This is a genomic window from Massilia yuzhufengensis (genome assembly GCF_900112225.1).
Classification (GTDB): domain Bacteria; phylum Pseudomonadota; class Gammaproteobacteria; order Burkholderiales; family Burkholderiaceae_D; genus Telluria; species Telluria yuzhufengensis.
The window spans coordinates 1-57,671 of sequence record NZ_FOLD01000032.1; the positions used below are offsets into that span (position 1 = coordinate 1).

The following is a 57,671-nucleotide window of genomic DNA, read 5'->3' on the forward strand; positions in this document are numbered from 1 at the left end:
CGGCGTTTGTCAACGTAGTTGTCGCGTCATCTCAAGCTGCGCGTTTTAATGCTTCTGGCCGAATCCGTTCCGGATTCAACCAGACCTGATCGTCCAGTTTCCAGTTCCTGATGCCCCGCGACCAGCGCTGTGGATGGCGGTTTCGAGCATCGTCATAAACCTGCTCCCGGCGTTTCAGGATGGCCGTGTCCTGGCCTGCATGACGCTGTGCCGGCGTCACGAACTTCAAGCCGCTGTGTTTGTGCTCCTTGTTGTACCAGCGCACGAATTTCTGCGTCCATGCCTGCGCATGTTCCAGGCTTCCGAATGGTTTGTTCGGGTAGTCCGGGCGGTATTTGCAGGTCCTGAACAACGATTCTGCATAGGCGTTGTCGTTGCTCACGCGTGGCCTGCTGAACGATGGCGCCACACCCAACTGCTCCAGCGTGGCCAACATGGTCGCGCCTTTCATGGCGCTGCCATTGTCCGAATGGAGCACTAGGGGCCGGCCGGCCACGCCCTCTGCCAGACTGGTTCGGCGCATCAGCCGTGACGCCAGTTCCGCCGATTCCGCCACGTGCACCTCATGGCCGACGATCTTGCGGCTGAAGACGTCAAGCACCATGTACCAGTAGTAGAACTGGCCTTTTACGGCGGCCGGCATCCACGTGATGTCCCAGCTCCACACCTGGTTCGGGCCGGTGGCGCAGTGGCTCGTGAGCACGCGTTCGGAAGGCTTCTTCGCCCGACCTCGGTGATGCTGTTGCGATGCCGCTCTCAGAACCCGGTAAAAGCTCGACTCCGAGGCCATGTACACACCCCGATCGGCCAGCGCCGGTACGATCTGGCTCGGTGGCAGGCTGGCGAATTCCTCGCTGTTGGCAACGGCCAGGATCTCGGCTCGCTCGTCCTCGCTCAGCTTGTTGGCCGGTACTGGACGCACACTGGTGGGACGGCTATCGGCGGCCACGGCATCGTCGCCCTCACGCACCCAGCGCTGGAACGTACGCAGGGTAATGCCCAGCTCGATACAGGCCGGTGCAAGACGGCTACCCGCTGCCTGTGCCTCACGGATCAACTCGACACACAACAGGCGATCTGGGACGCTGATCAGTCTTCCTCTTTGTCCCCCCAGATCGCCTGGGCTTTTTTTCGCAAGATCAGCAGCGCCGCCGCCTCGGCCAGCGCCTTCTCCTTACGCTGCAAATCCTTCTCCAGTTGCCGGATGCGCTTCTTGTCCTCCTTCGACTGCACCTGCTGGCCCCGCGTCCGCTGCGTCGTGCCCGCATTTGCGGCCATGCAGGCGGCGCGCCACGTGGCGATCTGCTCGGTGAACAGGCCCTTGCGCCGGCAATACTCGGCCAGTTCGCTGGCGTTCAGCGCGGCCGTCTCCAACACCACGGCAAACTTGTCCTCCGAGGTCCATTGCTCAGCATTTTTCGCACTACCCGGCACCGCTGTTCCTTGATTACGAAGTTGACGGCGCCAAGTATAAAGGGTCTGCTCGGTGATCCCGCTCTCGCGGGCCAGCTCCGACACCAGCCTGTTCTGGGGCGGCATCATCTGCCGTAGTAGCGCTTCTTTCCGTTCTGCTGAATACTGCTTCACGCAATCTCTCTTGCCCGTCCCCGGTATGGTTTTACTTCATCAGGTGACGCGACAACTATTCTGACACCGGGGGGAACACGCAAATACCTCAGTTGTTGATTACTCGAAAAATTGGCATAAGAAATCGCAGCCATTCATCTATGCCCCCTGTAGGGGGAAGACACAATCATACATGAACACCAGAATTGCGCCATCACCTTGAGGCGAATTTTTTGGAAAAGTCACCAGTAGAATCGTTCGCTGCCGTTCTTAGGGAGCTCCGCATCGAACGTCAGCTTACCCAGGAGGAGCTCGGCTTCCTTTCAGGACTACAGCGCAAGCACGTGTCCGCCTTAGAGCTGGCTCAGAAGGAGCCTTCACTCTCAACCGTATTTAGACTCGCAAGAGCTCTACAGATCCGCGCCGGCAAGCTTGTAGAGATGACTGAAGAGCATGGGTAGACGCGGAAGTTCGGTGCAAAAAAATCAACCGATATTCCTGAAAATTCCCCACAGGAAACTTCCGATAGTTGGGGTTGCCTAACAAATTACCGTCTGCTGCTAGAATAGTGGTCTGGTTCAAGTCTCTTGATCTCCGACTGTGGATATGTTGGGCGATTCTCGCCCAACAGCGTGGGGATAAGCTATGCACGGGGCATGCACAACCTAACCCCCGTTGTGCACACCCCGTACACAGCTTAACGCCCACTTACCCACAGTAGTCAGCGGCTAATCATGCCGCCAAACCGCTATCATCATTGGATATGATTGTCCTCTGACACACCCCAGTCAACTCTATGAGTACAGATTCTGCGTTTAAGCACAATGTGACAAAACCCTTCAATATCGCCTCGTATGCCATCCTGACCCACATGATGGCGCAGCAGGCCGGCCTCGAGGTGGGCGAATTCATCTGGACCGGTGGCGACTGCCACCTGTACAGCAACCACCTCGAGCAGGTCGACCTGCAGCTCTCGCGTACGCCGAAGGAACTGCCGCGCCTGATTATCAAGCGCAAACCGGATTCGCTGTTCGACTACCGCTTCGAGGATTTCGAGGTGGCAGGCTACGACCCGGAGCCGGGCATCAAGGCGCCTGTTGCAGTGTAGTGTACATACTGCTTGACTTTTTCCTTGCAAAACGACAACATTTCAGACTTAGAATTACAACGCTTTCCAGAACGGTTACAACGATGCGCATCCCCGCCACGATTTCTCTACGCTTGCCGGTGGCCGCGTGATGCCGCAGCTCACCCTTGTGGTGGCGATCGATGCCCAGCGCGGCATCGGCGTCGATAACCAGCTGCCCTGGCACCTGCCCGAGGACCTCGCCCATTTCAAGCGCGTCACCCTGGGTAAACCGATCGTCATGGGCCGCAAGACCTTCGATTCGATCGGCCGCCCGCTGCCCAAACGCCGCAATATCGTCATCACCCGCAACGCCAGCTGGTCGCACGAAGGCGTCGAGGTCGCGGGTTCCTTGCAGGCCGCCATCGAGCTGTTGGGCGGCGAGCCGGCCAGCATCATCGGCGGCGCCCAGGTATTCAACGAGGCGATGGCGCTGGCCGACAGCATGATCGTCACCGAGATCGACCACAGCTTCCGCTGCGACACCTTGTTCCCGCCGATCGACCCTGCCGTGTGGCGGGAGACCGCGCGCGAGACCCATTTTTCAGAAACGAACGGCTATGGCTATGCCTTCGTGACCTATACCCGCACTGGAGACGAGCAATGAGCGGCCATACAATCCGTACCCCGGGCACGCGGGGCGGCGACGGTTTCGCCGGCCGGGTCGCGGTGCTGATCGCCCTGCTGGCGACACTGGGCACCATGTTCGGCTTCATCGGCAGCGCCTCGCACAACAACGCGGCCCTGTACAAGAGCAATGCGGCGATCGAGAAGACCAGCGCGGCCAATGCCTGGGGCCACTACCAGGCCAAGACCAGCCGCCAGAACCTGGCCGAACTCGCCTCCGGCCTGCCGGGCGTGGACCAGGGCCATTACCGCGAAGAGATCCGCCGCTATGGCCTCGAGAAGGACGCGATCCGCAAGGAAGCGGAGCGCTTCGAAGGCATCTCGGCCGAATGGAACCTGATGTCCGAGAAGGAGCTGCACCGCCACCGCCAGTGGGCCGCGGCCTCGGTGGCCCAGCAGATCGCGATCTCGCTGGCCGCCATCACCCTTCTGTCGCGCCGCACCTGGCTGCTCACGCTCACCAGCGCGGTGGCCGCCTTCGGCGTCACGCTGGCCTTCTTTGCCGCCATCCAGGCCGATCCGATGCCGTTCTCGGCCGGGCCGCTGCTGGCCGCGCTGGGCGCGGCCATCCTCACCGAAGGCTTCCGCCGCGTCGGGCGGCGCCTGGTCAACTAGAGTGCGACAGACATCGCGCGCAGTGGTTACTCTTGCATGTAATTCAGCGAATTAGCACAGAAGCAAACTTGCAAAAATAATTGCACCGGCGCGCGTAATTTCTGCGAAAATCCGTTTCCTCTTTTTCCCGGTGCCGTGGCCGGCGGACAGATCCCTTTGGGTCAGCCGCTTCCGCGGCGCTTCGCTTTGGAGCTGTCCATGAAATTTCGTTTCCCCATCATCATCATCGACGAGGACTTCCGCTCGGAGAACACTTCCGGTCTCGGCATCCGCGCACTCGCGGCCGCGATGGAGCAGGAAGGCATGGAAGTGCTCGGCCTGACCAGCTACGGCGACCTGTCGCAGTTCGCCCAGCAGCAGTCGCGCGCCTCGGCCTTCGTGCTGTCGATCGACGACGAGGAATTCGGTGGCGGCTCCGTCGAAGAGACCGACACCGCATTGACCCGCCTGCGCGCCTTCGTGAAGGAAATCCGCCACAAGAACGCGGACATCCCGATCTACATCTACGGCGAGACCCGCACCAGCCGCCACATCCCGAACGATGTCCTGAAGGAGCTGCACGGCTTCATCCACATGTTCGAGGACACCCCGGAATTCGTGGCGCGCCACATCATCCGCGAAGCGAAAGCCTACCTGGACAGCCTGGCGCCGCCCTTCTTCCGCGCGCTGGTCAACTACGCCTATGACGGCTCCTACTCGTGGCACTGCCCCGGGCACTCGGGCGGCGTGGCTTTCCTGAAGTCGCCGGTCGGCCAGATGTTCCACCAGTTCTTTGGCGAGAACATGCTGCGCGCCGACGTCTGCAACGCGGTCGAGGAACTCGGCCAGCTGCTCGACCACACCGGCCCGGTCGCCAAGTCCGAGCGCAACGCCGCCCGCATCTACGGCGCCGACCACTGCTACTTCGTGACCAACGGCACCTCGACCTCGAACAAGATGGTCTGGCACAGCACCGTCGCGCCGGGCGACATCGTGGTGGTCGACCGCAACTGCCACAAGTCGATCCTGCACTCGATCATCATGTGCGGCGCGATTCCCGTGTTCCTGATGCCGACCCGGAATAACCTCGGCATCATCGGCCCGATCCCGCTGGAAGAATTCACGCCCGAATCGATTGCACGGAAGATCGAAGCGAATCCGTTCGCGCGCGACGCCGTCAACAAGAAGCCGCGCATCCTCACCATCACCCAGTCGACCTACGACGGCGTGGTGTACAACGTCGAGACCCTGCGCGAAATGCTGGACGGGAAAATCGACACCCTGCACTTCGACGAAGCCTGGCTGCCGCACGCCACCTTCCACAGCTTCTACAAGAACATGCACGCGATCGGCTCGGACCGCCCGCGCGCGAAAGAGTCGATGATCTTCTCGACCCAGTCGACGCACAAGCTGCTGGCCGGCCTGTCGCAGGCTTCGCAGGTGCTGGTGCGCGAATCGGACACCGTCAAGCTGGACCAGGACGCCTTCAACGAGGCCTACCTGATGCACACCTCGACCTCGCCCCAGTACTCGATCATCGCGTCCTGCGACGTCGCCGCCGCCATGATGGAAGCGCCGGGCGGCACCGCGCTGGTGGAGGAATCGATCCTGGAAGCGCTCGATTTCCGCCGCGCCATGAAGAAGGTCGATGCCGAATTCGGCGACGACTGGTGGTTCAAGGTCTGGGGTCCGGACGTGACCTCGGAAGAAGGCATCGGCGAGCAGGCCGACTGGATGATCCACGCCGAGGACGACTGGCACGGCTTCGGCAAGCTCGCGCCGGGCTTCAACATGCTCGACCCGATCAAGTCGACCATCGTGACCCCGGGCCTGTCGCTGGACGGGCAGTTCGGCGAGACCGGCATCCCGGCCTCGATCGTGACCAAGTACCTGGCCGAACACGGCGTGATCATCGAGAAATGCGGGCTGTACTCGTTCTTCATCATGTTCACCATCGGGATCACCAAGGGCCGCTGGAACACGCTGGTGACGGCGCTGCAGCAGTTCAAGGACGACTACGACCGCAACGCCCCGATGTGGCGCGTGATGCCGCAGTTCGCCGCGGCCAACCCGCGCTACGAGACCCGCGGCCTGCGCGACCTGTGCACCGAGATCCACCTGATCTACAAGCAGCACGACGTGGCGCGCCTGACCACCGTGATGTACACCTCGGACATGGTGCCTGCCATGAAGCCGTCGGACGCCTTCGCCAAGATGGCCCACCGCCAGATCGAGCGCGTCGCGATCGACGAACTGGAAGGGCGCATCACGGCGATCCTGCTGACACCTTACCCGCCGGGCATCCCGCTCCTGATTCCGGGCGAGCGTTTCAACAAGACCATCGTGGACTACCTGCGCTTTGCACGCGACTTCAATGAGCGCTTCCCGGGGTTCGAGACGGATGTGCACGGGCTGGTCAAGCGTGAGGTCGACGGCAAGCGCGGGTATTTCGTGGATTGCGTGCGGCAGGACGCGGTGTAGGTTATTCGCGTAAGTTGGGTTCCCGCCTTCGCGGGAACAATGCCACTGGCATTGTTCCCCCCAAGTTGGTTCTGAAACCAAAGCGCCATGGACCCCACCACCCTCTTCACCACCCTGCGCCCCCGCCTCCAGCGCATCGCCTACCGCATGCTCGGCTCCGTCGCCGACGCCGAAGACGTGGTGCAGGACGCGTGGCTGCGCTGGCACGGCGCCGACCATGAAGAAGTACTCCAGCCTGACGCCTGGCTGGTCCGCACCGTCACCCGCCTGTGCCTGGACGTGCTGAAATCCGCCCGCATCAAGCGCGAAGACTACATCGGCCCCTGGCTGCCCGAACCCTTCATCGACCCCGACAACGAGGACGACGACATCACCCTGCCGCTGATGTTGGCCATGGAGCGCCTGTCGCCGCTGGAGCGCGCGGCCTTCCTGCTGCATGACGTGTTCGAGCTCGACTTCAACGAGGTCGGCGAGGCGATCGGCCGCGAAAGCGCCGCGGCGCGCCAGCTGGCCAGCCGCGCCCGCACCCGGGTGCAGGACGCGCGCCCGCGCTTTCCGGTCTCGCGCGAGCAGCAGCAGGACATCGCCAGCGCCTTTTTTGCGGCATCGCGCAGCGGGAATGTCGGACAGCTCAAGCAGCTGCTGGCCGATAAGGTGGTGTTCTACGGCGATGGCGGCGGCAAGCGCAACTCGGCGGTCAATCCGATCTTCGGGCTGGACAAGGTGGCGCGCCTGCTGGAAGCGCTGGCGCACAAGGCCGGGTGGGATACGGCGCAGGTGCTGTGCGACACGCGCATCGACGGCCTGCCGGGCCAGGTGAGCGTGGAGAACGACGCCATGCTGCAGACCATCGCGCTGGAAATCGACGGCGGCAAGATCACGGGCATCTACGTCACCCGCAATCCCGACAAGCTGTGCCACCTCGAGCGCGCCACGCTGCAAAGGATCAGCGACGCTTGAGTTCCACCGGCGCGCTGGCGACAGGCGCCGCAGCCTGGCGCAGTTCGCGCCGCGCCTGCCCGATGACGCTCTGCGCCGCCATTAGTCCAAGCAAGCCCATGACGGTGGCCACCAGCAGGTCGGGCAGGCCGCTGCCGGTCTGGAACACGCCGAGCGCCGCGACCAGAACGGCCACGTTGCCGATCGCATCGTTGCGGGTGCACAGCCACACCGAGCGCATATTGGCGTCGCCATTGCGGTAGGCGTACAGCAGCACGCCCACCAGGCAGTTGGCGGCCAGGGCGGATGCGCCGATCCAGCCCATCGTGTGCGCCTGCGGCACGGTGCCGCTGCGCAGGTGCCAGAACGCGCTGCCCAGCACGAACACGCCATACGCGCCCATGGTCGCGCCCTTGACCAGCGCGGTGCGCGAGCGCCATACAGGCGCCAGCGCCAGGACGAACAGCGAGATGCCGTAATTGGCGGCGTCGCCCAGGAAGTCGACCGCATCGGCCAGCAGCGCAACCGAGCCCGCCGCCCAGCCGCCGGCGATCTCTACCCCGAACATGAGCGCATTGACCCACAGCGCGATCCAGAGGATGCGCCGGTAGCGCGGGTCGACGGGCGGCTGGCCGGGAGAACAGCCGCCGCTGCAGCAGTCGGACATGGGTTTACCCATCAATATGATTCAGTTTTGATGGACTGCCGCCAAAAATGAATCAGGTTTTTGGCAAGGTGACGCCGTGCTGGCCCTGGTATTTGCCGCCGCGGTCCTTGTACGAGGTCTCGCAGACTTCGTCGCTTTCAAAGAACAGCACCTGGGCGCAACCTTCGCCGGCGTAGATCTTGGCCGGCAGTGGCGTCGTGTTGGAGAATTCCAGGGTCACGTAGCCTTCCCATTCCGGTTCGAACGGGGTCACGTTGACGATGATGCCGCAGCGCGCATAGGTCGATTTACCCAGGCACACCGTCAGCACATTGCGCGGGATGCGGAAGTATTCGATGGTGCGGGCCAGCGCGAACGAGTTCGGCGGGATGATGCAGACATCGCTTTTCACGTCCACGAAGGAGTTGGAATCGAAGTTCTTCGGATCGACGATGGTGCTGTTGATGTTCGTGAAGATCTTAAACTCGTCGGCGCAGCGGATGTCGTAGCCGTACGAGGAAGTGCCGAAGGAAATGACCTTGCGTCCGTCTACCGAGCGCACTTGCTGCGGCTCGAACGGTTCGATCATTCCGGTTGATTCCGCCATGCGGCGGATCCATTTATCGCTTTTGATAGCCATTGTCGAAATTCCAAGAAATCAATCCCGCGATTTTACGCTAAACCACCGCCGCTGGCACCGGGTGGCTGGCTTGCTGCAGCAGGCGGCCGATCATTTCATGCGTGAGCTGCGCGGTCGTTTCCGGTTTCTCGAGTGGATACAGGTGTCCGCCCTCGATCATCACCAGGTTCTTGCCCACCAGCCGGCGCGTCGCGTCCAGCCCGGCCTGGCGCAGCTCTTCGCTGGTGGTGCCGGCGATGAAGCCGATCGGCAGCGGGTAAGGCTCGCGGATGATGTCGCCCATGTGGTGCGGCAGCGTGTTGTAGATCAGCGTTTCCACCGCGCGGTCGAAGCGCAGCTGCACGCCGTTTGGATGCGGGGCCAGGCCATGCTCGAGGTAGTCGTCCAGCGCGCCCGGCGCCCAGGCCTGGAACATCGGCTTGGCGCTGAAGTGCTGGTACACGCTGGCGCGGTCCGGCCACAGGTTGCGGCGGCGCTCGGAGAATTTGGCCGGCGAAAAGCGCGAGCCCATGCCGCGCATTTTCACGAGCCGCCACAGGAAGGCGCGCCACCCGGCCACCACGGGCGAGTCGAGCATCACGACGCAGCGCGCCAGTTCCGGGCGCTGCTTGGCCGCCATCATGCTCAGCATGCCGCCGAGCGAGTGGCCGACCAGGATCGGCGGCTCCTTGTACTGTTCCAGGTGGTAGATCAACTCGTCCACCAGCCCATGCCAGCCGTCGCCCACCGGGAAGCGCGGGTCATGGCCGGACATGTCGTGGGCGCGCACGTCGTAATGCGTGCCGAGGGCCTGGAACAGGCGGCTGTAGGTACCGCTGGGATAGCTGTTCCCGTGGGAGAAGTGCAGCAGGGGTTTGCTCATGTGCGCGGGAAGGCTTCATTGACAACGGCCTATTGTAACGACCGCCAGCCAGCACACCGCCTCCCGCGGGCTTCCTTTAGAGGGAAACGCCTACAGTCAGGGTCGCCACGTAGCCCTGGGTCGCGTTCCCGGTGACGCTGGCCATCTGCAGCGCAACGCCATCGCTGAACACATTGTCGGTGGCGTAGCTGATGCGCGCCAGCTTGCTCACGCTGGTGCCGTAGCCGCTGCTGGCATAGGCCTCGGTGAGCGTGGCCAGCGGGAAGGCGGCGGCGCCAGCGAACAGCGAGCGCAGCGACTGGCGGCGGCTGGCCGTGCTGGCGAGCATCTTGTCGAGGTCGTCGGAAAGCGTGGTGTGCTGATGGTGTGCCATGCCAGGTTCTCGTCCATGGTGGTTTCGATGGACGCATTGTGTTTGCGGAGGATGTAAAGCGCCGTCAATCTCATGTAAATCCGGGTAAAACCTCCCTATCCACAACAATTTGCTGCCGCAGCTTTGCTATCCTGCTTCCCATGAACCATGTGCTGCTGATTGACGACGACGTCGAACTCGTCGGGATGTTTTCCGAATACCTCGAACGGGAGGGCTTTCGCACGACCTGCGTCCACAACGGCGCCGACGGGGCGCGCGAGGCGTTGCGCGGCGAGTACGCGATCGCCGTACTCGACGTGATGATGCCGGGCACCAATGGCATCGAGGCGCTGCGCCTGATCCGCGCCGGCAGCCGCATCCCGGTGCTGATGCTCACGGCGCGCGGCGACGACGCCGACCGCATCCTGGGCCTGGAACTGGGGGCCGACGACTACGTCGCCAAGCCCTGCACCCCGCGCGAGCTGACCGCCCGGGTGCGCGCCATCCTGCGCCGCACCCAGGCCAGCGTCGACAACGGCCCCGGGGTGGTGATCACGGTCGGCAAGCTGAGCATGTATCCGGAACAGCGCCGCGCCACCTGGGACGGCGTCCCGGTGGAACTGACCAGTACCGAATTCAACCTGCTCGAAGTGCTGGCGCGCCATGCCGGCCGCCCGGTCAGCAAGGCCGAGCTGTCGGAGCAAGGGCTGGGCCGGCCGCTGGCCCGCTTCGACCGCAACATCGACGTCCACCTGAGCAGCCTGCGCCAGAAGCTGGGCCCGCTCGCGGACGGCCGCTCCTGCCTGCAAACCATCTACCGCCTGGGTTACCAGCTGATCCGGGACTGAAATGGGACGCCTGTTCTGGAAATTCTTCCTGTGCATCCTGCTGGCGCAGCTGGCAGCCACCATCGGCATCGGCAGCGCCTTCTGGCTGCGCGACCGGGCCCGTAGCCAGGCCGCCGAGATCGACACCGGGCCGCCGGCCTTCATCGCCCTCGACGCCGCCGCGGCCACGCTCAAGCACGGCGGCCTGCCGGCCCTGCGCGGCATGCTGGGCGAGATGCAGCGCACGCAAGTGTTCGTGCTCGACCGCCACGGCCGCGAGCTGCTGGGGCGCACCGTGCCGGCCGAACTGGTGCTGGAAGCGCAGCGCCAGCTCGCCTCCGGCGAACCGCAGCGCGGCGTGCGCCGGCTGGTGGGGCCCGACGCGCAAACCTATACCGCGATCGTGCGGCGCTATTTTCGGGGCGCGCCGCTGGGCGCCCGTCCGCAGGCCGACGGCCCGGGCGAGCCGCCACCCGGCCCGGGCCCGGGCCCGGGCCCCGGCTTTGGCCGCCGCGTCGGCCAGGTGGCCGGCATCGTCGCCGCCACCCTGGCCAGCCTGCTGTTCGCCGCCCTCCTCGCCTGGTATTTTTCGCGCCCGATCCGCGCGCTGCGCAGCGCCTTCGAAGCCGCGTCGGCGGGCGACCTGGCGCCGCGCTTTACCGGCAGCGCGCGCGCCGGCGACGAACTGAGCGACCTGGGCCGCGACTTCGACCGCATGAGCGCCCAGCTGCGCGCGCTGATGGATGGCCAGCGCCGCCTGCTGCACGACGTCTCGCACGAGCTGCGTTCGCCGCTGGCGCGGCTGCAGGCCGCGGTCGGCCTGGCCCACCAGCAGCCGGAAAAGATCGGCTCCTCGCTCGACCGCATCGAGCGCGAGAGCATGCGGATGGACAAGCTGGTCGGCGAGCTGCTGACCCTGTCGCGCCTGGAAGCCTCGCCCCGGATCGAACGGCGCGAGCAGCTCGACCTCACCGAACTGGCCGACGAAATCGCCGCGGACGCGCGCTTCGAGGCCGGCCTGGAGGCGCCGCGCATCAGCGTCGACGCGCCCGGCGTGATCGTGGTGCAGGGCGACCCCGACCTGCTGTGGAGCGCGCTGGAGAATATCGTGCGCAACGCCATGCGCCACGGCGGGACCGGCGGAATGGTGACGATTGCGCTGCGCACCTCGTCGCAGTCCGCGTATATCGACGTGCTGGACCGCGGCCCCGGCATCCCGGCAGCCGACCTGCCCTCGGTGTTCCAGCCCTTCTTCCGCGCCAACCCGGGCCGCAGCAATGTCGACGGCCACGGCCTGGGCCTGGCGATCGCCCAGCGCGTGGTGCTGGCGCACGGCGGGGACATCCGCGCCGCCAACCGCGATGGCGGCGGGCTGCAGGTCACGCTGCGCCTGCCGCTGCAGCCCTAGGCGCTAGCGGCCGTGCCAGTATCGGCGCCGTTCGCTGCGGTATTCCGTCACGTCCACCGTCGCGCCGAACTGCAGCGTGACGGCGCCTGAGGCGTCGGTGCGCAGCCGGCGGATGCCGTGGCTGCCGTAGCGCTCATAGACTTCCAGCTTGGGATGGCGGTAACGATTGCGGTAGCCGACCTGGAAAATGCCGACCGAGGGCTTGACCGCAGTGAGGAAGGCCGCGGTCGACGAGGTGCCGCTGCCGTGGTGCGGCGCAAGCAGCACGTCGGCCCGCAGCTGCCCCGGTCCATGCGCCAGCAGCTGCGCTTCCTGCGCCGCTTCGATATCGGCCGCCAGCAGCATCGCCCGGCCGGCGCTGCTCACCCGCAGCACGCAGCTGCGCGCGTTGGCTTTCAGGCCCGGATCCTCGTAGGATGCCGCGGCCGGGCCGAGCATCTCGAAGCGCACGCCATCCCACGTCCACGTTTGCCCCGCCATGCAGCGCGTGTGCCTGCGCGCCGCGCGCACCACCGGGTGGCCCGGCGCCAGCGACGACGCCACGCTGTCGACCTTCACGCCCGCCAGCAGGGTGAGCGCGCCGCCTGAATGATCGACGTCGCTGTGCGAGACCACCAGCGCATCGAGCCGGCCGATGCCGCGTCCGCGCAGGTAGGGCAAAAGGACGCGGCCTGCGGCGTCGGCGCCCGGCGCATACGCGGGACCGGTGTCGTAGAGCAGGCGGTGGCCAGCGGTTTCGACCAGCAGCGCCATGCCCTGGCCGACATCGAAGGCCGTGACCGTGAAGCTGCCTTGCGGCGGCGCGGTCGGCATCTGGGTGAGCATCGGCGTCCACGCAACCAGCCCAGCCCAGCGGTGCGGCCAGCCGCGCGGCGCCAGCATCCAGGCGGTGCCTAGCAGCGCCAGCGCGAAGACCCACGGCTGCGGCGCCGCTGCGTTGACCACCGCGAGCGGACTGGCAGCCAGCACCTGCAGGCCCTCGGCCAGCAGTTCGATGCCGAGGTGGGCCAGGCCGAGTATCCACCCCGCGAGCGGCGCCGGCAGCAGCGCGCCAAGCAGGGCCAGTGGCGTGACCAGCAGGCTGACGAGGGGAATCGCGACCGCGTTGGCCAGCGGGCTGGCGAGCGACACCTGTGAGAACAGCAGCATGGTGAGCGGGACCAGGCCGATGGTGACGGCATACTGGGTCTGGGCCGCCAGGCCGAAGGTCCGGCGCCAGCCCTGGTCCGCCCTCACCCGCCCCAGGTTCGCATACAGGATCACGGCCACCGCACCGAAGGAGAGCCAGAAACCGGCGCCCAGCACCGCCCACGGGTCGAGCACGACGACCACGCCCAGGGCCAGGCACAGGACCTGCGACAGGGCCACCGTGCGGCCGCACCAGAGCGCGGCCGCTACCGCAGCGAGCATGTAGAAGGTGCGCTGGGCCGGCACGCCGAAACCGGCCAGCAGCACGTACAGAAGCGCCACCACCGCCCCGGCCAGCGCCGCCGCCTTTTGGGCCGGCAGGCGCAAGGGCAGCGCGGCGCCTTCGACGAAGAACGAGCGGCGCCACAGGCTGGACATGGCCCACGCCGCCAGGCCGGCCACCATCGTGATGTGCAGGCCCGAGATCGACACCAGGTGGCCGATGCCGGTGCGGTTGAAGACGTCCCAGTCGGACTGCGGGATGCCGCGCTGGTCGCCGATGACCAGCGCGACGATCACGCCGGCATAGCGTTTTCCTTCGAGCTGGCGCAGGATATGGCGGCGCAGCGTGGCGCGGCTGCGCTCGACCACGTGGCCGAAGCGCGGCACGAAGCTGTCGAGGCGGGCATTGCGCGGGCCCGCCGGGCGCACGTAGCCGGTGGCGCGCACGCCCTGCTCGAGCAGCCAGGCTTCGTAGTCGAAGCCGTAGGGGTTGGCGTTGCCGTGCGGGCGCTGGAGGCGCACGACGAGCCGCCAGCGTTCGCCGGGTTCCACCGGCGAGGACAGGTCGCGCGGTGTGGGCGGGCCGTACCAGGAGATGGCGATGCGCCTGGGGACGGTGGCGTGGGGCGTCAGGACTTGTTCGACCCGGAAGTTGAAGCGGGCGCCGCCGTCGAACTCGTGGGGCAGGCTGTCGATGGTGCCGGTGATGAGGATGTCGGTGCCTTCCAGGGGGCGAGGCAGGCTGTCGGAGAGGGCGATGCCGGCAGCCAGGTTCGCCCAAGCCGCGCCGACGACGACACCGGCCGGCAGGATGGCGAGGCGGTGTCGGATCGCACACAAGGCTAACGCGGCCAGGACCGCTGCCGCTGCGATGCCTGGCGTGGGCAAGTCTGGCTGCGCCTGCAGCCAGCAAGCGCCGGCCATGAAGGCAAGGATGGCGCAACGCATGCGGGATGCCCTGTCGTGTTCGAGCCAGTTAGGTTTCGTTGCTCCACCAGGCACGGGATTTCACATGCGCCGACAGGCTCTCGCTGCTGGACATTCCACCCAGTGAAGGTGTTGCTCCAGCCGGTGGATGGGACCGCATGTTCATCCCCAGTGTCCGCGCTGGAAGTCGATGCGCATTCCCTACCGGACGTACGCGCACGCTACTGGCGATACGGTCCCACAGCTTCAGTACCGCGCCCTCTGACAGGCTGGACTGGACCGGCTTCCCCCCAATCACTGAATTGGTGCCCGACCCGAGCTCCAGCGCAAGCAGCGGCGCGTAGACATCGTGCTGCTTTCCTGTCACTTCGAACTGCATTGAATAGCCAGTAGTGAGATTCGGTTCTCGTACCTTGAGCACCAATTCTTCACCTACGAGGGTGTGGACGATCCGCTGTCGTTCGCGCAAGGTCGTGAATGCAAGCCTCATGTACAAGGGCTCACGCTTGGCTGACTTCGCGTTCCTTGCGAGAAGTCCTGGCGCTGGATCGGTTCCGGCCATCGAGTACAGGACAATATGAACGTCCGGGTGTCTCGGTAAGGCAGCGGACATCACGACGCTTTCGGTTTCAGCACTTTCATAGGGATCGCGAACGAATGTATGGCCAAGGCAAAATCCCGGCTCCCGATGTACTCCCGCCTCTGACAGTAGGGTCAGGCGAGCGAATAATCGCGCGAGTTCCTCGCCGCGCTCAACGCCCTGTCGCTTTGCCTCAGCGGCAACGCTGACGTTCGGGAACCGCAGCATTCCTCGGACGCTGAAATCTTCCGCCTCAATGATGCGCCCCCCGTCGAGCCCTTGGGCGCGCTGACGATCAAAAACCGCCACCTTGCCGGCCGCAACACCGAACTGCAGGGTTTTGGACCATTCAAGGCTGTTTTCTCCCAATTCGTCTCGCGTGGCGCCAACCTCCTCTTCCATCCGCCTGAGTCGGTTCCTGTAATTTTCATCAGATTCGGGAATTTCAGAAACGTCAAACCCCCCAACGAAGCCACCGCGAATGGTGACTTCCGCCTCGACAGGAAGATCGATGAGAAATCGACCCACACATACCGTCTTCATTTTTCCATCAGCGATTGCACCTGCTGTATTCGGTGTCATGTCCTCAGCAGCAATCGCCAGAAGGGCGCACGCAATCGCCAACCCGACAGAAGCGATCCGTTTTCCGCGCATTTTTTGTCCCGATTCCATAGGCCTCTCAAGAACTTGACGAGCGCTTTACCGACGGAGAGATTGCGCACTCACCCGTGACCTGAGCATCAGGTTAGAGAATTGTCTCCGCGCCAGGAGAAACGATCTGGAACTCTTCGATTTGTCCCGCGACCAGCCTGGGGGGTGGATCGCAGTTGCAGATACACAGATCGTCACTGAGCGCGTACTGCCTGCCTTCGAAACTATCGGAAAGGCGCGGGGCAACGCATTTGATGACTCCCTGCGTATCACAAACAGGACATTCGACAGGATCGCCCTCTCGTGCCAGCGACACTCCATCGACGGTGCTGAAATTGCTGCGCACGCTAACCACGCCGTCGCTTGTTGTGCGGTCCCCGGCGTTGATATAGAAGCGCCTGTAACTACTCATCACGGTCTCATCGGTGGAAACTGAGGAAAGAACCGGAGTCTAGACGAGCTGAAGAATCCGGGATTGTGCCGCCGCAAGCAATCAGCGCAACGATCAACAGGCAGGCCGCTCACACCTGCTCTGCATGTCCTCCCGGTGACGACAACGTTTTGGTGCTATGAGTGTTCAACGGGCGGAGCACCGCTATGCGGGAGAATTCCTTCGCCGGTGGTATGTTCACTTGCGTCATATGGGGTATCCGCCAAGCGCATCAGACGCCATGCGCTGCGTCTCTGGATAGCCTTTGGCGCATTCGCCGCCCGCCCGAATATGCCAGGCGCTACAGCGAATGTCGCGGGCGGAAGCAGGCTTCCAAGAGCGAACCACCGGGTGCCATCGAGTGCATGCGAATCTTCACATCGCCACCAGCCACTGGCTGGACACGGCAGCCCAGTTCCAGCAAAACTTCCAGGCGCTACGTGCTGGTGGGGAATATCACGCGACCCGGAGCCGATTGTTACGCTGGCGGAGCCGACGGGTGTGGTTCTTGCGAGTGGTACAGCAGGGGGAACACGTTGCCGGCTCCGTTTGTCAATCAGCCTCCACGCTGTGCGCTCGGACGTTTCGAAGCTCGGCTGAAGGCCCCTGAACCTTTCCCACACTGTGGGAGCCGACAATAGCAAGGCTTGTGGCATGCGATCTCCGTGTCTGATGTACTGGCGCGCCCCACCGAGCACTTCCGTGCCCCCCCTGCTGTCCGCACATTCCCACCAACCGCTCTCTGGACAGGAGTCACCTGCAAAAGCAGAGGTACCAATGGGAGTCAGCGACGCTTCCGTCACGCTCTTTTTCGTCTCGGACGGGCGGCGACGGAAGCTGGCCGCGACCTTGTCCCATAGACCGATCGCGGCGCCTTCTGACAGGGATGAAGAAACGGGGCCGTGCTTGCTTATGCCGGTATCCATTGTGAATGCAATATGTGGAACGAACACATCGTCTTCAGTGCCATTCACTTCCCACCAGAAGCTATACACGACGGCGTTATTGTCTTCAACAAAGCGCTCGACTAGCTCTTCACCAACGAGCCCACCAATGGTTCTCTGGTCTGCGCGAATGGTCGAGACACCCCCGCCAAGGTCGGCCGCAAATCTGGTGTTTGAATCCGCACTGCGCTCCAGAAGCCCTTGCTGGTCTGGCTCGGTACCTGCTGCGAGCATCAACTTGAAAGCAACATCCGGTCGGCTCGGAAGCCAGGCAGCCATCATGACTTCCTCACCTTGATCCGCATTCAAGGGATCACGGATATAGGCGCGATCGATACAGAATCCTGGTTCGGTCGGGATTGCATTGCTCGGGTTGGGTACCAGCTGCGAAATCAGTTTAAACAGGAGACTGATTGAATCCGGATTATAGAAGTCAGTTGAAAAATCGACACTGACGCCATTACCGTGTACCAATGCTTCGACCGCGACTCCTTCGTAACGATAGCGCTCTACGGTTAACCCATCAGATGACTGACCTTCGGTGACGGTTCGGCCATGCACGAATATCTTTCCAGTTACACCGTAGTCGTTCTTCACTTCCCGAATCATCTCCAGATTCTTGCGCCCCCCCGAACGGTCGGGGGTCGCTTCGATTTGTGCCTTGCGTTGGTTGACACGGGTTTGAAAGGCGTCATCCGTCTCTTCATGCGCAGCGATGTTTAATCCGGCGATTCTTGGGCGGGTGAGTTCATATTCGGCTTCCTCCGGGAGATCAACAAGGAATCTGCCGACGCATACGGATTTCATTTTCTCGGTCATACGCGCCACCTCGTGTTTATCCTGAACAGCTCCAGCCGCCCACGTACCCGCTAAAGCCGCGATCACAACCCCGGCTAGCACCCTGGCCAGCCTGGTCCGGAGAAAGCGCATCACGACATCTCCTGGACAATCTTCACGATCAAGCGAAGCGTCAGCATCAGCATGTCGTCATTGTTATACGACCCCTGGTGATCGAACCCCTGTGTTGCAAAGATTTGTTTGACCCTTCCAGACGGGCCGGCACCCGACTGCTTTGGCACGGTTCCATCGCCGCGCGTGTCCTGGGGTTCGGGCTCGAATTGCAATTCAACTCTGCCCTCGACCAACACTCGACGGTTCCACCCTGACGGCCGACCAACCAGCTCGCCAGCAGCAATATTGGATGTTGTCAGGGCGATTGGTGATCCGCCCCACTGGCGAGCTAGCCAGCGCATTTGCCCATAAGAACGCTTGTTCTGATCGTCTCCGTAGAAGACGTAAGTATTTGGGTGATAGTAATCGCCGAGCGTTCGATGGAAACGCTCAGCGGTGTCGATTGCTGCCCGGATAGCACGGGTTAAGTCTGTTGGTTCCCGAAATCTGCGCGCCGGATCAGCAAGTTTGAGGTCGATCAGCCGATACCAGCACCGGGTGTCTCGATACAAGTCGTATGGATTGGGCGCGATCTGGCTGGGTAATTTCAAGTAATCCGTGGCGATATCGCCGGACTGGGAATTCATTCGCGCGTCGCGGTTCGACACATGCTGGGGATTGCGGACTTTGGCAACGCGCACATGCAGCCACGGCCCCGGATAAAGGTGGTTCGGCAGAAGTTCGAGCGCCCCTGGCGCGGTGGCCAGCACAGGGGTCGTCTTGTCGGGAGTTGCGCCAAGAATCTTCGCGATCCCTAATGCACTGAGATGCTCGAATCCTTCATTGCTCGGGCTGGAGGACTCGGTGCCGCAAGCAATCCGCCGGTAGGCGGCTGGGGCCCCCAGGGCTGGCATCACGCCATGAATTACTCCCGCAATCTTCTCGGGAATGCGCTTCGCGCATGCACGGGCGACGAATCCGCCCATGGAATGCGTAATGAGAATGACCTTTTCACACCGGCGCTTCGATTTCCGCCATGAATCCATGATCTCCCGAATTCGCTTCTCGAGATGTCTTGAAGAAGTATCGCAGTCTTCGAGCCAGTTGTACCCAACCGCGTAGACTGGATAATATTGCGTTGCATGTTTCTCTAGCTGTGCCTCGGTCAAAGCGGCAAATTCGCGTACGCCCCACCTTGTCGCCTCGAACGACATGACTTGTTTCCAGTGCGGTTGGACGAACCGGCGCTTGGTCTGGTCATCAGAGCCGAAGGTCTGGTTTAGCCGGGTCTGCAGGGCATGGAGGAGGATGCCGTATGAATCCGCATGAACTTCGCCCCAACCACGCTGCCGCACCTCGGCCTCGGTCAGCACATAACCGTCTTCGGTATCAGGAAGAACAACCGTTCCGCTGTCATCGACCTCCAGCGTCGCTGGATTGAATAACTTCTGCCGATCCCTCGGCGAAATTTTGTCCCACTTGAGGGCTGCTCGCGCACCATCCTGGTTTCCATTTGGTGGGCGCCATGCGGCGGCCCCGGGAGAGAGAATGGCGTTGCGCTCATCCTGCTGCTTACCCAGGATGGGTTTTCGTTTTGCCCTTAAATTGGTCCCCATGATCCCCGGTACGACAATGACCGGAACGATCGTATTGGGCGGCATCAAGCCAAGTCCACGAATCGTGTACTCCGCTGACGACAGGAAGGAGTTGACCTCCCACCCCCCATTGGCCAATGGCACGAGTGGCGGCAATGGCCTGGTCGGCTCACCCATGACGGATCCGACCAGTCAAACCGAAGCGGGAAGAAGTTCGAAGCGCACGGGGCCGAGCGAATCGCTCAGCACCAGCGCCGTCCGGCCCTGCTCATCGCTCACTCCCTCGACCGTCCGGCCGTCGCTGAGATGGGCGATGTAGCTTTGGTTGGGAATCGGTTCGCGGGTCTGGAGGTGGCGCAGCACGAGCCGTTCATCGGTGCGCAGCGCGGCGCTTCCAAACTGGAGTTTGGTCGGGTCGCCGCCCCCGGGACCCATCCGTGCCAACGAGCTCGCTTTTATGACATGCTCACCGGCGCTCTGTTGGCTGATCGTGCTGTCGGACCATTCGGTCTGTGCTCCCTGCGAAACGATCCGGACCACAGGCGCTTCGATATGGATCGCTTCGGCCGAAATCAGGCTGATCCGGCGTGACGACTTGACCTCAACCGTCCCCTGGTGCGCTTCAAGCGTAATATTTCCGCGGCCGGCAACGATTTTTGCCCCCATGGCGTGGGCATAGGCGCTGATTCCACGTGCCGCGCGCAGGAAGACGTTACGCCCGCCCGTTATCCTGGCATCCGCGCCGCTCACAAGATCAATCTGGCTTTCGGAGCCGATCGATACGGTGTCCTGGCTGGCCAGGATAATGCCTGCCGGCGCGGTCACGGCGACGATCGGCTCTGCTCCCTGGTCTCCCGGAGCGACGTTCGAGCCCTGGTCCCAGCGTTTGAGCTTTTCCGTGAGGTCGTCAAGACGCCGGCTTCCCGCTTCATCGCCGGTATGCTGCTCCGCCAGCTTGGCAAGCTCCTCCACGACACTTTGCATCAGTTCGGCCAGGCCGACCAGGCCGGTACGCGCCAGCTGCGTGCCTTCGCCCCTCGGCGACGCTTCGGCGGTCAACAGCACGCCTTCCTTGCCACGGATAGCGACGCTGTGGTCGCTTCGCAGCTCGGCGCCTTCCCCGCGCGCCGCTGCGCTTCCGTTGGCTTTCGGCTGCGTCAACCATCCCAGATTGAGCTGGGTGGCGCCATGGTCGCTGGACAGCTGGGCGCTGATTTCGCCCCGGGTGTCGTCGAAGCGCAGCTGGTTTCCGCGCTGCCCGCCTATCTCCCGTGTCCGTGTGCCCGACAGGTACCGGTTCCCGGGCAGGGCGCCCTGCGTACTCAGTGCCGCCGGTTCCGCGCGCTGGTTGAACACCTGGGAAAGAATGACTGGCCGGTCGGGGTCGCCACCGAGGAAAGCCACCAGCACCTCGCTGCCGACACGTGGCAGCGACACGGTGCCGCATTGGTTACTCCCCGGCCCATTCCCCGCCCAGCTCGACGCCACCCGCACCCACGCCGAATCCGCCGGCGTATCCGACGCCCCCGCCCCGTGCGCATGCTTGTGGTCCCCCAAGCGCATGCCCGGGAAGCGAATCTTCACCCGCCCCAGCGCGTCGCAGTGCACTTCCTCGCCCGCCGGCCCGGTGACGACCGCGCTCTGGAGCTGCGGATGCGGCAGGTCGCTGCGCGGGTCGAATGCCGGCACCAGCGCGATGCCGCGGCGGATGGCGTCGAAGCGCATCCGCACCCGCACGCCGTCGCCGGCCACCGGATGCTCGTTGGGCTCCAGCATGGCCTGCTGCGGGCTGTACGGCCCCATCAGGCGCCGCACCCGGGCCGACAGGTCGGCCGGCAGGTTGTTTTCGGCCTCCATCCAGACGGCGGTGACGACGAAGTCGCGCTCGGCTTCCGGGTGGCTGTCGATTTCGGGGTGGTCGGTGAGCGTGAAGTATTCGCCGGCGCACAGGTCGCGTACGCTGCCCTCGCCGTGGAAGCACTTGGTGTCGAACTCGTGGCGGTTCATGCGCACCTGGCCGAGCCGCCAGTGGTCTTCGACGTCGTTGCCGGCGTGCGGCATTTCCACCAGGTAGTCGTCCAGCGTGGCGGCCAGTGCGTTGCCGCTGCGGCCCTGGTCGGCCATGCTGCGCGCGGTGGTGGTCATGAACTGGGTGCCCGACGGGTTGCGGTAGTCCCAGCTGTGGCGCGTGATGCTGCCCGGCTGCAGGCGGCGCGCGGCGCACCAGGAGACGATGGTGTCGCGCTGTTCGGTGGCGTCGTCGCGGTGGTAGCGCACCGCGCCGGCGGCGCTGCGCGGCAGCGAGGCGGCGTCGGACAGCAGCACCAGGGTGTGGGCGGGGGTGTCGTCAGGTTCCTGGTCGGCGCTGCCTGCGCGGGCGCGCCCCGGGCGGAAGGTCCAGGCGATGCCGCGCCGCTTGAGCAGGCGGCGCACGAAAGCGGCGTCGGATTCGTTGTACTGCATGGTCTGTTCGCGCGGCGGGTACTGGCGCATGTCGAACAGGGGGTCGAGCTCGTAGTCGAAGGCGCTGGCCATGACGCTGTTGGATTGGCGCCACTCGTCGAACAGCACCTGGACGATTTCGAGCTCGTTCTGGTAGCGGAACACGCGGCTGTTGATGCGCTTTTCCATCACCGCCAGGGCGTCGCGCAGCACCAGCTGGTAGACCGCCAGGCCGCCGTCGTGGTCGCCGGCGCGGGCTTCGGCGACGATGCCGCAGATGCTGCGCAGCTGGCCGCGGTCGGTTACCAGCTGCAGTTCGGCCGGGAGGGCGATGAGTTCCTTGAGCGGCAGGCGTGGCGTGTCGGCCACGCAGGTGATGAGGTATTCGAAGCCGCCGCAGACCGATTCGTGCCCCTGGATGCGCTGCGGGAGCAGCAGTTCGTCAGCCAGGTGGTCCGCATGGCCCAGGCGCAGCCGGATCGGCCGGTGCGCGGTCGTCAGCGACTTCTCGTGCCGCACCATCCGCAGGAATTCGCTTGCGCTGTCCAAGTCCATCTCCCCATGCTCGTAGCTGCGGCGGCAGCGAAGAATGCATATTGGCAGATGGTTGGATTGAGGCATTGCGTCGCCTCAGCAGCCCCAGTGTGAACTTAGCGATACAACCACGGTCGGAGCGGGCTGGACAGCCGGGAAGCGCGGAAGTTTAGTAGCAAGCCTACTAACTTTGCGGGAAGCCGGCCAGCCGCGGGATCGCCGCCAGCGTATTGCGGTGGACCGCCGCGCGCACCTCGTCCACGCCGATCCCGCGCAATTGCGCCAGCGCGGCGCCGATGGCCGGCAGCTGGTCGGGCGTGTTGCGCCCCGGGTGGATCCAGCTGGGCGGGATGTCCGGCGAATCGGTCTCCAGCACGATGGACGACAGCGGCAGTTCGGTCGCCAGCCGCCGGATCTGCAGGGCCCGGGTAAACGTCATGGCGCCGCCGAAGCCCAGGTGAAAGCCCAGGTCGATGAAGGTCTGCGCCTGCTGGAAGCTGCCGTTGAAGGCATGGGCGATGCCGCACGGGGGGCGGACCTGGCGCAGGTGTTTCAGCACCTGGTCCTGGGAGCGGCGCACGTGGGTCATGACGGGCAGCCCGAGGTCGCGCGCGATGCGCAGCTGCTCGCGAAAAAAACGCTCCTGCTTCACGCGCATGTCGGGCTCGCACAGGGCGGGAATGAAGAAATCCAGGCCGATCTCGCCAATGCCGACAAAACGCGGATCCTCCATCGCCGCCTGGGCGGCGCTGCGCAGCACCTCCAGGTCTTCATCGCGGGCCTGCGGCACGCAGATCGGGTGGATGCCCAGCGCGTAGGTGACGTTGGGCGCGCGGGCGGCCAGGCTGGCCACCGCGCCAAAATTCCCGCGCTCCACCGCCATCGCCACGATCGCCGACACCCCGGCCTGCGCGGCCTGGGCGGCAACGTCCAGCGATTGCTCCCCGAATTCGCGGGCGTCGAGGTGGCAATGGGTGTCGATCCACATGGCCTAGCCCTCCACCGCCTCGAGCCCGTGTTCGGTGAGGCGGAAGATCCGGTCGCAGCGGCGCGCCAGTTCCATGTCGTGGGTGACGATCACGAAGGCGGTGCCGAGGGTGCGCGAGAGCTCCAGCATCAGATCAAAAATGACCTGGGCGGTGCTGTGGTCGAGGTTACCGGTCGGCTCGTCGGCCAGCACGCAGGCAGGTTCCGTGACCAGGGCGCGCGCCAGCGCCACGCGCTGGCGTTCGCCGCCGGACAGCTCGCCCGGGCGGTGCACCACGCGCTTGCCCAGGCCCACGCGCCCTAAAATCGCTTCGGCCTTGGCCAGCGCCGCCTCGCGCTTTTCGCGCCGGATCATCAGCGGCATCATCACGTTGTCGAGCGCCGAGAATTCCGGCAGCAGGTGGTGGAACTGGTAGACGAAGCCCAGCGACGAGTTGCGCAGGTCGCCGCGGCGCGATTCCGACAGCGTAGCGAAATCCTCGCCCAGCAGCGTCACCGCGCCGGTGGATGGCGTATCGAGCCCGCCCAGCAGGTGCAGCAGGGTCGACTTGCCCGAGCCGGAGGCGCCGACAATCGCCACCCGTTCGCCGCGGTGGATCGCGAAGTCGATGTTGTCCAGCACCTTGACCGTGTAGTCGCCCTGCTTGAAGGTCTTGCCCAGGTTGCGGCAGGACAGGACAGGAACGGTTGAATCATTCATAACGCAGCGCCTCCGCAGGTTTTACGCGCGACGCCGCCCAGCTTGGGTAGAGGGTCGCAGCAAACGCCAGCAGCACGGATACGCCGCCGATCTTGAAAACGTCCGGCCAGCGCAGGTCGGACGGCACCGCGCTGATCAGGTAGATATCTTTCGACAAGAACTGCACTCCCAACAAATGTTCGATAAACGGGACGATGACGTCGATGTTCAGGGCCACCAGCACGCCGCCGCCGACACCGAGCAAGGTGCCGAGGATGCCCACCAGCGCGCCCTGCACCATGAAGATCTTCTGGATCGAGCGCGGCGAAGAACCCAGGGTGCGCAGGATGGCGATGTCGGCCTGCTTGTCGGTCACCGTCATCACCAGCGTGGACACCAGGTTGAAGGCGGCCACCGCGATGATCAGGGTGAGGATAATGAACATCATCTTCTTTTCGGTCTGTACGGCGGCGAACCAGTTGGCGTTGAGCTTGGACCAGTCGCGCATTTCCAGGCTGCCCGGCATCGATTGCTTCAGCTCCCTAGCCACGACCGGCGCCTCGTGCATGTCGGCGATGCGCAGGCGCAGGCCCATCGGCGCGTCCAGGCGCTCCATGCGCTGCGCGTCTTCCACGTTCACGAACGAGAGCGCCGCGTCGAATTCGAAATGGCCCGCCTCGAAAATGCCGGACACCGTGAAGCTGCGGCTGCGCGGCAGCAGGCCGGCCGGCGTCACCTGGCCCTTGGCCAGCAGCATGGTGACCTTGTCGCCCACGTTCACATTGAGCGCGCGCGCCAGCGCGTAACCCAGCACGATGTTGAAGGAGCCCGGCTTGAGCGAATCGAAACTGCCCTGGCGGACCTGCCGGGCGATATCCGACACCTTGGGCTCTTCGCTCGGCAGCACGCCGCGGATGACGGACGGGCGCATCACGCCCTCGCCCACCAGCATGCCCTGGGTTTCCACGAAGGGCGCGACGCCGCGCACCGCCGGGTTCTTCATGGCCTCGCGGCCGGCGGCGCGCCAGTCGGGCATGCTGCCGGACTGGTCGAACACCTCGATATGGGCCAGCACCGACAGCATGCGGTCGGTGACTTCCTTCTGGAAGCCGTTCATCACCGACAGCACGATGATCAGGGCGGCCACGCCCAGCGCAATGCCGGAGACGGAGATCAGGGAAATGAAGGAAATGAAGCTGTTACGGCTGCTACCCTTGCCGCCGCGCGTGTAGCGCAGGCCGACCAGCCATTCGTAGGGCAAATTCTGGGTAATTCTCATGGTCTCCGGGTCTGTTCTGCGAGGGCGCAGTGTGCCATAGATAGCGCATCCATGGCAGGGGTGGTCGGGATCGGATGCTCAGTCATAGCGCAGGGCTTCGGCCGGCTTCACGCGCGAGGCAGACCAGCTCGGGTACAGGGTCGCCAGGAAGGCCAGCAGCACGGCCACGCCGCCGATCCAGCCGACATCGGCCCAGCGCAGGTCGGACGGGATCTCGCTGATCAGGTAGACCTCCTGCGACAGGAACTGCACGCCCAGGGCGCGCTCGATGAAGGGCACGATGACGTCGATATTGAGCGCCACCGCCACGCCCAGGCTCACGCCCAGCGCCGCGCCCAGCACGCCCACCAGGGTGCCCTGCACCATGAACACCGTCATGATCGAACGGGGCGAGGCGCCCAGGGTGCGCAGGATCGCGATGTCCGACTGCTTGTCGCGCACCGTCATGACCAGGGTCGAGACCAGGTTGAAGGCGGCCACCGCGACGATCATGGTCAGGATGATGAACATCATGCGCTTCTGCGACTGCACGGCCGCGAACCACATCGCATTGACCTTCGACCAGTCGCGGATGAACAGTTCTCCCGACATGCTGCGCTGGAGTTCGGCCGCCACGCGCGGGGCCTGGTGCATGTCGGCCAGGCGCAGGCGCAGCCCGGCCGGCGCGCCGGTGCCGGCCAGCTGCTCGGCGTCCTCGATGTTGGCGAAAGCGAGCGAGGAGTCGAACTCGAAGTGGCCCGCCTCGAAAATGCCGGCCACGGTGAGCGGCCGGGTGCGCGGCATCGCGCCCTGGCCGGGCGCGATGCCGGGCGCGGCGCCGGAGGCCATCAATAAGGTCACGCGGTCGCCCGGCCCGACGTCGAGCGAGGTGGCAAGCGCGCGGCCGATGATGATGTTGTAGGAACCCGGCTGCATGGCGTCGAAGCGCCCTTCGCGCATGTGCTTGGCCACGTCCGACACCTTGACTTCCTGGGCCGGGTCGACGCCGCGCAGCAGCACCGGCTTCATCACGCCGTCGCTGAGCAGCATGGCCTGGCTTTCGGCGAAAGGCGCGGCGGCGCGCACCTCGGGGTTGCGCAGCGCTTCCTGGGCGGAAGTCCGCCAGCCCGGCATTTCGCCGCGGGCGTCGAACACTTCCACATGGGCCAGCACCGACAGCATGCGGGCCGTCACTTCCTTCTGGAAGCCGTTCATCACCGACAGCACCACGATCAGGGCGGCCACGCCGAGCGCGATGCCGGCCACCGAGGCCATCGAGATGAAGGAAATGAAGCTGTTGCGCCCGCTGCGCTTGCCGGCGCGGGTGTAGCGCAGGCCGACCTGCCATTCGTAGGGCAGCTTGTGGGTAATGCTCATGAAATCCCGTCAATACTATTATTGGTTTGCCAACCCGACAGTTTGCCAGACATCGGCCGATCATGGCGCAGAAAATGGCGGCTGCGGTGTGGCCAGCCATGGCCGAAGACGGCCCGCGCCCGTTCGCGCAAGCCGTATTTGCCCTAGAATAGCGGGATGTCCCAAATCACGCTCGTCCTGCCCTACCTGCTCCCGCTTCCCGAATTCGCGCCCGACCTGGTGCGCGCCCTGCAGACCCCGATGCTGGCTTCCCTGCTGGCCCGCAGCACCGCCCACGAACGCGGCAGCGCGCCGGACACCTCGCTCGCCCTGCCCCACGAGCAGTGGCTGGCGCGCGCGCTCGGCCTGTCGCCAGAAGGCCGGCCAGCCTTCGCGGCGGCAGCCATGCGCGGCTTCGGGCTCGAGCCGGCCGGCGGCACCTGGTTCATCGTCAGCCCGGCCCATATCCAGATCGCGCGCAGCCATTCGATGATGACCGATGCGCGCCACCTCGGCCTGCTTGAAGAGGAAAGCCGCGCGCTGTACGATGCCGCTCGAGGGCTGTGCGAAGAGATCGGCCGGCCGCTGCTGTATGGCGACGCCGGCACCTGGTTCCTGCGCGCCGACGACTGGGCCGGGATCGGCATCGCCACCCCGGACACCGTGGCCGGCATGGACCTGACCGATTTCGTGCCGCGCGGCGCCGCCGCCCTGGCTTACCGCAGGCTGCAGAACGAGGTGCAGATGGCCTGGTACACCCACCCGGTGAACACCGCCCGCGAAGCGCGCCGCCTGCCGGTGGTGAATGCGTTCTGGCTGTGGGGCGCCGCCAGCGATCCCGGCCCGGCCGCCGGCAACCTGGCCAGCACCGGCGTGCCCGGCTGGCTGCGCGCGCTTTCGAACCGCCACCTCGATTCCCCGGGCGCGCTCGATGGCGCGCTGGCCCAGGACGGCATGCTGGTGGTCGGCAGCCTGGCCGACGCGGCGCTCGCCGCCGACTGGCACGCCTGGCTGCAGGGCGTGCAGCAGCTGGAAGAGAAACTGTTCGCCCCGCTGCACGCGGCGCTGGTGCAGGGCCGCATTCGCAAGCTGCGCCTGGTCCTGAGCAGCCGCGAAGCCATTGCCGAATTCACCACGACCGCCATGGCCCAGCGCGCATTCTGGCGCCGGCCGACCCTTGAACGACTGACCTGAGAACCCTTTGAGCATCACGACCCGCATCAGCACCCGTCCCTGCCCGTTCCGCGCCTCCGAAATGCTGCGCCAGGGCGGGATCCACCCGGTCCTCGCACGCATCTACGCCGCGCGCGGCCTGCTCGACGCGCGCGAACTGTCGAGCGAGCTGGCGGCCCTGGTGCCGCCGTCCGGACTGAAGCACATCGATACCGCCGCCGTGTTCCTCGCCGATGCGATCGCCGCCGGCAAGCGCATGACCATCGTCGCCGACTACGACTGCGACGGCGCCACCGCCTGCGCCACCGCCCTGCGAGGCCTGCGCATGATGGGCGCGCAGGTCGACTACATCGTGCCGAACCGCTTCGAGTATGGCTACGGCCTCACGCCCGAAATCGTCGAGCTCACCGCGCGCGAAAAAGCGCCCGACATCATCATCACGGTCGACAACGGCATCGCCAGCATCGACGGCGTGCTGGAAGCCAACCGGCGCGGCATCGAGGTGGTGGTCACCGACCACCACCTGCCGGGCGACGCGCTGCCGGCGGCGCGCGTGATCGTCAACCCCAACCAGCCCGAGTGCGGCTTCCCGAGCAAGCACCTGGCCGGCGTGGGCGTGGTGTTCTACGTGCTGCTGGCGCTGCGCGCCGAGATGCGCAAGCGCGGCATGTTCGACGCCGCCACCCAGCCCAAGCTCGACAGCCTGCTCGACCTGGTGGCGCTGGGTACCGTCGCCGACGTGGTGCGGCTCGACTCCAACAACCGGATCCTGGTCGCGCAGGGCATCAAGCGCATGCGCGCCGGCCGCATGCATGCGGGCGTGGCCGCGCTGTTCCGCGTGGCCGGTCGCGAGGCGCGCTCGGCGTCGCCCTTCGACCTCGGGTTTGCGCTCGGTCCGCGCCTGAACGCGGCCGGCCGGCTGGACGACATGTCGCTTGGTATCGAATGCCTCGTCACCGACGACCCCGGGCGCGCCTGGGCCATCGCCCAGCAGCTCAACGAGATCAATCTCAAGCGCCGTGAGATCGAAGCCGAGATGCAGGACACCGCCCTGCTCCACCTCGACAGCTTCGAGCCCACCAGCGCCAATACCATCAGCGTGTTCGACCAGGGCTGGCACCAGGGCGTGATCGGTATCGTCGCCTCGCGCCTGAAAGAAAAATTCTTCCGCCCGACGATCACCTTCGCCCCCGGCAATGAAGGCTGGATCAAGGGTTCGGGGCGCTCGATCCCGGGCTTTCACATGCGCGACGCGCTGGACCTGGTGTCCAAGCGGGTGCCGGGCCTGATCGACAAGTTTGGCGGCCACGCGATGGCAGCGGGCTTGACCATCCGCGCCGAGCATTTCGACAGCTTCGCCCAAGCCTTCGAGGCGGTGGGCAGCGCCTGGCTTACCCAGGCGCAGCTGGAACGCATCGTCGAAACCGACGGGCCGCTCGAGGACGAGTACTACTCGACCCAGTTCATCGAGCAGATCGATGGACAGGTGTGGGGCCAGGGCTTCGCGCCGCCGGTGTTCTGCGACGAGTTCCGGGTGGTGAGCCAGCGCATCCTGAAGGAGCGACACCTCAAGCTGTTATTGGAAAAGAACGGCCGGCGCTACGACGCGATCTGGTTCGGGCATAACGAGAGCCTGCCGGACCGGGCGCGGGTGGCGTTCCGGCTCGATGCCAATGAATACAATGGCGTGACGAAAGTGCAGCTGCTCGTCGAGCATGCGGAAGCCGCGTAGGGTGGTCGGCTTCGCCGACCGCGCGTTCAAACAGTAGGTGCATTCAAGCGACGCTGTCGTTCACGCGTCAGCTGAACGCGCGGCCGGCAGAGCCGGCCACCCTACTTTTTAGTGGGCGGGCCGAAATCGGAACCGCGGTCGAACACCACTTTCCACTGCCCCGGCGCTTCCAGGCGCCAAATCGAATTGAAGCGGCCGATGCGCTGGCCGGCCGCGTTATAAATCGGTCCGCCGCTATAGGCCAGCGTGCCCGAATCCACCACCTCGACCTCTTCCGGCTCCCACGAGAACGGCGCCTGCGGCTTGTCGTAAAACTGACGCCAGCCCTTGCTGATCGCTGCCTTGCCGCGCAGGGGCCCGTCGGTACCGAAGAAGATCGCCTCGTCGGCCAGGAAACGGCTGAAACCGGCGAAGTCGCGCGCCTTCATGGTGGCGGCGAAGGCGCGCTCCGTGTCCATTACCTGTTTCTTCAGGTCGCTGTTGGAATCGCGGGCATTGCCGGCCGCTGCCGCCGTCAACAGGCAGGCGGTCAACAGGGATAGCGTACGCAGGCGCATGGGGAATCCTTTCTAAACCTTTTCCGTTTGGCAAGGTTTGCGATTCTGTCACGGGTGCGCACGCCTGACAACCGGCAGTTGCAATCCTTCCGGAATCGGAGTATAAAGGGTCCAATTACGGAGGATACCATGAGCCTAGCCTACTCCTACCCCAAGAGCCGATTCGAGCCGGCCGTGCTGGTCGACCTCAATTCGCGCACCGAGCGCGAGCGGCTGTCGCGTTCGGCCCTGATGGGCTTCTTCAAGCTGGCGGCAAGCTGGCAGGTACGCGACGACGATGCGCGCGAGCTGCTCGGCGGCCTGTCCTCTTCCTCATACTACGACTGGAAGAAAAACCCCGACAGGGTGCTGGAAGTCGACCGCATCACGCGCGTGTCCTACCTGCTGGGTATCTACAAGGCCCTGCACATCTTGTATGGCGACAAGCTCGCCGACGAATGGGTGCATCTTCCCAATACCAACCCGGTCTTCGCCGGCCGCACGCCGCTGGCCTATATGCTGGCCGGCGGCCTGATCGCCATGCAAACGGTACGCAAACTGCTGGACGCGCGCCGCGGAGGCCTCTGATCTTGCCGGTGCTGCATAAACTCACCCAGTTGCGCCAGTTCGACACCTGCCGCCTGATCCCGTCGCGCTTCGCCGACGTCGAGGATTCCGTCCTGGCGCCGCTGGCCGACAGTGACAGCGTCCTGCGCGACCTGTTCGACCTCGACAACGCCACCAACGAACGCCTGCGCGGCGAGTCCGGCCTGCTACCGGGCATCGGCATGGACGAACTGGTGTTCGGCGTGCCCAACTTCCGCATCATCAATGCGGCCTACACCTACGCCCGCCCCGAAGGCAGCCGCTTCAACGACGGCGAACGCGGCGCCTGGTACTGCGCCTTCGCGGCCGAGACCGCGCTGGCGGAAGTCATTTTTCATAAGACCGTCGAATACGTGGAGATCGGCCGCTTCGACGACAGCGTGAGCTACCAGATGCTGCTGGCCGACTTCAGCGCCGGCTTCCACGACCTGCGCGGCGTGGAAGCGCACATGGCCTGCCTCGACCCGGCCAGCTATGTCGCCTCGCAGGGCCTGGCCGCCGCGCTGCTGGAACGCGGCTCGATGGGCATCATCTACCCGAGCGTGCGGCATCCGGGCGGCACCAACCTGGCCTGCTTCCGCCCCGCACTGGTCGGCAATGTGCGCAAGGCCCAGACCTATCGGTTAACATGGGCGGGTTCGCCGCAACCGGCGGTCGAGATCATTTAGCGAGTTTTGCATGAAGACCAATCCAGACAAAGACACCGAACTGCACGACAAGATCAACCGCGAGACCGGCCGCGTGAAGTGGAGCGAACTCGATCGCCATTTCGCCAGCGGCTCGGTGATTTATGTGAGCCAGGAGCTGGACCTGATCGACGTGGCGCTGCGGGTGGCGCACGACGACAAGGCCAGCATCGCGAAATGGATGGCGGCGGGCAGCGTGGCCAAGGTCTCCGATGTGCAGGCGGCGACGTGGCATGCGGCGGATGCGACGCTGTGGGCGTCGGTGGTGAGTCCGTTTGTGTTGGTGCAGGCGGAGAAGGTGGCGTTGCACTAGGGGTGATCGACGAACTTGGGTACCGGCCTTCGCCGGTACCCAATTTTGCAAGCAAACCACTAACGCTTCCCCTCCCCCCGATGCGTCAACGCATGCGCCGCCCTGCGCATCAGCTGCGCCGCGCGCTCCGGGTCCTGTTCCATCAGCGCCAGCTGCTGCCACGCCTCCGGATAGTCCAGCTCCGCCGCCGCCTCCAGCCAGCGCCGCGCAGCCGCTTCGTCGCGCGGCACGCCCTGCCCCTCCAACAGCATATTGGCCAGCATGAACATCGCCTCCGGCATCCCGCGACCGGCGGCAACCCCTAACCAGTGCACCGCCAGCGCGCCATCTCCGCCGCCGCGGTAGGCCAGGCCACGGCGATACGCGATATCGCCTTCGTCGCCATGCTGCGCCATCGCCGGCTGCGCCAGCAGCGCGCAGGCCAGCAGGGCTGCCAAGGGCCGCTTCATTTCGACAGGTCCACCGCGTACAGCGCCGTCCCCTTGCCACGTCCGTCATCGGCCGCCACCTGGCTCACGTTGTGCAGCCCCGCCGCATGCGCCAGTTCCACCATGCCCGGCGCCGACGAAAACACCACCGGCCCGGCCGTCTTCACGGGCGCAAAGCGCCAGCTGCGCGCCGTGCCGTTGGCCGCGCGGCTCAGGCGCTTGGCCTCGCGCACGTAGGCGATCAGGATGTCGCGGTTGTTGTCGGGCGAGGCGATCACGGTGCGGCTGCCGTCCAGGCCGGGGAAGTTGCCGCCGCCGCTGGCGCGGTAGTTATTGGTCGCCACCAAAAATTCCTGGTCCGCCGCCACCGGCTTGCCGCGCCAGGCCAGCTTGACGATGCGCTCGCCCGGCGCGCGGGTGACGTCGATCTCGTACGACACGTCGCTGGAGGTGATGGTATCGAAGTTATAGCTCGGCACCGCCGTATTGACCAGCGGCTGCGGCGCGGTTTTCAACGGATCGATCGTGTTGAAACGCTGCGCCGCCTTCTCCAGCCAGGCCTTGAGCTGGGCGCCGTCCACCTTCACGGCGTACAGCGCGTTCGGGTACAGGTACAGGTCGGCCGCATTGTTCAGCGCCAGGTCGCCGGACTTGACGTCGGTGTAATCCGCCGGGCCGGCCACGCCACTCTTGAACGGCGCCGACACCGACAGCACCGGCAGGTCCTTGTACTGCGGCAGGTTGGCGGCGACGTACTTCGCCACGTAGGCCGCCTGCGCCTGGTTCACGATCTCGATGGCCGAGCCGTCGCCCACATCGGCAAAATAGCTCGACATGCGGAAGTCGGTCGAGCCCACCGGCGTCTTCACGTAGCGGATCGTCGCTTCATGTTCTTCCTTCACCAGCGCCAGGATGGCCGGGTCGGCATCGACGAAGGCCTTGTCGCCCGTCTGCGCCGCGCGCGCCTGGACGAGCGTCTTGTCCTTCTCGACGCTCCAGCGCCGGCCGTCGTGTTTCAGGTGCAGCTGGACCACGCCCAGGTGCTTGCCCCACAGGTTGGCCATCACGGTCGGCACGCCGTGCACCAGGCCTTTGGCCTTGTCCACGCCCGGCAGGTTGAATTGCGGGACGGTGCTGGCCGCGTTCGGGAACAGCTGGTGCGAATGACCCAGCAGCATGGCGTCGATGCCCGGCACCTGCGCCAGGTGCCAGTTCGCGTTCTCCATCGATGGTGTATAGGGGCTGGCATCGAGGCCGCCGTGCGAGATGGCCACGACCAGGTCGGCGCCTTTCCTGCGCATCTCCGGCACATACTTGAGCGCCGCCTCGCGCACGCCTTGCGTGTATACGCGCCCTTCCAGCCAGCGCTTGTCCCAGGACATGATGGTCGGCGGCGTGAAGCCGATGATCCCGACCCGCACGATCGCCGTCACCGGCTTGCCCTTGGGGTCGAACGCGCTGACCTGCTTGTCGATGATCGTATAGGGGCTGAACAGCGGCTTCTTCGTCTGGCTGCTGTAGACGTTGGCCAGCACCATCGGGAAGGCCGGGCCGGCGCACCTTTTCGGCTGGTCGACGCCGGCCACCTGGAAGCGGTTCCCGGTCACCTGGCTCAGGAATGCCAGCCCGTAGTTGAATTCGTGGTTGCCGATCGCCGCGCCGTCGTATTTCAGGCGGTTCATGATCTTGTAGATGCCCAGCGTCTGGTCGCAGCGCAGCGGTGCGACCTGGGCCTGGTAGTCGGCCAGTGCATTGCCCTGGATCGTGTCGCCATTGTCCAGCAGCAGGGTGTTGGCGAATTCCTTGCGCGCCTGCGCGATCAGGGTCGCGGTGCGGTCCAGGCCATGCGAGGGCTCGGCCACCAGCTTGTAGTAGTCGTAGCCGACCACGTTCGCATGCAGGTCGGTGGTTTCCAGCACGGCCAGGGTCACGCTGGTGCCGGCGGCGGGCTTGGCGGCCAGTGCCGGTGCGCTGATGAGCAGGGGGACGAGCGCGATGCAGGTTTGATAACGCAATGGGGTAGCCATGGTGTCTTTGGAGGGGAGAATCGGGCGATGATAAGGCAGCGCCGTGCTATGGGGCAAGCGCGTCCACCCCGGCGCCAGCGTATCGGGCGTACTGGGGTATAATCGAAGGTTCGATTTAACCTACTCACCGGACTGCCAAACACCATGGAAGCTGAACGCATCAACGCCATCTCCGCCCTGCTGAACGACCTGACGGGTCGCGAGGCCGAACTTCGGAGGTATCTTTGACTTCGACCGGAAGTCAGAGAAACTAGAGCAGGTCAACGAAGAACTGGAAGACCCGACCGTCTGGAACGACCAGAAGCGGGCCCAGGACCTCGGCAAGGAAAAGAAGGCCCTCGAGGCCGTCGTGCTCACGCTCGAAAAAGCCAGGACCGACTTGGCTGACGCCTCCGACCTGTTCGCCATGGCGCGCGAAGAAGGCGACGACGACACCCTGGAGGCCATCGGCGGCGACGCGGAAGCCATCCAGAAGATCATCGAGGCGATGGAATTCCGCCGGATGTTCAGCAACCCGATGGACCACGCCAGCTGCTTCATCGACATCCAGGCCGGCGCCGGCGGCACCGAAGCCCAGGACTGGGCCTCGATGCTGCTGCGCCAGTACCTGCGCTATTGCGAACGCAAGGGCTTCAAGGCCGAGATCCTGGAACAGTCCGAGGGTGAAGTCGCGGGCATCAAGACCGCCACCATCAAGGTCGACGGCGAGTACGCCTATGGCCACCTGCGCACCGAGACCGGCGTGCACCGCCTGGTGCGCAAGTCGCCGTTCGACTCGGCCAATGGCCGCCACACCTCGTTCACCTCGCTGTTCGTGTACCCGGAAGTGGACGACTCGATCGAAATCGAGATCAACCCGGCCGACGTGCGCATCGACACCTACCGCGCATCCGGCGCGGGCGGACAGCACATCAACAAGACCGACTCCGCGGTGCGCCTGACGCACGGCCCGTCGGGCATCGTGGTGCAGTGCCAGAACGACCGCTCGCAGCACCGCAACAAGGCCGAAGCCTGGGACATGCTGCGCGCCAAGCTGTTCGAGCTCGAGATGCGCAACCGCATGAGCGAACAGCAGAAACTGGAAGACTCCAAGACCGACGTCGGCTGGGGCCACCAGATCCGCTCCTACGTGCTGGACCAGTCGCGCATCAAGGACTTGCGTACCGGTTTCGAGACCGGCAACACCAAGAACGTGCTGGACGGCGACCTGGACGACTTCATCTCCGCTTCGCTCAAGCAGGGCGTAGGCGCATGACGAAGGCGGCACGCGCCTTCGTGTTCGACATGGACGGCACCATCGTCGACAACATGGCCTTCCATACCAGCTCGTGGATCAGTTTCTTCGCGCGCCGCGGCCAGTTGCTCGACGCGGACGACTTCTTCCGCGCCACCGCCGGCCGACAGGGCGGCGAGATCATGCGCAGCTACCTGGGCGAGCACCTGTCGGACGACGAGGTGGCGCTGCTCAATCACGAGAAGGAATCGGTCTACCGCGAGCTGTATGCGCCGCATCGCAAGGCGGTGGCCGGTTTCGACGAACTGGTGGCCCAGGCCAAGGCCGATGGCGTCAAGCTGGCCGTCGCCACCGCAGCGCCGCCCGCCAACATCGACTTCACGCTCGACGGCCTGGATGTGCGCAAGCATTTCGACGCCGTGGTCGGCGCGGCCGACGTCGCACGCGGCAAGCCCCACCCCGACGTGTTCCTGAAGGCCGCCGAGCGCTGCGGCGTGGCGCCCGAGCACTGCATCGTGTTCGAAGACGCGCCGCTGGGCGTGGAAGCGGCGCGCCGCGCAGGCATGCGCTGCATCGTGCTGACCACCACCCTGCCGGCCGCCAATTTCGCCGACTACGACAACGTCATTGCCATCGCGCGCGACTTTTCCGAACTGCCGGCCGCGCTGCTGTTCGCCGCCGAATAACTTAACAAGAACTGCCTATCCAATCATGACTACGGAAAACCAAGACCAGTCGCCAGTCGTGGCGCTCGATGAGAACAAGATCATGGCCGAGCGCCGCCAGAAGCTGGCCGCGATCCGCCAGCAGGGCATCGCCTTCCCGAACGACTTCGTCCCCCAGCACAAGGCCGCCGACCTGGTCGAGACCTACAGCGGCAAGACCCGCGAAGAACTCGAAGCCGAGCCGGTGGCGGTGGTGATGGCCGGCCGCATGATGCTGCGCCGCGAAGCCGGCAAGAAGGCCGCGTTCGCGACCCTGCAGGACAGCTCGGGCCCGGCCGCCAGCGGCCGCATCCAGATCTATGTCACGCTCGATTCTACCGGCGAAGAGGCCATGGAAGCGCTGCGCAGCTACGACCTGGGCGACATCCTGGGCATCGAAGGCACGCTCTTCAAGACCAAGACCGACGAACTGACTGTCAAGGTGAGCAAGCTGCGCCTGATCGCCAAGGCACTGCGCCCGCTGCCGGACAAGTTCCACGGCCTGGCCGACCAGGAGACCAAGTACCGCCAGCGTTACGTCGACCTGATCATGAACGAAGACACGCGCCGCACCTTCAAGGCGCGTACCGCCGCGATGTCGTCGATGCGCCGCTTCATGGAAGACAACGGCTTCATGGAAGTCGAGACCCCGATGCTGCACCCGATCCCGGGCGGCGCCGCTGCAAAACCTTTCGTCACCCACCACAACGCGCTGGACATGGAAATGTACCTGCGCATCGCGCCTGAGCTCTACCTGAAGCGCCTGGTGGTGGGCGGTTTCGACCGCGTGTTCGAAGTGAACCGCAACTTCCGCAACGAAGGCGTATCGGTCCGCCACAATCCGGAATTCACGATGATGGAATTCTACGCGGCCTACACCGACTACAAGTGGATCATGAACTTCACCGAGCAGGTGATCCGCCAGGCCGCGATCGATTCGAACGGCAGCGCGGTGCTGAGCTACGGCGGCCGCGAACTCGACCTGTCCAAGCCTTTCCAGCGCCTGACCATCGTCGAAGCGATCGACAAGTACGCGCCGGGTTATACGCCCGAGCAGCTGGGCGACATGGAGTTCATCAAGGGCGAGCTGAAGAAGTTCGGCGTCAAGCCTTTCGCCAACGCCGGCCTGGGCGCGCTGCAACTGGCGCTGTTCGAGGAAACCGCCGAAGCCCTGCTGTGGGAACCGACCTTCATCATCGACTATCCCGTCGAAGTCTCGCCGCTGGCCCGTGCTTCCGACGTGCGCGAAGGGATCACCGAGCGTTTCGAGCTGTTCATGGTGGGCCGCGAGATCGCCAACGGCTTCTCGGAGCTGAACGATCCGGAAGACCAGGCGGCGCGCTTCCTGGCGCAGGTGGCGGCCAAGGATGCCGGGGACGACGAAGCGATGTTCTACGACGCCGACTACATCCGCGCGCTGGAATACGGCATGCCGCCGGCAGGTGGCTGCGGGATCGGGATCGACCGCTTGATGATGCTGATTACGGACTCGCCGAACATCCGCGACGTGCTGCTGTTCCCGCACTTGCGTAAAGAGGACTGAGTGCTGGGCCGCTGAAGCGGCTCGATGCATGAGATAAGGCGGCCGTGTGAAAACACGGCCGCCTTTTTCTAGTTAGCTGAAAAACCGTCATGCGCGCCACTGGCGCGTACGACGCTGCTGGGGCGTCTGACCTAAACTGCGCCTTACTGCACCACCGTATAACAGGGCACATACGCCTTGCCCGGCAACTTCATCCGGCTCTGTTCCACGAACGAGGTCAGCAGCGCATCCATCGGTCCCATGAGCGCACTTTCGCCCTGGATCTCGTACTTGCCATACTGCTCGATCGCCCGGATCCCCTCTTCCTTCACATTCCCCGCCACGATGCCCGAAAACGCCCGGCGCAGGTTGGCCGCCAGGTGGTGGGTTTCCTGGTTGCGGTGCAGCTTCAGGTTGCGCATGTTCTCGTGGGTCGGGCGGAACGGCTTCTGGAATTCCGGATCGATCTTGAGCCGCCAGTTGAAGTAATACGCGTCGCTGTGCGCCTTGCGGAATTCGCGCACCGTCTTGATCCCGGCCGACATCGCCTTGGCCACCGCTTCCGGATCGTCGATGATGATCTGGTAGCGCTGCTGGGCCGCGGGGCCCAGCGTGAGGCCGATGAACTGGTCGATCTGGTCGAAGTAGGCGCGCGCCGTGGCAGGGCCGGTGAAGATGAGCGGGAACGGCATCTCGGCGTTATCCGGATGCAGCAGGATGCCGAGGATGTACAGGATTTCCTCGGCGGTGCCGGCGCCGCCCGGGAACACGATGATGCCGTGGCCGGTGCGGACAAACGCTTCCAGCCGCTTTTCGATATCCGGCATGATCACCAGGTCGTTGACGATCGGGTTCGGCGATTCGGCCGCGATAATGCCTGGCTCCGAAATGCCGAGATAGCGCCCGCCATGCATGCGCTGCTTGGAGTGGCCGATGGCCGCGCCTTTCATCGGGCCTTTCATGGCGCCGGGACCGCAGCCGGTGCAGATATCGAGCTCGCGCAAGCCAAGCGCATAGCCGACTTCCTTGGTGTAGTTGTATTCCACCCGCGAGATCGAGTGGCCGCCCCAGCACACCACCAGGTTCGGGCTGCGCTGCGGCTGCAGGATGTTCGCATTACGCAGGATATGGAACACGGCATCCGTGATGCCTTCCGGGCGATTCAGGTCGAAGCGCGGATTGTCGGTGACTTCGAAATGGACATAGACGATATCGCGCAACACCGAGAACAGGTGCTCATGGATACCGCGAATCATCTGGCCGTCGACGAAGGCGATGCCGGGGGCGCCGCGGATGTCGAGCTTGATGCCGCGCTCGCGCTGCAGGATGCTGATATCGAAACTCTGGTAGCGCTCGAGCAGCTCCTTGCCGTCGTCGATCGAGCTGCCGCAATTGAGGACCGCAAGCGCGCACTTGCGGAAAATGTCGTACAAACCGGCCTTGCTGGTATCGAGCAGCTTGGCCACTTCAGCTTTGGACAGGACTTCGAGACGGCCTTCCGGAGAAATGAGGATATCGACAACGTCATGGCTCATGGTTTTGTTTTCCCTTTCATTCTGTAATACGGTGTGGCCTGCTGCCAATATACGCCAAACTGCGCGCTTATTGCGCCCCAATAGGGGGCATTGCATGAGGCAGGTCGCACCATTCGCGAACGTCAATACCACAACCCGAAAAAGTTCGCTTGCGATGAGCGATTTACACTAAAATGCGTGCCTATTGGAATTTCCGGGCAACCGTAAAGCTCCATACAAAAACGATCGATTTTAGATAATGACTTATTAACTTTTGGAGGAACCGCATGAGCGGTGCAGCTATTCCAGCCAAGGGAGAACTTCCAGAATTCAAACAGATCATGGGCCATCCAGCGCCATTGTGGATGCTGTTCATGACTGAATTCTGGGAGCGCTTCGCTTTCTACGGCATTCGTTGGGCCCTGGTGCTTTACATCGTCACCCAGTTCTACGGCGGCGACGCTGTCGGCCAGGCCGACGCCAACCTTACCTACGGTTCCTACCTCGCGCTGGTGTATGCCGGCGCCGTCTTCGGCGGCTACGTTGCCGACCGTGTCATCGGCTACCAGCGTTCGATCCTCGTCGGCGCGGTCTTCATGGCGGCCGGCCTGTTCATGATTACCCTGCCTGACCAGGACATCTTCAAGCTCGGCCTGGCCACCATCATCGTCGGCAACGGCATGTTCAAGCCGAACATCTCGGCCATGGTCGGCCAGCTGTACTCGCTGAACGACACCCGCCGCGATTCGGGCTTCACCATCTTCTACATGGGCATCAACGCCGGCGCATTCTTCGCGCCGATCGTGACCGGCCTGCTGGCGGAGAAATTCGGTTCGCCGGACACCCCGGCCTACAAGGTGGTCTTTGCCGCCGCCGGCATCGGCATGCTGCTGGCGCTGGTGTGGTTCTTCATCGGCCGCAAGCAGCTCAAGGGCATCGGCGCACCGGTCGGCGAACTGGCCAGCCCGAAGCGCCTGATCGGCGTCATCGTCGGCGCCCTGGTCGTGATCCCGATCGTCTACATGCTGCTGCGCGCTGGCGCCGCCAACCTGCAGATCGTGTTGTCGATCATGTTCGTGATCCTGGCCATCATGCTGATCGTCGAAGGCGTCCGCGAAGGCAAGGTTTCACGCGACAAGACCATCGCCATGATGATCATCTTCTTCTTCAACATCCTGTTCTGGTGCTTCTTCGAGCAGGCCGGCAGCTCGTTCACCTTCCTGGCCAACGAAATCGTCAACCGCAACATCTTCGGTTGGGAGATGAAGGTTGCGTACTTCCAGTCGGTGAATTCGGTGGCGATCATCCTGTTTGCGCCGATCATCGCCGCGATCTGGGTGTGGGCCGGCAAGCGTAACGCGAACCCGTCGATCCCGCGCAAATTCGGCCTGGGCATCATCATCAACGGCCTGGCCTTCGGCCTGCTGATGTACGCCCTGTCGCAGCTGCTCGACCCGGTCGGCCAGATCCCGGCCTGGACCCTGCTGGCGGTGTACACGATCCAGTCGATCGGTGAGCTGTGCCTGTCGCCGATCGGCCTGTCGATGGTCACCAAGCTGGCACCGACCCGCCTGGTGGGCCTGGGCATGGGCGGCTGGTTCCTGTCGACCGGTATCGGCAACAACCTGTCGGGCATCTTCGCCTCGCACGTGTCGGGTGAGACCGGCATGTCGGTTGCCTCGGCGCTCGATGGCTACACCTCCGGCTTCTGGATCCTGCTGGTGGGCGGCGTGCTGCTGTTCCTGCTGGCGCCGGTGATCCAGAAACTGATGCACGGCGTGAAGTAAGCAGTCAATCGCTCCACGTAAAAACGGCGGCCTTGCGAGGCCGCCGTTTTTCATTTGATGGCGCATTCAGCGCCGGTCCAGCGTCGACTCCATCGCCTGCATCTCGGCCACCATCCAGTCGCGGAAGCGCTGCACCTTCAGCATGTGTTCCTTGTGCGGATTGACCAGAAAGCGGTAGCCGCTCTCGAAGCGCGCGCTGCGGCAGGGAATCTGGCGCAGCGCGCCGGACTGGATATCCTCGAACGCGATCCCGTAGGGCACCAGCGCCACCCCCTGCCCGGCCACCGCGGCCTGCACCAGCACGCCCCAGTGGGTATAGCCGCGCGAAAAATCGTACTTGCCCTTGAGCGCCTTGTTCACATTGAGCAGCTGCAGCCAGGCTTCCGGCGACTGCACCACCAGCAGGTGGTGCTGCGGCAGGTCGGCCAGGCCCAGGGCCTCCTGGCCCGGCGCGAGCAGCTCGGGGCTGTAGACCGGCACCAGGCGCTCGCGGAACAGCACCGTGGGGTCGCCTTCGGTCACCGGGCCATAGCGGATCGCGACGTCGGTGCTGTCGGCCTGCAGGTCCACCGGCGCGTCGTTGGAATCGATGCGGATGTCGAGCTCCGGGTACTGCTTGGTGAAGCGGTGCATGCGCGGCACCAGCCACTTGATGGCGATCGAATGGGTGGTCGAGATGCGCAGCACGGCTTCCTCGTCGCCGCGCTGCAGGGCGGCGAGCTTGGCGCGCAGGTCGGCCAGCATGCGCCCGGTGGCGATTGCCAGTTCCTGCCCTTTCTCGGTCAGCGAGATGTGGCGCGGATGGCGCACGAACAAGGGGAAGCCGACGTTCTCCTCGAGCTGCTTGACCTGGAGGCTGACCGCCGCCGGGGTCTTGTGCAGCTCGCGCGCGGCCAGCTTGAAGCTGCCCCAGCGCGCGGCGCACTCGAAGTCGATCAGCCCGGACAGGCTGCGCAAGGGTTTCACGCCCCCTCCATGCATAAGTTTTTTTTATTCAAAGCCAGTGCTTTTTCTCGGTTGATGGAATTTGCTGCTTTGCAGAAAATATACTCGATCCTACAAGGAAAAGTCATGGCAAAGAACATACTGGTGATCGGCGGAACCCGCTACTTCGGCAAGCTCCTGGTCCAGCGCCTGCTGCGCGCAGGCCACCGGGTGACCATCGCCACGCGCGGCTACGCGCCCGACCCCTTCGGCGAGCGGATCACCCGCGTACGTGTCGACCGCCGCAACGAGCATGCGATGCGCAACGCCTTCCGCGACGGCATGTTCGACATCGTCTACGACCAGATGTGCTATTCGCCGCTGGACGCGGCCATTTCGGTGCGGGTCTTTGCCGGCCGGGTCGGCCGCTACGTCATGACCTCGACCATCGACGCCTACCGCGACGCCGCGCCGAGCCATGGCGCCTTGCGCGAAAGCGACCTGCCGGTGCTGGCCCAGCCGATCGACACCGCCTACCCGTGGCACGATCCGGCGCGCGCGATCGAGAGCTACGTGGCCGGCAAGCTGCAGGCCGAGGCCTACCTGGTGCGCGACGGCAGCCTGCCGCTGGCCACCGTGCGCATGGCGCATGTGCTGGGTGGGCCGGAAGAATTTACCGGGCGCCTGGCCCACTACGTCGACCTGGTGCGCCTGGGCGCCACGCTGCGCTATTCGAATGGGCAGGCGAAAGTGTCGTTCATGGAGGCACAGGAGGCGGCCGATTTCCTGGTCTGGACCGGCGCCCAGGATTTCCGCGGGCCGGTGAATGCGGCGGCCGATGGCGCGCTGTCGGCGCTGGAACTGCATGCCCGCGTGGCGCAGGTGCTGGGCGGGACCCCGCGCGCGGCCAAGGTAGCGCAGCCGGAAGCGCCGGGGGTGCTGTCGCCCTTCGATTTCGCAGCGCCCCTGGTGCTCGACACCACGCGCGCCAGGGCACTGGGCTACCGCTTCAGCCACACCGACGAGTGGCTGGACGACGCGATACGCCACCACGACCTGGCCTTCGTCTAGAACGAGCGCCCAATGAAAAATGGCCCGGAGCGATCCGGGCCATTTTTTATCAGCGCTTCGCTTTCTCTCGCGCCACCCAGTACAGCAGGCCGATAATCGCCGCGTACGGGATCAGCGTCAGCAGGTTGGCATTGGGCCCCGCGAAGAACGGGTTCGAGGCCTCGGCCCACTTGGCCATGCTGGAGTCGAAATCGGTCAGCACGCCCGCCGTGATGGCGATGATGATGCCGGCCAGCGCGCCGCCGGCGATGTAGCCCGAAGCCAGCAAGGTGCCCGAGCTGCGGTCGCCCGCGGCCTGGCGCTCTTCGTCGTTCATGTCGGCGTTCTGCGGCAGCTTGTTGTTGCGGCGGTCGGCCAGCCAGCGCACCATGCCGCCCACCGCGATCGGCAGGGTGGAGATCAGCGGCAGGTAGACGCCCACCGAAAACGCCAGCGCGTGCACGCCCGCCATCTCCAGCACCACCGAGATCATCACGCCGAACAGCACCAGCGTCCATGGCAGCTGCTGGTCGAGGATGCCCTTGATAATATAGGACATCAAGACCGCCTTCGGCGCGTCGAATTTCTTCACCTCGGTGCCGTCGGGACGGGTCTTGTGGGTGCCGTTGATGCCTGGATCGACCAGGTAGGCCAGCTTGCCGTCGTTGGCAACCAGGTACTTGCCGGCCGGGCCGCCCACGGTGTCGCTCTTCTGCCAGACCTTGTAGGTGTTGGTGTCGGTGGCAGCCTGCGGGCCTTGCAGCTGCGCCGTCTGGGTCAGCTTGGAGGCGTCCACGGTCAGGCCGGGCGCCACCTGCGCCGCCGGCACGTACACGGTGCCGGCTTCGTTCAGCTTCAACAGGATCGGGCCGAGGATCAGCGCCGACGCAAACGCGCCGCACAGGATCGCATACTGCTGCATGCGCGGCGTGGAGCCGACCAGGTAGCCGGTCTTCAAATCCTGCGAGGTGGTGCCGGCATTGCTGGCGGCGATGCAGACGATGGCGCCGACCGACAGCGCGGTGACGTAGTAGCGCCCGCCGGTCCAGCCCATGACCAGGAAGATCAGGCAGGTGAACAGCAGCGTGGCCACCGCCATGCCGGAAATCGGGTTCGACGACGAGCCCACTTCGCCGGTCAGGCGCGAGGACACGGTGGCGAACAGGAAGCCGAACACCAGGATCAGCAGCGCGCCCAGCAGGTTCATGTGCAGCGGGGTCGAGAAGGTGATGATGGCGATGATGGCCAGGCAGCCGATCAGCACCCATTTGAGCGGAATGTCCTGGTCGGTGCGCAGTACGGGACCATTCGCCTTCGCTGCCGCGCCCTTGCCCATGCCGGACAGGCCGCCGGTGAGGCCCTTCCAGATCGTCGGCAGCGAGCGCACCAGCGAAATCAGGCCGCCGGCCGCCACGGCGCCGGCGCCGATGTAGAGCACATAGGCGTTGCGGATATCGTCGGGGCCCATGTCTTTAATGAGCATGGTCCCCGGGGCCAGCGGCACGGTCAGCAGCTCGCCGAAGAACTTGATCATCGGGATCAAGAGCAGGTAGGACAGCACGCCACCCGCCGCCATCGTGAAGGCGATGCGCGGGCCGATGATATAGCCCACGCCCAGCAGCTCGGGCGAGACTTCGGCGCCAGCCGAGCCGCCCCTGAGCGGATTGGCGAATTCGAAATTGACGTAGTCGCGCCAGCCCTTGAACGACACGCTCAGGGTCTTGTACAGCAGGCCGATGCCGAAGCCGCCAAAGATGATCATGGCGCGGCGCTTGGCGTCACGGGCGGCGTCCGATCCTTCTTCGCGCGCTTCGCCGGCGGCTTCGCGCGAGGTCTCGGTGGCGGCGGCTTTCAGCACTTCGGCGCAGGCCGTGCCTTCCGGGTACTTCAGTTCGCGGTGGGCGTCGACGATCATGGTGCGGCGCATCGGGATCATCATCAGGATGCCCAGCAGGCCGCCCAGCACGCCCACCAGCATCACGCGCGAGATCTCCAGGTCGAAGCCGAGGATCATAATCGCGGGCATGGTCACGCCCAGCCCGAAGGCCAGCGATTCGCCGGCCGAACCGGCCGTTTGGGTGATGCTGTTTTCCAGGATGGTGGATTCGCGCGCGCCGAATTTCTTCGCAGTGTGGAACAGTGTGATGGCGATGACCGCCACCGGGATCGAAGCGCTGACCGTCAGGCCGACCTTCAGCACCAGGTAGAGCGAAGAGGCGCCGAAGATCATGCCGAGCACCACCCCCATGATCAAGGCCCGCAGCGTCATTTCAGGCAGTTGTGCGCTGGCCGGGATATAGGGTTTGAACGCGGCCGGATGTGGATCGTAAGGCATGGAATTCCTCTGCTGTGCAGTCTTCGGTAGGGCGGAATCCGTGACTATGGCACATGCCGAAATGGAATGAAAGCGGTTTATAATCCGGCGTCCGTGGCCCTGTGCAGCGCCGGCCTTACCAAGAGAGTTCAGTAGTGACCAAGCCTTCCCCGCCGCCGGCCAAGCCGTCCCGCCGTGTGCTTCGCTTCATCCTGTTCGCGCTGGCCGCCATGCTGCTGTTCGCGGCCGGCGCCGTGATCTACCTGATGGCGACGATCCTGCCGAATGTGCCGAAGATCGATGCCGTCACCGACTACCGCCCCAAGATCCCGCTGCGTATTTACACCGCCGACAATGTCCTGATCGGCGAATTCGGCGTCGAGCACCGCGACTTCGTGCCGATCGCGAAGGTGCCGAAGATGATGAAGACCGCGCTGCTGGCCATCGAGGACACCCGCTTCTATGAACATGGCGGCATCGACTGGATCCGCGCCGCCGGCGCCGCGAAGTCCAACCTGCGCGGGGGCTTCCGCCAGGGCGCCTCGACCATCACGATGCAGGTGGCGCGCAACTTCTTCCTGTCGCGCGAGAAGCTCGTATCGCGCAAGCTCACCGAGATCGCGCTGGCCTACCGCATCGAGGATGCGCTGACCAAGGACCAGATCCTCGAGCTGTACATGAACCAGATCTTCCTCGGCAACCGCTCCTACGGTTTTTCCAGCGCGGCGCGCAGCTACTTCGGCAAGTCGCTGGGTGAACTCACCATCGCCGAGACCGCGATGCTGGCCGGCCTGCCGCAAAACCCCTCGCGCCACAACCCGGTATCGAACCCGAAGCGCGCGCAGCAGCGCCAGCATGCGGTGCTCAAGCGCCTGTATGAGCTGGGCGACATCACCGAACCCGAATACCGCAGCGCGCTGGCCGAACCCCTGCGCATCAAACGCGGCCCGCAAGCCTTCGATACCAGGGCCGACTACGTGGCCGAACTGGCGCGCCAGGCCGTGTACGCGCAGTTCGCCGAAGCCTCGTACGAGCGCGGCATCACCGTGATCACCACCATCCTGAAGGCCGAACAGGATGCGGCCTACGAATCGGTGCGCCGCAACGTGCTCGATTACGACCAGCGCCACGGCTACCGCGGGCCGGAAGCGCGCATCGAGCTTCCCACCGACCCGGTCGAGCGCGAGGAAGCGATCGTCGAGGCACTGCAGAAGCGCCCGTCGAGCGACGGCCTGCTGCCGGCGATGGTCATCGCCGCCTCCCCTGGCGAGGTGCGGGTGGAGACCCTGAGCGGCGACGACATCACGATCGACGGCGCGGGACTGAAGTTCGCCTCCGCCGGCCTGTCACCGAAAGGCAAGGAAAGCGTGCGCATCGCGCCGGGCGCGGTGATCCGCATCAAGAAGCACACCGGCAAGGACGGCAAGGACGACTGGTCGATCACCCAGGTGCCGCAGGTGGCCGCGGCCTTCGTCGCGATCGACGCCGACACCGGCGCCTACCACGCGCTGGTGGGCGGCTTCGACTACAACCTGCAGAAGTTCAACCACGTGACGCAAGCCTGGCGCCAGCCGGGGTCCGCGATCAAGCCCTTCGTCTATTCGGCCGCCCTGGAAAAAGGCTATTCGCCGGGCACCCGCATCCTCGACGCGCCGCTCGACATGCCGGGCGAGAATGCAGGCGACACCTGGTCGCCGCAGAACGACGACGGCGTGTTCGACGGGCCGATCACGATGCGCCGCTCGCTGGCGCACTCGAAGAACGTGACCACGGTGCGCCTGCTGCGCGCCGTCGGCGTCGACTTCGCGCACGACTTCCTGGGCCGCTTCGGCTACGACCTGCCGCGCCATGCCAAGAACTACACCCTGGCCCTGGGCACGGGTGCGGTCACGCCCTTGCAGATGGCCGGCGCCTACGCGGTATTCGCCAATGGCGGCTACCGCGTCAAGCCCTACCTGATCTCGAAAATCGTCGACGGCGACGGCACCATCATCGTCGAGAACAAGCCGCCGGCGGCGAAGCAGGACGGCGAGCGCGTGATCGATGCGCGCAACGCCTTCGTGGTCGACACCATGCTGCGCGACGTCACCCGCTACGGCACCGGCGCCGCCTCGGTGCAGAAGCTCGGGCGCAATGACATCGCCGGCAAGACCGGCACCACCAGCGACGCGATCGACGGCTGGTTCGCCGGCTATGGCGGTAACGTGGTGGCGGTGGCATGGATGGGCTACGACGAACCGCGTTCCCTCGGCGGGCGCGAGTTCGGCGCCACGCTGGCCCTGCCGATCTGGATCGACTACATGCGCGTGGCGCTGGCCAAGGTTCCGCCGCAGGCAGAGAAAATCGAACCGGAAGGCGTGGTGCGCGAGAACGACGACTGGATCTATGAAGAGTTCATGGAGCGGCCCGACCTGCGCGTGATCGACATCGATCCGGGCCTGGACGAGCAGGCTCCTGCGGTGGACCCGGAAACCGGCGAGCCTGCGCTGCAGGAAACTCCCGCGCCGCCGCCCGCGCCTGTGGCGCCGCCGCCACCGCCCCCGCCCGACGCGATTTTCTGATGCTATGCTGACGTGGTTCCTGCCTTGCGCGGGAACCACGCGGGCCGCCCGCAGGTCTGTCATTGGACGGTTCCCGATCCATTATCCAGCACCATTCCTGAGGAGAGCAGCATGGCCTACGTCGACGGTTTCCTCATTCCCCTTCCGAAATCCAATATCGAGCGCTACCGCGAGGTCGCCACCCGCTGCGGCGAGATCTGGCGCGAGCATGGCGCCCTGCAGTTCCGCGAATGCATTGCCGACGATGTCAAGCCGGGCAAGTTCACGTCTTTCCCGCAGTCAGTGAACCTTGGAAGATGGAGAGACCGTGATCTTTTCGTGGATCGTCTACGAATCGCGTGAAAAACGCGATGAGGTGAACGACAAGGTCATGAAAGACCCGCGCATGGCCGAGCTCATGAAGCCGGAAGCCATGCCCTTCGACGGCAAGCGCATGATCTACGGCGGCTTCGACGTGCTGGTCGATCTGTAGTCGTCAATACCGGGCCGCGGCGGTCAAGCGGCCGGTTTCGCACCGGCCGGCGCGTCAGCATGCTCGAATCCCACAAAAGTGTTAAATGACAACGTGAAATGTCAAAGAATGACTCCGCACAATTGACAACGGCACTGGCGGCGTGCCAACATCAGTTTCCTCATATCAACTGACCTGTTCCTGCAGGGACCGCCACGCCATGAATGCATCCACCCTGTCGTTCTCGACTGCCGACTTGGCCTCGCATTTGGATAACTGCACCCCGGAACAGCTCGACCAGCTCGACTTCGGCGTGATCGGCTTCGACGCCGACAGCAATGTCCAGCTCTACAACGCATTCGAATCCGAGGCCGCCGGCCTGTCGCCGCAGCGCGTGATCGGCCAGCCGCTGTTCACCAATGTCGCTCCGTGCATGAACAACTTCATGGTCGCCCAGCGTTTCGAAGATGCGCAAGACGCCGGCAGCACGCTCGACGAGACGGTCGACTATGTCCTGACCCTGCGCATGCGCCCGGTAAAGGTGAAGCTGCGCCTGCTGGCCAGCCCCGCCGGCGCCAGCCGCTACGTCCTCGTCCAGCGCCAGCTGTAACCCACGGTGGACGATACCGAGCAGCTGCGCGCCGAGCATGAGGCGCTGATCCAGTTCCTGTACCTGGCACCGGTCGGCCTGGTGCAGGCGGATATCGATGGCGGCATCGTCATGATGAACCCGATCTCGGCCCAGCTGCTCATGCCGCTCTCGCGCGACGGAGGCCTGGACAACCTGTTTACGGCGCTGGAGAGCGTGGCGCCGGAACTGCGCCACCTGTGCAGCGGCTACGCCAAGGCCGCCGGCAAGATCTGCGACGGCCTCCACCTGCACCTGAATGCCGGCCTGCCCGGGAAGAAGGCCCCGCAGATCCTCTCGCTCACCCTGCTCAAGCTCGACGCCCGGCGCCTGATGGCGGTGCTCGACGACGTCACCGTGCAGGTGCGGCGCGAGCGCCAGCTGCGCCAGAACGACGCCTGGCTCAACGCCATCCTCACCGGCATCACCGACTATGCGCTGGTGGGCCTGGACGCCCAGGGCGGCATCTTGGAGTGGAACGAGAGCATCGGCCGGGTCACCGGCTACGGCGCCGACGCGGTCGGCAAGCCCTATTCCATCTTCTATCCGCCCGACGCGATGACGCCCGAGCACCTGCTCGACCGCCTGCGCGACGCCGGCAAGGACGGCTGGAACCTCGACGAAGGCAAGCGCACCCGCGCCGACGGCAGCGGCTTCTGGGGCAGCGCCATGATCGCCCCCCTGCCCGAGCGCGAGCCGCCCTGCGGCGCCGCGCCGGAAGGCCCGGCCTATTGCCTGATCCTGCGCGACATCACCGACAAGCGCGAATCCAGCGAGCGCCGCCGCCGCGAAGCCTTCGGCGACTACCTCACCGGGCTGGCCAACCGGCGCGCCTTCTTCGAGGCGGCCGAGCAGGAGCTTCAGCGCAGCAATGCGGTGCCGCGCCCGACCGCCGTGATCGCGATCGACGCCGACCATTTCAAAGCCATCAACGACCGCCACGGCCACCCGGGCGGCGATTGCGTGCTGCAGCACCTGGCGGCGATCCTGGGCGAGACCTTCCGCGAAGTGGACGTGGTGGCGCGCATCGGCGGCGAGGAATTCGCCGTGCTGCTGCCCTCCACCGACCTGCCGCGCGCGGCGGTGGTGGCCGAGCGCCTGCGCTCGGCGGTCGCCTCCGAAGTGGTCGATTTCGAGGGCGCCCGCATCCGCTACACCGTCAGCGCGGGCGTGGCCAGCCTGGCCGACGGCGAGGGCGGCATCGACCTGCTGCTCAAGCGCGCCGACCAGGCCCTGTACGCGGCCAAGCGCGCCGGCCGCAACCGGGTCGAGCGCTGGCGCCCCGAGCTGGCCGGCGCCCCCGTCCACCAGGCGCAAGGAGACCGCGATGCTGCCTGACCCGAGCGACGCCTACGAAGCCCTGGTGCAGTTCCTGTACCGCGCGCCGATCGGGCTGGCCCAGATCGCGCGCGACGGCGCGGTCGACATGCTCAACCCGATGGCCTCGAACCTCCTGATGCCGGTCGCCCGCAGCAGCGGCCTGGACAACCTGTTCACGGTACTGGCGCCGATCGCGCCCCAGCTGCCGGAGCTGGCGCTTGCCTTCACCGAGCCGTCCGGCGTCATCTGCGAAGGCCTGCGCGCCACGCTGCCGCCCGACATGACGGCGCCCGGCGGGCCGCAGGTGCTGGCGATCAGCCTCATGAAGCTCGATGCCGAGCGCCTGATGGCGGTCATCACCGACGCCACCCTCGAAGTGCAGCGCGAACAGGAGACGCTGTCGCGCCGCCTGCGCAACGCCGCCCGCACCGACGCCCTCACCCGCATGCCGAACCGCGAGGCGGTGCGCGAGCAGCTGGGGCGCCTGGTGGCGCGGCCGGCATCGAACGCTGAATTCGCGGTGCTGTTCATGAACTGCGACCGCTTCCGCCAGATCAACGACACCCTCGGCCAGGCCGGTGGCGACGCGCTGCTGGTGCAGGTCGCCGACCGCATCCGCGGCGCCCTGCGCCCGCCCAACGACCGGATCGACAGCGCCAGCGGCACCGGCCAGCTCGCAGCCCGGGTCGGCGGCGACGAATTCGTGGTGGTGCTGGACGGGATGCGCTCGCGCGAAGACGCCGAACGCGTGGCCGGCCGCATCCTCGACGCCCTGGCGCTTCCCTACCGGATCCAGGGCCACGAGGTCGTGTGCGGCACCAGCCTGGGCCTGGCCTGGGGCGCCGAAGGCGCGCGCGACGCCGACCAGGTGCTGCGCAACGCCGGCATCGCGATGGTCGAAGCCAAGCGCGCCGGCGGGGCGCGCCACCTGGTGTTCGAGACGGCGATGCGCGAACGCGCCGAGCACCGCGCCGACATCGAGGCCGAGCTGCGCCAGGCCCTGGCCGAAGAGCAGCTGTTTGTGGTGTACCAGCCGGTGGTCGGCCTGCTGGCCGACGGCGGCACCGACCATGCGGCCGGGGTCGAAGCGCTGGTGCGCTGGCGCCACCCGAACCGCGGCATCGTGCCGCCGATCGAGTTCATCGGCATCGCCGAGGAATGCGGCCTGATCGGGGCACTGGGCGACTTCGTGCTGGAACGTTCCTGCCGCGACTTCATGGACTGGCGCGCGCGGCTCGGCAGCGGCGCGCCGCGCCTGATCGCCGTGAACCTGTCGCGCGCCCAGCTCGGGCAGCCAGGCTGGATCGACAGCGTGCGCCGCATCCTGCAAGCCTCCGGCATGCCGCCGGAGCAACTCCAGCTCGAAGTCACCGAGAGCCTGGCCGCGCAAGACCACTGCATCCAGCAGCGCCTGCACGAGCTGAAGGCGCTCGGCATCCAGCTTGCGCTCGACGATTTCGGCACCGGCTACTCGTCGCTCTCCAGCCTGCACCTGCTGCCGGTCGATACGGTCAAGATCGACCGCTCCTTCGTGAGCCAGGCCGACACCAGCCACCACCACCGGGTGCTGATCGAAGCGACCGTCAAGGTGGCGCAGAGCCTGGGCATGAAGACGGTGGCCGAGGGCATCGAGACCCAGTCGCAGGCCGATGTCGTGCGGGCCCAGGGCTGCGCCAAGGGCCAGGGCTATTTCTACAGCCGCCCGCTTCCCTCCGACGGCCTGCTCGAATGGCTCGCCAGCCACGAGGAAGTGGCGGCCTGAGCAGCTTACCGGCCACCGCAGCAGCGGGCCCGGCCGTCCCGCGCGACTTCCTGGCCAGAGCGCAATACCGGACAGTCACGGCAAAGTTCGCTTGTGAGTATGTACGTTCGGTCCTACGTTGACGAACGCACTGTTCCTATTTCCCGCCCTAAGCGCTCCTCGCATGATGGTCTGACCCATCCACCCGAGGAGAATACGAATGAACAACAAGTTCCAAAGCGCACTGCTGGGCGGCATCATGGTCCTGGCACTGGGCGCCTGCAAGTCGCCCGGCACCGACGCAAGCGCGACGTCCGGTTCGTCGATGGGCAGCGGCGCCACCGGCACCAGTCCGTCTGGCCAGAGCGGGACCAATACGGGTACTACCAACGAGCTTGTCACGCCACCGCCAACCCCGCCGGCCACCCAGACGCCACCGCCACCGGCCACCTCCCCGACCAGCGGCTGAGCTCGCTTGACGCAGCGCCCCTGATCGCCCGGGATCGCCCGATCCCCCCGCCTGGCGGCAGCCCAACAGCGCTTGCCGCCAGGCTGCTGCTCGTCCATTGCCTACGTCCGTTCCGCCTCAGGTAGAATCGTCCTGCCCATGGCCCGACACCTTTCCCTATGATAAATTGGCTCGCGCGCCTGTTCGGCGGAACTTCCGCGCTGGAACCGGTCGTACCTCCCGCACAGCCCGCTTCCCCTGCAGCAGCTGTTGTAGATGCACCACCGTTGCTCGACCTCGACCTGGCTTTTTTTCGCTGGCTGGGCGGCGCCGCTGCGCACGTCGGCTCTGCGCCTGAGCAATTGATCCTCGACGAACTGGCCCGCCTCGCGCGCCAGCCCGAGGCGGCCGCCGACCTGGTGCCGCGCGTGCCCGCAGTGATCCCGCAATTGCTGCGCAGCCTGCGCGACGACGGCATCCCGGCTGCCGAGCTGGCGCGCCAGGTGGCGCAGGACGTCACCCTGGTGGCCGAAGTGATCCGGGAGGTCAACAGCCCCTATTACGGCGCCACGGCGAAAGTCGGCACGATCGAGGGCGCACTCATGCTGCTCGGCCAGAATGGCTTGCGCATGCTGCTGGCGCGGGTCGCCTTCCGTCCGGTGATCAGTGCGCAGGGCGGCCGCCTGGCGCGCCAGGCCGCGCCCCAGGTCTGGAGCCAATCGGAGAAATGCGCGGCGGCGGCCAGCATGGCGGCGCCCGCGCTCGGCGCGGACCCGTTCGAGGCCTACCTGGCAGGGCTGATGCAGAACGTCGGCCTGATCGTCGCCTTCCGCCTGGCCGACCAGGTGGCAGGGGCCGCGGCACTGCCGCAATCGGACGCATTCGCCCACGCGCTGATGGACAGCGCGCGCACGCTGTCGGCGCGCATCGCGGCGCTGTGGGAGTTGCCGCAGCCGGTCAGCGGGGCGATCCTGCAGGCCGGCATGGCCGGCGCAGCGCCGCTGGCGCAGGCGCTGCGCGAGGGCGACCGCCTGTCCAAGCTGCGCCTGCTGCTCGACGCCGGCATCGAGGGCGCCTCGGGGCTGGCCGCCGCCCTGCCGGCAACGCAAGCGCGTATCTTCGACCAACTCGCCGCAAGGGACGACTGATGGGTTTCCAGATCGAGCAAAAACTCGTCATCGCAGTGGCGTCCAGCGCGCTGTTCGACCTGTCCGGCTCGCACCAGGTGTATGTCGATGAAGGACCCGAGGCCTACCGCAACTACCAGGAGCGCCATCTCGACGTCATCCTCGGCAAGGGCGTGGCCTTTTCCTTCATCCGGCGCTTCCTCAACATCAACCGCTGCTTCCCGGCCGAGTCGCCGGTGGAAGTGGTGCTGCTGTCGCGTAATTCGCCCGAGACGGGTTTGCGCGTGATGCGCTCGATCGCCCACTACGGGCTCGATATCTCGCGCGCGGCCTTCATGAACGGTGGCGCGCCCTACGCCTACCTGCCGGCCTTCAATGCGTCGCTGTTCCTGAGCGCGCACGAGGAAGACGTCAAGCGCGCCATCGCGGTCGACTATCCGGCCGGGCTGGTGCTGCCGTCGCGCATCGCCGACGACGAGGACGACGTGGAACTGCGCGTGGCCTTCGACTTCGACGGCGTGCTGGCCGACGACGAATCGGAAAGCGTCTTCAAGCACAACGGGCTGGACGAATTCCACGCCCACGAAACCCTGCACATGGCGCGCCCGCACCAGCCCGGGCCCCTGGCCGACATGTTCCAGAAGCTGGCCATGATGCAGCGGCTGGAAGACGGGGCGCAGCGGCGCGACCCGGCCTACCGCAAGATCGTGCGCATCGCGATCATCACGGCGCGCAGCGCGCCCTCGCACGAGCGCGTCGTCACCACGCTCAGGAGCTGGGGCGTGTCGGCCGACGAGACCTTCTTCCTGGGCGGGATGGACAAGGGGCGGGTGCTGTCGGTATTCAGGCCGCACATCTTTTTCGACGACCAGCTGACCCATTTACAGTCCGGGCCGGGCGGCACCATCCCGATGGTGCACGTGCCCTTCGGTGTCGCCAACCGCCGCGCCATGCCCTGAGCCGTCCGCCAGCCCGTGGCGCCCGGCAACGATAAGCCCATTCGTCTATAATGGCCAGCCCCTGTTGCGAACGTCACTGCGCGCTCAATGCCCTTCGATCTCAAGAAAAATCTTCCCAAGCCAGCCAGCCGTTTTGCCCTGCCGGCCCTGCACGGTTCGAGCGATTCCTACGCGCTCGCCACCGCGGCGCTGGCGTTCAAGGCCAACAAGCAGATGCTCACCGTGGTCGTGGCCAATGCCAGCGACGGCCAGCGCCTGCTCGACGAGATCCCCTGGTTCGCCGATGGCAAGCTGGCCTGCCACATGCTGCCGGACTGGGAAACCCTGCCCTACGACGCGTTCTCGCCGCACCAGGACCTGGTGTCCGAGCGCCTGGCCACGCTGCACGAGATCCGCAACGGCCAGTGCGACGTGCTGGTGGTGCCCGCCACCACCGCGCTGGTGCGCCTGGCCCCGCCCTCCTTCCTGGCGGCCTACACCTTCTTCTTCCGCCAGGGCGAACGCCTGGACGAGGCCAAGCTCAAGGCCCAGCTGACGCTGGCCGGCTACAGCCACGTGTCGCAGGTGATGTCGCCGGGCGAATACTCGGTGCGCGGTGGCCTGATCGACCTGTTCCCGATGGGCTCCGTCCTGCCCTACCGCCTCGACCTGTTCGGCGACGAGGTGGAATCGATCCGCACGTTCGACGCCGATACCCAGCGCTCGCTGTACCCGGTCAAGGAAGTGCGCCTGCTGCCGGGCCGCGAATTCCCGATGGACGAAGCGGCGCGCACCGCCTTCCGCGGCCGCTGGCGCGAGCGCTTCGAGGGCGACCCTTCGCGCTCGCCGGTCTACCGCGACATCGGCAGCGGCATCGCCTCGGCCGGCATCGAGTACTACCTGCCGCTGTTCTTCGAAGAGACCGCGACCCTGTTCGACTACCTGCCGCCCGATTCGCCGCTGGCCCTCATCGGCGACATCGAGGCCGCGATCGGCCGCTTCTGGGTCGATACCGAATCGCGCTACAAATTCCTGAAAAGCGACCGCGAACGCCCGATCCTCGAGCCGCGCGAGCTGTTCCTGGGCGCCGAGCAGTTCTTCACCTGCGCCAAGCCGCACGGCCGCTGGGCGATCGCCAAGGACCCGGCGGCGCCGGCATCCGAACTGTCCGCGCCGATCCCCGACATCTCGGTCAACCGCCGCCTGGACGACCCGCTGGCCAACCTGCGCGCCTTCCTGCTGCGCCTGGACGCCCGGGTGATGATCTGCGCCGACTCGGCCGGCCGGCGCGAGACGCTGCAGCAGTACTTCCACGAATACCAGCTCGACCTGGCGCCGGTCGAGGGCTTCGAAGGCTTCCGCGCAAGCGGCGCCAAACTGGCGCTGGGCGTGGCGCCGCTGCAGGCCGGCTTCGAGCTGACCGAAGCGGCAACCGGCCGCCTGGTATTCATCACCGAGACCGAGCTGTATGCGGGCTCGGGCCGGCGCGCCGGCAAGAAGAAGCAGGAAGCGACCAGCCAGGTCGAATCGATGGTGCGCGACCTGTCCGAGCTCAAGATCGGCGACCCGGTGGTGCATATCAACCACGGCATCGGACGCTACATGGGCCTGATGAGCATGGACCTCGGCGAAGGCGAAACCGAGTTCCTGCACCTGGAATACGCCAAGGAGACCAAGCTCTACGTGCCGGTGTCGCAGCTGCACGTGATCTCGCGCTATTCGGGCACCTCCGCCGAGGACGCGCCGCTGCACGCGCTTGGCTCGGGCCATTGGGAAAAGGCCAAGCGCAAGGCCGCCGAGCAGGTGCGCGACACCGCCGCCGAGCTGCTCAACCTGTATGCGCGCCGCGCCGCGCGCCAGGGCCACGCGTTTGAATATTCCAGCACCGACTACGAGAACTTCGCCGGCAGCTTCGGCTTCGACGAGACTCCCGACCAGCTTGAAGCCATCCACAACGTCATCAAGGACATGACCTCGGGCCGCCCGATGGACCGGCTGGTGTGCGGCGACGTCGGCTTCGGCAAGACCGAGGTCGCGCTGCGCGCCGCTTTTATTGCCGTCATGGGCGGCAAGCAGGTCGCCATCCTGGCGCCGACCACGCTGCTGGCCGAGCAGCATGCCCAGACCTTTGCCGACCGCTTCGCCGACTGGCCGGTGAAAATCGCCGAGCTGTCGCGCTTCCGCACCGGCAAGGAGATCAACAACGCCATCAAGGGCATGGCCGACGGCACCCTCGACATCGTCATCGGCACCCACAAGCTGCTGTCGGCGGACGTGAAGTTCACCCGCCTGGGCCTGGTGATCATCGACGAGGAACACCGCTTCGGCGTGCGCCAGAAGGAAGCGCTGAAAGCCCTGCGCGCCGAAGTCGACGTGCTCACGCTGACCGCGACCCCGATCCCGCGCACGCTGGGCATGGCGCTCGAAGGCCTGCGCGACTTTTCCATCATCGCAACCGCGCCGCAAAAGCGGCTGGCGATCAAGACCTTCGTCCGTGGCGAAGACGGCTCCGTGATCCGTGAAGCCTGCCTGCGCGAGCTCAAGCGCGGCGGCCAGATCTACTTCCTGCACAACGAAGTGGAAACCATCGAGAACCGCCGCGCCATGCTGCACGAGCTGCTGCCCGAAGCGCGCATCGGCGTGGCCCACGGCCAGATGCATGAACGCGACCTGGAAAAGGTGATGCGCGACTTCGTGGCGCAGCGCTTCAACATCCTGCTGTGCACGACCATCATCGAGACCGGCATCGACGTGCCGACCGCGAACACCATCATCATGCACCGCGCCGACCGCTTCGGCCTGGCCCAGCTGCACCAGCTGCGCGGCCGGGTCGGGCGTTCGCACCACCAGGCCTATGCCTACCTGCTGGTGAGCGACGTGACCACCCTCACCAAGCAGGCGCAGCGCCGGCTGGACGCGATCCAGGCGATGGAAGAACTGGGCAGCGGCTTCTACCTCGCCATGCACGACCTCGAGATCCGCGGCGCCGGCGAGGTGCTGGGCGAAAACCAATCCGGCGAGATGCTCGAAATCGGCTTCCAGCTGTATTCGGACATGCTCAATGAAGCGGTGCGCTCGCTCAAGGCCGGCAAGGAGCCTGACCTGGCAGCGCCCCTGGCCACCACCACCGAGATCAACCTGCACGTGCCGGCCCT

At 65.4% G+C, this 57,671-nt stretch carries 46 protein-coding genes and 2 pseudogenes (1 of these 48 running past the window's edge); 27 read left to right on the top strand and 21 right to left on the bottom strand.

The window, feature by feature from the left end; translation table 11 throughout:
• Positions 1-31: 31 nt before the first annotated feature.
• Positions 32-1,587, bottom strand: a protein-coding gene (locus BM031_RS20675) for an IS3 family transposase (protein WP_229408769.1) whose coding sequence is annotated in 2 segments (ribosomal slippage) — positions 32-1,125 and positions 1,125-1,587 — 1,557 coding nt in all. Because the reading frame shifts where the segments join, the coding sequence is not laid out codon by codon here.
• Between the two features lie 212 nt (positions 1,588-1,799).
• Between BM031_RS20675 and BM031_RS20680 the strand changes: the two genes are divergently transcribed.
• The 6 genes and pseudogenes from BM031_RS20680 to BM031_RS20705 all read left to right on the top strand — a co-directional run bounded on the left by BM031_RS20680 (position 1,800) and on the right by BM031_RS20705 (position 7,354).
• A complete protein-coding gene (locus BM031_RS20680; RefSeq protein ID WP_091876492.1) occupies positions 1,800-2,027 on the top strand; it encodes a helix-turn-helix domain-containing protein in 228 nt (75 codons plus the stop codon).
• Between the two features lie 374 nt (positions 2,028-2,401).
• Positions 2,402-2,674 (top strand): annotated as a pseudogene (thyA, locus tag BM031_RS20685) (thymidylate synthase); the annotation flags it as partial.
• A gap of 130 nt (positions 2,675-2,804) precedes the next feature.
• A complete protein-coding gene (locus BM031_RS20690; protein ID WP_091876452.1) occupies positions 2,805-3,299 on the top strand; it encodes a dihydrofolate reductase in 495 nt (164 codons plus the stop codon).
• Positions 3,296-3,934, top strand: coding sequence for a DUF4337 domain-containing protein (locus BM031_RS20695; RefSeq protein WP_091876453.1), 639 nt, complete (start codon positions 3,296-3,298; stop codon positions 3,932-3,934). The genes BM031_RS20690 and BM031_RS20695 overlap by 4 nt, the downstream gene beginning before the upstream one ends.
• 198 nt (positions 3,935-4,132) lie before the next feature.
• The gene (locus tag BM031_RS20700) at positions 4,133-6,394 is read left to right on the top strand and encodes an arginine/lysine/ornithine decarboxylase (RefSeq protein WP_091876454.1); all 2,262 of its coding nucleotides are present in this window, start codon (positions 4,133-4,135) and stop codon (positions 6,392-6,394) included.
• 87 nt (positions 6,395-6,481) lie between these two features.
• On the top strand, positions 6,482-7,354 hold the full coding sequence (locus tag BM031_RS20705; protein WP_091876455.1) for a sigma-70 family RNA polymerase sigma factor: 873 nt from the start codon (positions 6,482-6,484) through the stop codon (positions 7,352-7,354).
• On the opposite strand, the gene BM031_RS20710 is transcribed toward BM031_RS20705, so the two are convergent.
• From BM031_RS20710 to BM031_RS26095, 4 genes are all read right to left on the bottom strand, one after another.
• Positions 7,341-8,000, bottom strand: a complete 660-nt coding sequence (locus BM031_RS20710; RefSeq protein ID WP_091876456.1) for a cation efflux transmembrane domain-containing protein — start codon at positions 7,998-8,000, stop codon at positions 7,341-7,343. The two genes, BM031_RS20705 and BM031_RS20710, sit on opposite strands and share 14 nt — an antisense overlap.
• Before the next feature lie 52 nt (positions 8,001-8,052).
• Positions 8,053-8,619 (bottom strand): dCTP deaminase, encoded by a 567-nt coding sequence (gene dcd / locus BM031_RS20715; RefSeq protein ID WP_091876457.1) that lies wholly within the window; start codon positions 8,617-8,619, stop codon positions 8,053-8,055.
• 37 nt (positions 8,620-8,656) lie between these two features.
• Positions 8,657-9,481 carry an alpha/beta hydrolase gene (locus BM031_RS20720; RefSeq protein ID WP_091876458.1) on the bottom strand — a complete coding sequence of 275 codons (825 nt, stop codon included), beginning with the start codon at positions 9,479-9,481 and terminating at the stop codon, positions 8,657-8,659.
• A gap of 76 nt (positions 9,482-9,557) precedes the next feature.
• On the bottom strand, positions 9,558-9,854 hold the full coding sequence (locus BM031_RS26095; protein ID WP_229409082.1) for a peptidase associated/transthyretin-like domain-containing protein: 297 nt from the start codon (positions 9,852-9,854) through the stop codon (positions 9,558-9,560).
• Positions 9,855-9,994: 140 nt separating this feature from the next.
• Here BM031_RS26095 and BM031_RS20730 point away from each other — a divergent pair, with 140 nt between their 5' ends.
• A complete protein-coding gene (locus BM031_RS20730) occupies positions 9,995-10,681 on the top strand; it encodes a response regulator transcription factor (protein WP_091876459.1) in 687 nt (228 codons plus the stop codon).
• Between the two features lies 1 nt (position 10,682).
• The gene (locus tag BM031_RS20735) at positions 10,683-12,068 is read left to right on the top strand and encodes a sensor histidine kinase (RefSeq protein WP_091876460.1); all 1,386 of its coding nucleotides are present in this window, start codon (positions 10,683-10,685) and stop codon (positions 12,066-12,068) included.
• A 3-nt stretch (positions 12,069-12,071) separates the two neighbouring features.
• Here the strand turns inward: BM031_RS20735 and BM031_RS20740 are convergent, their stop codons facing one another.
• The 10 genes from BM031_RS20740 to BM031_RS20780 form a co-directional block, all read right to left on the bottom strand.
• A complete protein-coding gene (locus BM031_RS20740) occupies positions 12,072-14,426 on the bottom strand; it encodes a DNA internalization-related competence protein ComEC/Rec2 (RefSeq protein WP_091876461.1) in 2,355 nt (784 codons plus the stop codon).
• Between the two features lie 28 nt (positions 14,427-14,454).
• Complete coding sequence (locus BM031_RS20745; protein ID WP_143084664.1) at positions 14,455-15,657, bottom strand: T6SS immunity protein Tli4 family protein; 1,203 nt, start codon at positions 15,655-15,657, stop codon at positions 14,455-14,457.
• Between the two features lie 73 nt (positions 15,658-15,730).
• Positions 15,731-16,048, bottom strand: coding sequence for a PAAR domain-containing protein (locus BM031_RS20750; protein ID WP_091876463.1), 318 nt, complete (start codon positions 16,046-16,048; stop codon positions 15,731-15,733).
• 155 nt (positions 16,049-16,203) lie between these two features.
• Positions 16,204-17,940, bottom strand: coding sequence for a T6SS immunity protein Tli4 family protein (locus tag BM031_RS25270; protein ID WP_229409086.1), 1,737 nt, complete (start codon positions 17,938-17,940; stop codon positions 16,204-16,206).
• Positions 17,940-19,673: a PGAP1-like alpha/beta domain-containing protein gene (locus BM031_RS20755; RefSeq protein WP_091876464.1), complete on the bottom strand. Its 1,734-nt coding sequence runs from the start codon at positions 19,671-19,673 to the stop codon at positions 17,940-17,942. The genes BM031_RS25270 and BM031_RS20755 overlap by 1 nt, the downstream gene beginning before the upstream one ends.
• Positions 19,674-19,688: 15 nt before the next feature.
• On the bottom strand, positions 19,689-22,487 hold the full coding sequence (locus BM031_RS20760) for a type VI secretion system Vgr family protein (protein WP_091876493.1): 2,799 nt from the start codon (positions 22,485-22,487) through the stop codon (positions 19,689-19,691).
• Positions 22,488-22,656: 169 nt separating this feature from the next.
• Positions 22,657-23,460, bottom strand: coding sequence for a TatD family hydrolase (locus BM031_RS20765; RefSeq protein ID WP_091876465.1), 804 nt, complete (start codon positions 23,458-23,460; stop codon positions 22,657-22,659).
• Between the two features lie 3 nt (positions 23,461-23,463).
• Positions 23,464-24,159, bottom strand: coding sequence for a lipoprotein-releasing ABC transporter ATP-binding protein LolD (lolD, locus tag BM031_RS20770; protein WP_091876466.1), 696 nt, complete (start codon positions 24,157-24,159; stop codon positions 23,464-23,466).
• Complete coding sequence (locus BM031_RS20775; protein ID WP_091876467.1) at positions 24,152-25,417, bottom strand: lipoprotein-releasing ABC transporter permease subunit; 1,266 nt, start codon at positions 25,415-25,417, stop codon at positions 24,152-24,154. The genes lolD and BM031_RS20775 overlap by 8 nt, the downstream gene beginning before the upstream one ends.
• 78 nt (positions 25,418-25,495) lie before the next feature.
• Complete coding sequence (locus BM031_RS20780) at positions 25,496-26,773, bottom strand: lipoprotein-releasing ABC transporter permease subunit (RefSeq protein ID WP_091876468.1); 1,278 nt, start codon at positions 26,771-26,773, stop codon at positions 25,496-25,498.
• Positions 26,774-26,929: 156 nt separating this feature from the next.
• Here BM031_RS20780 and BM031_RS20785 point away from each other — a divergent pair, with 156 nt between their 5' ends.
• Both BM031_RS20785 and recJ read left to right on the top strand, forming a co-directional pair.
• The gene (locus BM031_RS20785) at positions 26,930-27,946 is read left to right on the top strand and encodes a hypothetical protein (RefSeq protein ID WP_177207844.1); all 1,017 of its coding nucleotides are present in this window, start codon (positions 26,930-26,932) and stop codon (positions 27,944-27,946) included.
• 61 nt (positions 27,947-28,007) lie between these two features.
• On the top strand, positions 28,008-29,657 hold the full coding sequence (recJ, locus tag BM031_RS20790) for a single-stranded-DNA-specific exonuclease RecJ (RefSeq protein WP_091876495.1): 1,650 nt from the start codon (positions 28,008-28,010) through the stop codon (positions 29,655-29,657).
• Between the two features lie 101 nt (positions 29,658-29,758).
• On the opposite strand, the gene BM031_RS20795 is transcribed toward recJ, so the two are convergent.
• Positions 29,759-30,214: a YybH family protein gene (locus tag BM031_RS20795; RefSeq protein ID WP_091876469.1), complete on the bottom strand. Its 456-nt coding sequence runs from the start codon at positions 30,212-30,214 to the stop codon at positions 29,759-29,761.
• A 129-nt stretch (positions 30,215-30,343) separates the two neighbouring features.
• Between BM031_RS20795 and BM031_RS20800 the strand changes: the two genes are divergently transcribed.
• From BM031_RS20800 to BM031_RS20810, 3 genes are read left to right on the top strand one after another with little or no spacing between them, the layout of a single operon-like run.
• The gene (locus BM031_RS20800; RefSeq protein WP_091876470.1) at positions 30,344-30,781 is read left to right on the top strand and encodes an MbcA/ParS/Xre antitoxin family protein; all 438 of its coding nucleotides are present in this window, start codon (positions 30,344-30,346) and stop codon (positions 30,779-30,781) included.
• 2 nt (positions 30,782-30,783) lie between these two features.
• A complete protein-coding gene (locus BM031_RS20805) occupies positions 30,784-31,467 on the top strand; it encodes an RES family NAD+ phosphorylase (RefSeq protein WP_091876471.1) in 684 nt (227 codons plus the stop codon).
• 10 nt (positions 31,468-31,477) lie between these two features.
• Complete coding sequence (locus BM031_RS20810; RefSeq protein ID WP_091876472.1) at positions 31,478-31,798, top strand: DUF2288 domain-containing protein; 321 nt, start codon at positions 31,478-31,480, stop codon at positions 31,796-31,798.
• Between the two features lie 59 nt (positions 31,799-31,857).
• Here BM031_RS20810 and BM031_RS20815 read toward each other — a convergent pair whose 3' ends face one another.
• Both BM031_RS20815 and BM031_RS20820 read right to left on the bottom strand, forming a co-directional pair.
• The gene (locus tag BM031_RS20815) at positions 31,858-32,247 is read right to left on the bottom strand and encodes a tetratricopeptide repeat protein (RefSeq protein ID WP_091876473.1); all 390 of its coding nucleotides are present in this window, start codon (positions 32,245-32,247) and stop codon (positions 31,858-31,860) included.
• Positions 32,244-34,253: a bifunctional 2',3'-cyclic-nucleotide 2'-phosphodiesterase/3'-nucleotidase gene (locus BM031_RS20820; RefSeq protein WP_091876474.1), complete on the bottom strand. Its 2,010-nt coding sequence runs from the start codon at positions 34,251-34,253 to the stop codon at positions 32,244-32,246. The genes BM031_RS20815 and BM031_RS20820 overlap by 4 nt, the downstream gene beginning before the upstream one ends.
• Positions 34,254-34,397: 144 nt before the next feature.
• On the opposite strand from BM031_RS20820, the gene prfB reads away from it, so the two are divergent.
• From prfB to lysS, 3 genes are all read left to right on the top strand, one after another.
• Positions 34,398-35,508, top strand: a protein-coding gene (gene prfB / locus BM031_RS20825) for a peptide chain release factor 2 (RefSeq protein ID WP_143084666.1) whose coding sequence is annotated in 2 segments (ribosomal slippage) — positions 34,398-34,478 and positions 34,480-35,508 — 1,110 coding nt in all. Because the reading frame shifts where the segments join, the coding sequence is not laid out codon by codon here.
• Positions 35,505-36,173 (top strand): HAD family hydrolase, encoded by a 669-nt coding sequence (locus BM031_RS20830; RefSeq protein ID WP_091876476.1) that lies wholly within the window; start codon positions 35,505-35,507, stop codon positions 36,171-36,173. Before prfB ends, BM031_RS20830 begins: the two co-directional genes overlap by 4 nt.
• Before the next feature lie 25 nt (positions 36,174-36,198).
• Positions 36,199-37,734: a lysine--tRNA ligase gene (gene lysS, locus BM031_RS20835; protein ID WP_091876477.1), complete on the top strand. Its 1,536-nt coding sequence runs from the start codon at positions 36,199-36,201 to the stop codon at positions 37,732-37,734.
• A 143-nt stretch (positions 37,735-37,877) separates the two neighbouring features.
• Here lysS and ppnN read toward each other — a convergent pair whose 3' ends face one another.
• A complete protein-coding gene (gene ppnN / locus BM031_RS20840; protein WP_091876478.1) occupies positions 37,878-39,248 on the bottom strand; it encodes a nucleotide 5'-monophosphate nucleosidase PpnN in 1,371 nt (456 codons plus the stop codon).
• Between the two features lie 320 nt (positions 39,249-39,568).
• Between ppnN and BM031_RS20845 the strand changes: the two genes are divergently transcribed.
• On the top strand, positions 39,569-41,014 hold the full coding sequence (locus tag BM031_RS20845; protein WP_441293477.1) for a peptide MFS transporter: 1,446 nt from the start codon (positions 39,569-39,571) through the stop codon (positions 41,012-41,014).
• Between the two features lie 66 nt (positions 41,015-41,080).
• Here the strand turns inward: BM031_RS20845 and BM031_RS20850 are convergent, their stop codons facing one another.
• The gene (locus tag BM031_RS20850) at positions 41,081-41,980 is read right to left on the bottom strand and encodes a LysR substrate-binding domain-containing protein (RefSeq protein WP_229409084.1); all 900 of its coding nucleotides are present in this window, start codon (positions 41,978-41,980) and stop codon (positions 41,081-41,083) included.
• 105 nt (positions 41,981-42,085) lie between these two features.
• Between BM031_RS20850 and BM031_RS20855 the strand changes: the two genes are divergently transcribed.
• The gene (locus BM031_RS20855) at positions 42,086-43,009 is read left to right on the top strand and encodes an NAD-dependent epimerase/dehydratase family protein (protein WP_091876481.1); all 924 of its coding nucleotides are present in this window, start codon (positions 42,086-42,088) and stop codon (positions 43,007-43,009) included.
• A 49-nt stretch (positions 43,010-43,058) separates the two neighbouring features.
• Here BM031_RS20855 and BM031_RS20860 read toward each other — a convergent pair whose 3' ends face one another.
• Positions 43,059-45,323 carry an OPT family oligopeptide transporter gene (locus BM031_RS20860; RefSeq protein ID WP_091876482.1) on the bottom strand — a complete coding sequence of 755 codons (2,265 nt, stop codon included), beginning with the start codon at positions 45,321-45,323 and terminating at the stop codon, positions 43,059-43,061.
• A 209-nt stretch (positions 45,324-45,532) separates the two neighbouring features.
• Here BM031_RS20860 and BM031_RS20865 point away from each other — a divergent pair, with 209 nt between their 5' ends.
• The 9 genes and pseudogenes from BM031_RS20865 to mfd form a co-directional block, all read left to right on the top strand.
• Positions 45,533-47,863: a penicillin-binding protein 1A gene (locus BM031_RS20865; protein WP_091876496.1), complete on the top strand. Its 2,331-nt coding sequence runs from the start codon at positions 45,533-45,535 to the stop codon at positions 47,861-47,863.
• Positions 47,864-47,974: 111 nt separating this feature from the next.
• Positions 47,975-48,335, top strand: a pseudogene (locus tag BM031_RS20870) (DUF1428 domain-containing protein).
• Between the two features lie 199 nt (positions 48,336-48,534).
• On the top strand, positions 48,535-48,924 hold the full coding sequence (locus BM031_RS20875) for a PAS domain-containing protein (RefSeq protein ID WP_091876483.1): 390 nt from the start codon (positions 48,535-48,537) through the stop codon (positions 48,922-48,924).
• A gap of 6 nt (positions 48,925-48,930) precedes the next feature.
• Positions 48,931-50,280, top strand: coding sequence for a sensor domain-containing diguanylate cyclase (locus BM031_RS20880; RefSeq protein ID WP_091876484.1), 1,350 nt, complete (start codon positions 48,931-48,933; stop codon positions 50,278-50,280).
• A complete protein-coding gene (locus tag BM031_RS20885; protein ID WP_091876485.1) occupies positions 50,270-52,024 on the top strand; it encodes a putative bifunctional diguanylate cyclase/phosphodiesterase in 1,755 nt (584 codons plus the stop codon). Before BM031_RS20880 ends, BM031_RS20885 begins: the two co-directional genes overlap by 11 nt.
• Positions 52,025-52,223: 199 nt before the next feature.
• On the top strand, positions 52,224-52,472 hold the full coding sequence (locus BM031_RS20890) for a hypothetical protein (protein WP_091876486.1): 249 nt from the start codon (positions 52,224-52,226) through the stop codon (positions 52,470-52,472).
• Between the two features lie 266 nt (positions 52,473-52,738).
• Positions 52,739-53,599, top strand: coding sequence for an HDOD domain-containing protein (locus tag BM031_RS20895; RefSeq protein ID WP_229409085.1), 861 nt, complete (start codon positions 52,739-52,741; stop codon positions 53,597-53,599).
• Positions 53,599-54,537 carry a 5'-nucleotidase gene (locus tag BM031_RS20900; RefSeq protein ID WP_091876488.1) on the top strand — a complete coding sequence of 313 codons (939 nt, stop codon included), beginning with the start codon at positions 53,599-53,601 and terminating at the stop codon, positions 54,535-54,537. The genes BM031_RS20895 and BM031_RS20900 overlap by 1 nt, the downstream gene beginning before the upstream one ends.
• A gap of 87 nt (positions 54,538-54,624) precedes the next feature.
• Positions 54,625-57,671 carry the 5' portion of a transcription-repair coupling factor gene (gene mfd / locus BM031_RS20905; RefSeq protein WP_091876489.1) on the top strand. The gene runs 400 nt beyond the window's last position, so the window shows 3,047 of its 3,447 coding nt (coding positions 1-3,047); it begins with the start codon at positions 54,625-54,627; its stop codon lies off the right edge, out of view.

What these genes read in the sequence shown, in the direction of transcription:
- BM031_RS20750 (WP_091876463.1), bottom strand. Translation starts at nt 16,048, where the DNA reads ATGAGTAGTTACAGGCGCTTCTATATCAACGCCGGGGACCGCACAACA.
- BM031_RS20700 (WP_091876454.1), top strand. Translation starts at nt 4,133, where the DNA reads ATGAAATTTCGTTTCCCCATCATCATCATCGACGAGGACTTCCGCTCG.
- BM031_RS20785 (WP_177207844.1), top strand. Translation starts at nt 26,930, where the DNA reads ATGTCCCAAATCACGCTCGTCCTGCCCTACCTGCTCCCGCTTCCCGAA.
- BM031_RS20800 (WP_091876470.1), top strand. Translation starts at nt 30,344, where the DNA reads ATGAGCCTAGCCTACTCCTACCCCAAGAGCCGATTCGAGCCGGCCGTG.
- BM031_RS20820 (WP_091876474.1), bottom strand. Translation starts at nt 34,253, where the DNA reads ATGGCTACCCCATTGCGTTATCAAACCTGCATCGCGCTCGTCCCCCTG.
- BM031_RS20705 (WP_091876455.1), top strand. Translation starts at nt 6,482, where the DNA reads ATGGACCCCACCACCCTCTTCACCACCCTGCGCCCCCGCCTCCAGCGC.
- BM031_RS26095 (WP_229409082.1), bottom strand. Translation starts at nt 9,854, where the DNA reads ATGGCACACCATCAGCACACCACGCTTTCCGACGACCTCGACAAGATG.
- dcd (WP_091876457.1), bottom strand. Translation starts at nt 8,619, where the DNA reads ATGGCTATCAAAAGCGATAAATGGATCCGCCGCATGGCGGAATCAACC.
- BM031_RS25270 (WP_229409086.1), bottom strand. Translation starts at nt 17,940, where the DNA reads ATGCGCTTTCTCCGGACCAGGCTGGCCAGGGTGCTAGCCGGGGTTGTG.
- BM031_RS20830 (WP_091876476.1), top strand. Translation starts at nt 35,505, where the DNA reads ATGACGAAGGCGGCACGCGCCTTCGTGTTCGACATGGACGGCACCATC.
- BM031_RS20865 (WP_091876496.1), top strand. Translation starts at nt 45,533, where the DNA reads ATGCTGCTGTTCGCGGCCGGCGCCGTGATCTACCTGATGGCGACGATC.
- BM031_RS20780 (WP_091876468.1), bottom strand. Translation starts at nt 26,773, where the DNA reads ATGAGCATTACCCACAAGCTGCCCTACGAATGGCAGGTCGGCCTGCGC.
- BM031_RS20710 (WP_091876456.1), bottom strand. Translation starts at nt 8,000, where the DNA reads ATGTCCGACTGCTGCAGCGGCGGCTGTTCTCCCGGCCAGCCGCCCGTC.
- BM031_RS20890 (WP_091876486.1), top strand. Translation starts at nt 52,224, where the DNA reads ATGAACAACAAGTTCCAAAGCGCACTGCTGGGCGGCATCATGGTCCTG.
- BM031_RS20745 (WP_143084664.1), bottom strand. Translation starts at nt 15,657, where the DNA reads ATGGAATCGGGACAAAAAATGCGCGGAAAACGGATCGCTTCTGTCGGG.
- BM031_RS20690 (WP_091876452.1), top strand. Translation starts at nt 2,805, where the DNA reads ATGCCGCAGCTCACCCTTGTGGTGGCGATCGATGCCCAGCGCGGCATC.
- BM031_RS20730 (WP_091876459.1), top strand. Translation starts at nt 9,995, where the DNA reads ATGAACCATGTGCTGCTGATTGACGACGACGTCGAACTCGTCGGGATG.
- BM031_RS20795 (WP_091876469.1), bottom strand. Translation starts at nt 30,214, where the DNA reads ATGCGCCTGCGTACGCTATCCCTGTTGACCGCCTGCCTGTTGACGGCG.
- BM031_RS20845 (WP_441293477.1), top strand. Translation starts at nt 39,569, where the DNA reads ATGGGCCATCCAGCGCCATTGTGGATGCTGTTCATGACTGAATTCTGG.
- BM031_RS20885 (WP_091876485.1), top strand. Translation starts at nt 50,270, where the DNA reads ATGCTGCCTGACCCGAGCGACGCCTACGAAGCCCTGGTGCAGTTCCTG.
- BM031_RS20695 (WP_091876453.1), top strand. Translation starts at nt 3,296, where the DNA reads ATGAGCGGCCATACAATCCGTACCCCGGGCACGCGGGGCGGCGACGGT.
- BM031_RS20860 (WP_091876482.1), bottom strand. Translation starts at nt 45,323, where the DNA reads ATGCCTTACGATCCACATCCGGCCGCGTTCAAACCCTATATCCCGGCC.
- BM031_RS20720 (WP_091876458.1), bottom strand. Translation starts at nt 9,481, where the DNA reads ATGAGCAAACCCCTGCTGCACTTCTCCCACGGGAACAGCTATCCCAGC.
- BM031_RS20740 (WP_091876461.1), bottom strand. Translation starts at nt 14,426, where the DNA reads ATGCGTTGCGCCATCCTTGCCTTCATGGCCGGCGCTTGCTGGCTGCAG.
- BM031_RS20855 (WP_091876481.1), top strand. Translation starts at nt 42,086, where the DNA reads ATGGCAAAGAACATACTGGTGATCGGCGGAACCCGCTACTTCGGCAAG.
- BM031_RS20875 (WP_091876483.1), top strand. Translation starts at nt 48,535, where the DNA reads ATGAATGCATCCACCCTGTCGTTCTCGACTGCCGACTTGGCCTCGCAT.
- BM031_RS20815 (WP_091876473.1), bottom strand. Translation starts at nt 32,247, where the DNA reads ATGAAGCGGCCCTTGGCAGCCCTGCTGGCCTGCGCGCTGCTGGCGCAG.
- BM031_RS20765 (WP_091876465.1), bottom strand. Translation starts at nt 23,460, where the DNA reads ATGTGGATCGACACCCATTGCCACCTCGACGCCCGCGAATTCGGGGAG.
- BM031_RS20775 (WP_091876467.1), bottom strand. Translation starts at nt 25,417, where the DNA reads ATGAGAATTACCCAGAATTTGCCCTACGAATGGCTGGTCGGCCTGCGC.
- BM031_RS20810 (WP_091876472.1), top strand. Translation starts at nt 31,478, where the DNA reads ATGAAGACCAATCCAGACAAAGACACCGAACTGCACGACAAGATCAAC.
- BM031_RS20735 (WP_091876460.1), top strand. Translation starts at nt 10,683, where the DNA reads ATGGGACGCCTGTTCTGGAAATTCTTCCTGTGCATCCTGCTGGCGCAG.
- ppnN (WP_091876478.1), bottom strand. Translation starts at nt 39,248, where the DNA reads ATGAGCCATGACGTTGTCGATATCCTCATTTCTCCGGAAGGCCGTCTC.
- lysS (WP_091876477.1), top strand. Translation starts at nt 36,199, where the DNA reads ATGACTACGGAAAACCAAGACCAGTCGCCAGTCGTGGCGCTCGATGAG.
- recJ (WP_091876495.1), top strand. Translation starts at nt 28,008, where the DNA reads ATGCTGCGCCAGGGCGGGATCCACCCGGTCCTCGCACGCATCTACGCC.
- BM031_RS20900 (WP_091876488.1), top strand. Translation starts at nt 53,599, where the DNA reads ATGGGTTTCCAGATCGAGCAAAAACTCGTCATCGCAGTGGCGTCCAGC.
- BM031_RS20755 (WP_091876464.1), bottom strand. Translation starts at nt 19,673, where the DNA reads ATGGGTGAGCCGACCAGGCCATTGCCGCCACTCGTGCCATTGGCCAAT.
- lolD (WP_091876466.1), bottom strand. Translation starts at nt 24,159, where the DNA reads ATGAATGATTCAACCGTTCCTGTCCTGTCCTGCCGCAACCTGGGCAAG.